The organism is Streptosporangium pseudovulgare (assembly GCF_014648055.1).
Lineage (GTDB): Bacteria > Actinomycetota > Actinomycetes > Streptosporangiales > Streptosporangiaceae > Streptosporangium > Streptosporangium pseudovulgare.
In genome coordinates, this window is the sequence record NZ_BMQJ01000015.1 from 225605 (window position 1) to 277808 (window position 52204).

The following is a 52204-nucleotide window of genomic DNA, read 5'->3' on the forward strand; positions in this document are numbered from 1 at the left end:
CGTCATCCGGCCGGTCACCGCCCGCCGGTCGTCACCGTCCCGCCGTCGTCCGCGTGCTCCTCGCCCGCGCGCTCCTCGTCCGCGTGTTCCTCGTCCAGGTGAGCGTCCCCGGCTCCGCCGCGGCGCCCGTCGCGACACCCGCCGTGGGCACCGCCGTGGGAGCCGCCTCCGCGGAGGCCGCCGGGGTCGTCGGGGCCGCCGTACGGCGCGCCCGTTCCCGCCGAGACCTGGCGACGGCGGAGGCGGCGGCCGACAGCGCGGCGGCCCGCAGGTCCGGCCCGATCCCGGCCCCCCAGAAGACCGTCCCGCCCGCCTGGAGCTCGGCGTAGACCGCGACCTCGCGGAGCCCGTGGAGCCCGCCGCCGTCGGTGTCCTCGCGGGGTTCACCGGCCCGGCCGCCCCCGGGGAGCGGGCGCGCCTCCCGCCGGGCCGTACGGCCGTCGCCCGCCGGGCCGGTGTGGTGGACGGCGCGCACCCGCAGTCCCCGCCGGGCGAGCTCGGCGCGTACGGTCCGCACCGCGTCGGTCCGGTCCCCCCCGGCGTCGAAGCCGCCGCCGTCGACGTGCAGGACCACGGCCGCCGGGACCCCGCCGAAGACCGTGGCGACGGTCTCCGCGGACGGAGCGGACGGATCGGGCGCCGCGCCGATGACGTACTCGCGCTCGAAGCACTCCCGCAGCCGGTCGGGGCCGATCTCCCCGCCTTCGGCGTCGGCCAGCGCCTGCACCGTCCGGGCGAACTCCACCCGCAGCGCGCGGGGCGGGTTCAGCCCGTGCCGGGCGCTCATGACGTAGGCCAGGCCGCCCTTGCCGGACTGGCTGTTGATGCGCACGATGGCCTCGTAGGTCCGTCCCACGTCCTGCGGGTCCAGCGGCAGGTACGGCAGGCGCCACGGCAGCTCGGCCGGTTCGGCGCCCGCCTCGGCGGCCTCCCGCTCCAGGGCGTCGAAGCCCTTGTTGATGGCGTCCTGGTGGGAGCCGGAGAACGCGGTGTAGACGAGGTCGCCGCCGTAGGGGTGGCGCGGGTGGACCGGGATCCCGGTGCACCGCTCGACCGTGCGCCGGACCCGGTCGAGGTCGCGGAAGTCGACACGGGGGTCGACGCCCTGGGTGAGCAGGTTCAGTCCGAGGGTGACCAGGCACACGTTGCCGGCCCGTTCCCCGTTGCCGAACAGGCAGCCCTCGATCCGCTGGGCCCCGGCCAGCACGGCCAGCTCGGCGGCGGCGACGCCGGTGCCGCGGTCGTTGTGCGGGTGGACCGACAGGCACAGGTGCTCGCGCCGCGACAGGTTGCGGTGCATCCACTCGATCTGGTCGGCGAAGACGTTGGGGGTGGACCGCTCGACCGTGGTGGGGAAGTTCAGGATGATCTCCCGCCCCGGGCCGGGCTGCCACACGTCCATGACGGCCTCGCAGACCTCCAGCGTGAAGTCCGGCTCGGTGTCGGCGAAGTGCTCGGGAGAGTACTGGAAGCCCAGGTCGCAGCCGTCCAGGAACCGCTCGGCGTACTTCGTCACCAGCCGGGTGCCCCGTACGGCGAGGTCCTTGCACTCGTCGCGGTCCATGCCGAACACCCGGCGGCGGAACCACGGCGACGTCGCGCTGTAGAGGTGTACGGTGGCCCGCCGCGCCCCCGCCAGGCTCTCCACGGTGCGTTCGATCAGCTCCTCGCGCGCCTGGACGAGCACCGAGACGCGGACGTCGTCGGGGATGAGGTCGTCCTCGATGAGCATCCGGACGAAGTCGTGGTCGTCGCGGCTGGCGGCGGGGAAGCCGATCTCGATCTCCTTGTAGCCCATGCGCACCAGCAGGTCGAACATCACCAGCTTGCGCGCCGGGGTCATGGGGGCGGCCAGCGCCTGGTTGCCGTCCCGGAGGTCGGTGGAGAGCCAGCGGGGCGCGGCGGTGACGGTGGCGTCCGGCCACGTGCGATCGTTCAGGGGAACCTGGGGGAATGCGGTGTACCGTCCGGTATTCACTGTCGGAGCCCTTACCTGCGTGAACCTGGTGTGCCTGGGGACGCTGACACCCGTCAGCCGAATGAGCCGAAATACGTCGAATACGAGTACGGCGAGAGCTGGACCTGGATCTGGTAGGAGTCGGTCTCGTCGTGCATGCGGAAGAGGACGACTATCTCCGAATAGGCGGCGACGAGGCCGAGGCCGACGAAGTACCGGTCGCTTTCGAGGATGAGGCGGTAAACGCCGCGTTCGAAACGGCGGCCACTCCAGTCCCGGACACGGCCCTCGTGGTCGGTTTCGGCTTTGGCGTCGGGAGTCCAGTGGCCGCCCTCGGCGCACTCCAGCCGGATCCTGACACTGGCGGCCGGTCGGCCGTAGACACCGTCCAGTGTCTGAATAGCAATACCCATCTCACCGTCACCTGTCCAACGGGCCCGTCCACGGCGGCCCGGCTTAGGCGCTTTCGCCTTGGCCGCCCAGGCGGCACCGCTGCGAGCGCCGGCTCCGCCTGGGCTTCGTCCAAGGTTCGCGGACCGCGCTATCGGTTCACCTTCGGCCGCTTATCGGCCCGTCATGTCTTCGCCATCCGTCCGCCGCCCGCCCGCCCCGGCTTCCGTCGGCGGATGGCCGGGCCGCGGCCGGCCGGCCGCCACGAATCGCCGACCCGAATCCACATACGGACACGCCGAAAACCTCGATACCGCTTTTACCTGGGGCGATGCCCAGCGCGAAGGGAAGCGATAGGGACACGATGGTGGGCCGTGCGAGCGTCATCGGTGTCAGGAACGGCGTCCCGGCGACGCCGCCACGACCACGGAGGTAGAGATGAGCGGCAAGATCAGCAAGACCGTCGTGCGACTGGGTGTCTCGATCGTCATCGCCCTCGCGGGCGTCACCGTCAGCGGCGTGGCCGCGAACGCGTCTTCCCCGGTCCCGCCGCCGCCCACCACCCACCGCCCCATGTGCTGCAACCCCTGGGGATGACAGGAACACCACCGAACGCCGAGACGGCCGGGGACGCGAGTCCCCGGCCGTTTCGTGTTTTTCACCGGGTTGACAAGGGGAATCGCCCACGGGCACGCGGTTCGCCTGGCAACACCCCATTCCGCGTTGTACCATCCATTCACGAAACGGACAGAGCGTACAATCGCGAACAAGGTAGCGTTAGAGTGCTGATCTTGGAACACACCGCGCAGAACCCCTGGTGTTCCCGAACCATGCTTTACGTAAACTTCCTGTGACCAGGAAAGCCGGCTTCGGGGAGGTCCGTCACTTCCCGTGCCCCGCACGGCTGCAAAGCGTGAATGTCTCGCAGCGCCGGGGGGCGGAAGTTTCTTCAAGGAGATGCGCGTGGAGTTTCGCGTTCTAGGAGCGCTCGAAGTCACCGCGGACGGACAACGCGTGGATCTCGGTGGTATCCGGCAGCAGACCGTCCTGGCCACTCTTCTCCTGGACGCCAACCGGACGGTGGCCACGGGCCGCCTCATGGAGGCCATCTACGGGGACGACCCGCCCGCCACGTCGCGGGCCCAGGTGCAGATCTGCATCTCGGCGCTGAGACGGCTCTTCGCCGGTCACGGCGGTGAAGAGGTGATCGTGACGAGGTCGCAGGGGTACGCGCTGCGCGCCGACGACGAGCAGATAGACGCGTGCCGCTTCGAGAACCTCGTGCTTCGGGCCCGCCGCGCCCGTGACGGCGGCGATCTCGAGGAGGCCGTCAGGCACTACCGCGAGGCGCTCTCGCTGTGGCGGGGGCCGGCCCTGGAGGGCATCGACAGCCGGCTGGTGCAGTCGGTCGCGACCCGCCTCGCCGAGCAGCGGATCACCTCCAACGAGGACTGCCTCCAGCTGGAGCTCGACCTCGGCCGCCACCACGAGCTGGTCGGCGAGCTCACCCGGCTCGTGGAGGAGTACCCGCTGCGCGAGCGGCTCCTCGGCCAGCTCATGACGGCGCTGTACCGCTCGGGCCGGCAGGCCGAGGCGCTCCAGGTCTATCGCGACGCCCGGCGCACCATGATCGACGAGCTGGGCATCGAGCCCAACGAGCGGCTGCAGCAGCTCGAACACGCGATCCTCACCTCCGACGAGAGCCTCGACGCCCCCCAGGCGCCCGCGCGGGCCGGGGCCGCGCCGCAGGCCCCCGTCCCGGCGGTGCCCGGCATGCTCCCGGCCGGCATCGCCGACTTCATCGGCCGCGCCGAGCAGGTGGACGTCATCCGCAGGCGGCTGACCGTCGCCTCCGACGGCGCGGCGCGCTTCGCCGTACCGATCGTCGTGGTCACCGGCCGGGCGGGGATCGGCAAGACCAGCGTCGCGGTCCACGCCGCGCACAGCGTGATGGAGCACTTCCCCGACGGCCAGCTCTTCGCCAGCCTGCACAGCGGCGTGTCCCGCCCGGTCAGCCCGCTGCAGGTGCTCGAACGGTTCCTGCGCACCCTCGGCATACCCGGCACCGCCCTGCCCGACGGGCTGGACGAGCGGGCCGAGACGTACCGGACGCTGCTGGCCGACCGCAGGATGCTGATCGTGCTGGACGACGTGGGCAGCGAGAGCCAGGTCCTGCCGCTGCTGCCGGGCAACCCCGCCTCGGCCGTCATCATCACCAGCCGCAGCCGGCTCGCCGGGCTGGCCGGCGTCACCCACGTCGACGTGGACCTCTTCGACCCGGCCCACTCGGTGGACCTGCTCTCCCACGTGGCCGGGACCGACCGCGTGCGGTCCGAGTCGGGCTCCGCCGCGGCGCTCGCCGAGCTGTGCGGGCACCTGCCGCTGGCGCTGCGCATCGCCGGCGCCCGCCTCGCCGCGCGCCCGCACTGGAGCGTCGAGCAGCTGGTGGGCCGGCTGCGCGACGAGACCCGCAGGCTCGACGAGCTGATGCACGGCGAGATGGGCATCCGCGCCAGCCTCTCCCTGACCTACGACGGCATCAGCGAGGAGGCCCGCCGGCTGTTCCGGCGGCTGGCGATCCTCGACTCCCACGTCTTCTCCGGGTGGACCGGCGCGGCCCTGCTGAAGCAACCGCTCCTGGAGGCCCAGGACCTGCTGGACGACCTGGCCGACGCCCAGCTCGTCGAGGTCGTCGGCACCGGGCGGGGCGTGCACACCCAGTACCGCTTCCACGACCTCGTCCGGGTGTTCGCCCGGGAACGCCTCGCCGCCGAGGAGCCCGCCGCCGAGCGCGGCGCCGCGCTCAGCCGGGTGCTGAGCGGGCTGCTCATCCTCGTGGACGCGGCCCGATGCCGCGAGTTCGGGACCTGCCCGCAGGTCTTCGCGGAGACGGAGATCCCCCGGGTGCTGCCCGACGAACTGGTGCGGCAGCTCGTCACCGAGCCGATCGCGTGGTTCGAGCGCGAGCGCCCCCTCCTGGTGTACGGCATCCGCCAGGCGGCGCAGGCCGGTCTCGGAGAGCTGTGCTGGCGGCTCGCGACGACCGCCGCCACGTTCTTCGAGTCGAGGGTCTACCTCGACGACTGGCGCGAGACCCACGAGATCGCCCTGGAGGCCGCCCGCGGCACCGGGGACAAACGCGGCCAGGCGGAGATCCTGTACACCGCCGGCTCGTTGTCGTTCAACGAGCAGCGCTTCGGCGACGCGCGGCGTGAGTTCGAGGCGGCGGTCGAGCTCTTCCAGGCCGTCGGCGACGAGCGGCGGACCGCCCTGGCCGTCCGCAGCATCGCGACCATGGAACGTATGAACGGCCACTTCGAGGCGGCCGCGGAGGACTACGAGAAGGCATTGGGGATCTTCCGCTCCGTCGGCGACGACGTCGCCGCGGCGCAGACGCTGCACAGCCTCGCCCAGCTCCGCCTCGACTGCGACGACCCCGAGGGCGCGAAGACGATGCTCGCCGAGGCCCTGACGCTCAGCAAGTCCGGGGGTGACCGCAGGGTGACCGCCCAGGTGCTGCACCGCATGGGCCTGGCCCACCTCCAGGCACGCGAGTTCGGCCTGGCGGCGGGCGCCTTCGAGGAGGCGCTGACGGCGGTGCGGGAGATCGGCGACTCCACGGGCGAGGCGTTCAGCCTGCACGGCCTGGGCATCGCCCGGCTGCGTCAGGGACGCATCGCCGAGGCCGACGCCATGCTGCACCAGGCGCTGGAGCCGGCCGGCAGCTCCCGCCACCGGCTCGCCGAGGCGCAGGTGCTCGCCGGGCTGGGCGAGCTGGCCCTCGTGTCCGGCGACCCGGATCAGGCCGCCGTCCACCTGCGCAGGTCCGTCTCGCTGTTCCGCGGGATGCAGATCCCGCTCCAGGAGGCCGAGGCCCTCGCCCTGCTGAGCGAGGCGCTGCGCGCCTCCGAGGCCGACGCCGAGGCCGACGAGGCGCGGGCCAGGGCCCTCGAACTGACCGAGCGGCTCGACGTGCCGGCCGGGCGGAAGATCCGCGAGCGCCTGGGCGTGAAACGGCCGGGGGGCGCGACGCGGATCCTCACCTGACGCCGCCGGGATTTTCGTGACGGCCGTCCGGACCGCCGCGCTCGCACTCTCGGAGATGCGCCCGGATCACCGCGCCGTGATGATGAGGAAACAGGAATCGGCCTACGGACCTGCGCGGATCGCGGATCTGCTCACACGCCGCCATTGACGTTTGTCTGGCGATGGGAGGAACCCGGATGAATGGCAATCGTCCCGGCGAGCTCAGCCTCTCGGTCATCGAGGGCAAGGTCGCGGAGATCTGGAAGCACGTGCTCGACGTGCCGGACGGGATGGAGGACGCCACGTTCTTCGACCTCGAAGGGGAGTCGATCTCAGCGGTCCGCCTGGTGTCCCGGATCGAGGATGAGCTCGGCGTCTCCATCGACGTGGGCGACATCTTCGAGGAGGACCCGAACCTGGAGGCGCTGGTCCGGAAGGTCGCCGGCCAGGCCGAGGTCTCCGCGGTCTAGCGGTCCCGGGCACGGACACACGGACACGGGAAAGGCCGTTCCCTTCCGAGAGCCCCTCGGAAGGGAACGGCCTTTCCCGTGTCCGGCCCATGGTTCTCCAGGCTCACGGCCCGGGACCCACGGTCGTTCACGGGCCCGCATCGCGATGAACCGGTCGATCGGACACCTCCTGCTCCCGCCCCGCGCGCCCGGCTGCTCCACCGGACCGGAAATTCGGGTGCGGACCATCGGTGGGATGGTGTGTCATCGGAAGATGAAGGTCAAACTGGGCAGGCCGGGGGCCGATGGGCTCGGTGACATGCTGCGGGTGCTGGCGGAGTGGCAGGACGACAGCGCGCCCGTGCAGTTGCACCCGGGGGATGTGGGGTGGTTCTGGCGGTTCGGTGCGCAGCGGACGGCGGAGGCCACGCGGACCTGGAGCCGGGCCGGGCAGGTTCTGGCGATCGGGCTGCTGGACGGTGCGGAGCTGCTGCGGTTGGCGTTCGCTCCTCAGGCGTTGCGGGACGAGGAGCTGGCGCGGCAGGTGGCCGAGGACGTGTCGGCGCCTGAGCGCGGGGTGCTGCCCAGGGGCAGGGTGTACGTCGAGGCGCCGACGGAGGCGCTGGTCCAGGACCTGTTGTCCGAGGACGGCTGGGAGAGCGGCGAGCCGTGGACACTGCTTCGGCGTGACCTCGGGGCGCCTGTGCCGGATCCCGGCGTTCGCGTCGAAGTGGTCGGGCCGGAACAGGCGGACGAGTGGGCCGCGGTCCTGCGGGCGTCGTTCGACGGGTCGACGTTCACCGGCGAGCGCTGGCACGCGATGGCGGCGGGTGCACCGTATGCCGACGCGCGGTGCCTGGCCGTTCGCGATGAGCGGGGCGAGGCGGTGGCGGCCGTGATCGTGTGGTCGGCGGGTGAAGGCAGGATCGGGCTGATCGAGCCGATGGGGGTGCACCGGGCGCACCGCGGTCACGGTTACGGCCGGGCGATCACGCTCGCCGCGGCGCGGGCACTCCAGGAGTCGGGTTCGTCCAGCGTGGTCGTGTACACCCCGAGCTCCAACGTCGGCGCCGTCGCCACCTACCGGTCGGCCGACCTGGAGCAGTTGTCCGAAAGACGGGACGTGTACCGCAACGCTTGAGATTTTCGGTGTGTGGCCGGGGTGCGGTCGGAGAGAGAACGCGGGCAGAGATGCCAGGCGCGTGGCACGGCCGGAGCAGTGGAGGCGGTGACGCCTCTTCGGCGCGGCCGTCTTTCCTGCTCGGCGGTCTCCTCCGAAGCCCTGACCGGCTCGCCGCCCGCCACCACTTCGGCGGCGTGGTGGTGGGCGGCGAGCCGTGGTGGAGTCCACGCCGACCGGGTCGAGGCCGGCCGGCCCGCGGGCGGCGGCCGGCCGGGATCGCGGACCGGAGCGCGGGCGAGTCCCTCCGGCCTCGACTCCGTACAGGCCCTAGATGTAGAAGGTGTCGGGCTCCAGGCCGCAGAGGATGCGGCCGTACAGCTCGGCGTTGGTGTTCGGGTGCATCAGGGCGTGCAGGTTCATGGCGCTGATGTCGCGGGCGATCCGCTGGATCGGCACGTGGGTGTAGATCGACGACCCGCCGCTGGCCGTGGCGTAGATGTCCACGGCCTCCTTGGCGAGGCGGCACGCCGCCCCCATGTCCGCGCGCGCCTTGACCCGCTCCTCCAGCGTCCACTGCTCGCCGCTGACGCCCTTGCCGTCCACCAGGCCGGCCAGCCGTCCCGCGTGGAACTCGGCCTCGTCGACCTTCATGGCCGCCTCGGCGACCTGCAGGTGCGTCAGGGGCGCCTCACGCTGGCTGGAGTACCCGGTGTAGGTGATCTTCCGCTCGGGGAGCCGCTGGAAGAACGCCTCCTGGGCGGCCTTCGCCAGGCCGACCGCGGTGCCGACCGAGGAGGCCGAGGCGACCGGCAGCAGCGGGACGCGGTAGATCGGCGAGGCCGCGTTCAGCTTCGAGGCGTACTGCCCGGCGAGCACCGCGGGCAGGGGCAGGACGCGCTCGGCGGGGATGAAGACGTCCTTGGCGACGGTGCTGACACTGCCGGTGCCCTTCAGGCCCGAGGTGTTCCAGTCGTCCACGATCTCCAGGTCCGACATCGGGACCAGCGCCATGATCGGCATCGGCTCGACGCCCGGACCGGCCTGGATGGCGATGATCTCCTGCCAGTGGCTGTGCCAGGCGCCGCTGACGAAGCCCCAGCGGCCGTTGACGACCACGCCGCCGTCCACGGGGGTGGCCATGGCGCTCGGGCTCAGCGTCCCGCACACCCGGACGTCGGGCGTGGAGAACACCTCGTCCTGGACCTCGTCGGGGAACATGCAGGTCATCCAGGTGGGGATCCAGTAGACGGACGCCGTCCACGCGGTGGATCCGTCGGCCTTGGCCAGCTCGGCGGCGACCTCGACGAGGGTGCGGGTGTCGGCCTCGTAGCCGCCGTAGTGGGCGGGCACCCTCAGCTTGAAGACGCCGGCGTCGGCCAGGGCCTGGATCGACTCGTCGTGAAGCCGACGGTTCTCCTCCGACCAGGCCGCGTTCTTCCGCAGCACCGGCAGCAGTTCGGACGCGCGGCGAACGAGCTCTTCCCGCGCCGGGACATCGGTCGTCAGCACCATTTCCTCCTAGTCGTCGTCGACGAGCCCCCGAGAACCGCTCCCCGGCCTCCGGCTCGCGACGCGTACAAGGCCGGCACGCTCGTCCTGTCGTCCGGGAAACACGGACCGGGAGGCGCCCGCCGGTGATCTCCTCACGAATGTCGCATCCGCGTACGGCCGCGGCACCTTCGTGAGTGCGCTCGTCCCCCCGGTGGGGCGGGGAGGACCGGGCGGGGCGAGAAGTCCTCCGGGGAACGGCGGGAGCAGCGGTCCTTCGACGGAAACGGGGGAACGCCGGAAACGGCGGGAAAGGAACGGAGAAGCGGGTCAGGCCGCCGCCTTCGGCGCCGCGGGGTGTCCGCCCGCCACACCGGCCGGGCGCGCGCCGGCGAGGAGGGCACGACCGCGGTTGCCCCGGACGAGCAGGCCGGCGAGCGCGCCCGGCGTCCCGGCCGCGCCGGTCATCCCTGACACACCGGATGCTCCGGGCACACCGGACGCCCCGAACGCGCCGGGGTCCGCCCCCCGCAGCGCGGACGCGACCTCGGTGAGGTCCCGCACCACCGCGTCGAGCACCTCGGCGATCGGGCCGGCGTTCTGCCGCAGGATGTCGCACCACAGGTCGGGGGAACCGCCCGCGATCCGGGTGACGTCCCGCAGGCCCTGGCCCGCCAGCGCGAGCGTGGTCTCGTCGGCCCCCGCGAACCTCGCCGCCAGCGCCGCCGCCACCAGGTGCGGCACGTGGGAGACCGCGGCGGTGACCCGGTCGTGGGCGTCCGGGCGGACCAGCCGGTGCTCGGCCCCGCACAGCGCCACCAGCTCCGTCACCAGGCGCACCGCGTCCGGCCGTGTCGCCGGGTGCGGGCACAGCGCCCACCGGCGGCCGGCGAACAGGTCGGCGCGCGCCGCCCCCGGCCCCGACGACTCCCCGCCCGCCATCGGATGTCCCGGCACGTAGACCGAGACGTCGCAGCCGGCCGCCTCGGCCTCGGCGAGGATGCCCGCCTTCGTGCTCGCGACGTCGGTGTACACCCGGCCCAGCCCGCGGTCCTGGGCCTCGCGCAGCACGCCGGGGACCGTGGACGGCGGGGTGGCGATGATCACCACGTCGGCCGGGCGGTCGCCGCGGGCCGACGCCGTTCCCGCGCCCATCCGCTCGGCCTTGCGCACCGCGTACGGATCGCGGTCGGACAGGGTGACGTGGACCCCCGTACGGCGCAGCGCGAGCGCCACCGACGCCCCGATCAGGCCGCAGCCGAGAACCGCGGCACGGCGGATCTCCGTCGAAATCATCAGTCCTCCATGGGGTGCGCTCCGGCGCGGGACGGCCGGCCACCGCCTCGGGGACGGCCGGGGACCGCCGCGGAGGCGTCCGGAAGCGGAGCGGAGACATCCGGAAGCGGCACGGTCATCGGCCGCACCGTCAGTCTCCCGGCGCCGCGTCCGGCGTTCCAGGCGGAGGGCCCTCAGCAAGGTGCCGGTCACCGGCAACTTCCTGCCAGCGCCCCGCGCGGGGCCCTCGCCGGCCATCACCGGTTCGTCCGGGTCTCCCGCCGCGATCCCGTCCCCACTCCCCCGGCCCGCGCGGGGAGGCCGTCCGCCCGGAGGCCGGGCAACCGTACGGAGCCACTCTCCCGGCCCGCGCGGGGACGCCCGCGAAACGGACACCGCACGCCGAGAGGTGCGGCGTCCGGCGCCGGGCGACCACGATGCGAATGTGCGGGCCCGCGAGGTCGCGGGGCGATCCCCTTCCCTCCGCCGGCCCGCCGGGCCTGCCCTGTCCCAGCCATCGAGTGAGGGAACGCCAGCATGAGCGCATCACCGACCATCACCGACGACATCACGGCCGTCAGCGAGGTGCCCAAGCGCATCATCGCCGCGTGGGCCGCCAACGACGCCGACGCCTTCGCCGAGGTCTTCACCGAGGACGCCACCATGGTCCTGCCCGGGGTCTTCGTCTCCGGCCGCGACGGGATCCGCGGCTACATGGCCGGGGCCTACGCCGGTCCCCTCCGGGGCACCCGGGTGGCCGGCGAGCCGATCTCGGTGCGGTTCACCGGCGCCGACGGCGCCATCCTCGTGACGCGGGGCGGCGTCCTGGTGGGCGACGAGACCCAGCCCGCGCCGGAGCGCGCGGTCCACGCCACGTGGGTCCTGGCCAAGCAGGACGGCCGGTGGCTGCTCACCGCCTACCAGAACTCCCCGGCGAACGCCGTCTGACGCCTCCCGGCCGCCGGCGCCTGGCCGCGGACGGCGCGCGGAACGGACGCCGGACACGCGAAGGGGGACCTCCCGCCGGAGGTCCCCCTTTTCCGTGCCCGGCCCGTCAGGCGACCAGCTCGACCCGCGTGTGGTCGCCGACCAGCAGCCGGTGCTGGACCTTCTCCCGGTCGGCCGGCATCACGACGGCAGACCGCCCGATCATCGACCCGTACAGACCTGGGACCTCGGAGATCGTCGCGCCGTCCAGCACGATCGAGTCGGCCAGCCGCGTACGGCGCAGCACGCAGTCCTGGCCGATGGAGACGTCGGGCCCGAGGTGGCAGTCCTCGATCAGGGTGTTCGCCCCGATGATGGCCGGCCCCTCGATGACGGACCGCACCACCCGCGCCCCGGGGCCCAGCACGACCCGGTCGCCCAGCTCGGCGAGCAGCCGCCGGTTGCACTCCAGCACGTCCTCGGCCCGGCCGGTGTCCTTCCAGTAGCCCCGGTACTCGCTGGCCCTGACCGCCGATCCCCGGTCGACCAGCCACTGGATCGCGTCGGTGATCTCCAGTTCGCCGCGGGCCCCGGGCCGGATCGCGGCGACCGCGTCATGGATCCGGGCGGTGAAGAAGTAGACGCCGACCATGGCCAGGTCGCTGCGGGGCCGGGCGGGTTTCTCCACCAGCCGCCGGACCGCGCCGTCCCGGCCCAGCTCCACGACCCCGAAGGCGCGCGGGTCGGCGACCCGGTGCACCACGACCTGCGCCGCCGGCCGGCCGGCCCGGAACTCCTCGGCGATGGTCTCCACACCGTCGGGCAGCATGTTGTCGCCGAGGTACATCACGAAGTCGTCGTCGCCGAGGAACGGGCGGGCCAGCGCCACGCAGTGCGCCAGGCCCAGCGGCCGGTCCTGCGGGATGTAGGTGACGCGCACCCCCAGCCGCGACCCGTCGCCGATCACTCCGGCGATCTCGGCCGCCCAGCCGCCGACGATGACGCCGACCTCGGTGACCCCGAGGTCGCGGATGTTCTCCAGCACGTGCTCAAGGACCGGTTTGTTGGCGATCGGGATGAGCTGCTTCGGCATGGAGTAGCTGAAAGGACGCAGGCGGGTGCCAGACCCGCCGGACAGCACCAGGGCCTTCATGCGGCCAATTCTTACAGTCCCCCGGGAAACGCCTTTCTCTGCTTTTGCCGACTTCACCCGCAGGCGCGCGCGGGCCGGTGGTCCCGCATTTCAGGAGATGTTCCGCTCATGAGGCGGTGTGAGGATACGAGGGCGAACGCCGTTCACCGTAATCCGGTCGAAAACCCGAGTGTGGCAATCCGGAGGCTACCGAATGAAGAGCAACGACCTTGGGGAAGCCGTGGCCGACGACATCACGATCGAGGTCCCGACCCACGAGGACTGGGACGACATCTACGCGACGTTCTCCGCGGGCATCAACATCGACGGCGACCCGCAGAGCCGCGAGGCCGAGCGCGAGCTCTTCGAGCCCGCCCGCTCGCTGGTCGCGCGGAGCGGCGGACGGGTCGTCGGCACGCTGGGGTGCAACACCCGGCAGATCGCCGTCCCCGGGGCGGTGATCCCCGCCGCCCACGGCTGCCGCGGCGCCGTCTCCGCCGGCGCCCGCCGCCAGGGCCTGCTGACCAAGATGATGCGCCGGCACTTCGAGGACGCCCGTGCCCTCGGCGAGGCCATCACCCTGTGCTGGGCCAGCGAGGCGCGCATCTACCACCGCTTCGGCTACGGCCTGTCGATCCGCCGGATCGGGCTCAACGTGAACTCCCGCGAGGTCACCCCGCCGCCCGGCAAGGGCGCAGGAAAGATCATCGAGGGCAGCCCCGCCGACCTGCGCGACGCCCTCGTCAAGGTCTACGACCAGGTGTACGCCGAGCAGCCCGGCTGGTCGGAGCGGACCGAGGCCCACTGGGACTACCGCCTGGCCGACCTCATGTCGATGCGGGCCGGCGCCTCGGCGCTGCGGGTCGTCCTGCACGAGGGCGACGGCGGCGTCGACGGCTACGCCCTGTGGCGGGTGCGCGGCAACTGGACCGGCAACGGCCCGATCGGGCAGGTCGAGCTGGTGGAGCAGGTCTCCACGACCCCCGAGGCGTACGACGCGCTGTGGCGGTTCCTGCTGACGGTGGACCTCACCCGCTCGGTCACGACGTGGTCGTGCTCGGTCGACGAGCCGCTGTTCTACTGGGTCGAGGAGCCGCGGCAGCTCGCGGCGCACCTGTGCGACGCGCTGTGGATCCGCGTCGTGGACGTCGCCAAGGCCCTGGAGTCGCGCCGGTACGCCGCGCCCGTGGACGTCGTGATCGACGTGACCGACGAGTTCATGCCGGTCAACACCGGCCGGTGGCGGCTGACCGGCTCGCCGGAGTCGGCGACCTGCGTCCCCACCTCCGACCCCGCCGACCTGGCGTGCGACATCCGGGCCCTGGGCGCCCTGTACATGGGCGGGACGTCGATCCGGACGCTGGCCGGCACCGGGCTCGTCCGGGAGCTGACCCCGGGCGCGCTGGCCGCCGCGGCCCCGGCCTTCGGCTGGCACCGCTCCCCCTCCGCCTTCGAGCTCTTCTGACCGGCGCCGAAGCGGCCGCCGGACCGTGCGCGGGATCTCGCCCCGCACCCGGGGCGCGGTGGGATCCGGGTCTCCCGTCCCCCACCGCGCCCCGGTCGCGGCCGCCGGCTACCGGCTCACAGCTGCTCGCCGAGCTTGAAGCCGCGTTCGACGTCGCCCACCCGGGTGTAGGAGAAGCCGTCGGCGCCGACCGTCACGGCCATCTCACTGGTGTGCGTGCGCTCCACCGGCGGCACGGGGTCACCGTCGAGGTCGAGCACCGCCGACGCCTCGGTGTACCAGCTCGGGACGACCGGGTTGCCCCACCAGTCGCGACGCTGGTTGTCGTGGACGTCCCACGTGACGAGCGGGTTGTCCGGGTCACCGGTCCAGTGTCCTGCGTGTAGATCTCCACGCGGTGACCGTCGGGGTCGAGGATGTAGAGGTGGAAGGCGTTCGAGACGCCGTGACGGCCCGGACCGCGCTCGATCCGGTCGGAGACCCGCAGAGCGCCCATCTTGTCGCAGATCGCGATGATGTTGTGCTTCTCGTGGGTCGCGAAGGCGACATGGTGCATGCGCGGGCCGTCGCCGCCGGTCATCGCGGTGTCGTGGACGGCCGGCTTGCGGCGCATCCACGCGGCGTACACGGTGCCCTCGCCGTCCTCGATGTCCTCGGTCACCCGGAAACCGAGGTCCACCAGGTGCTTCGCCGCCCGCGGAACGTCCGGCGTGACCAGGTTGAAGTGGTCGAGGCGGACCAGCGCGCCCGGAGTGTGCAGCTCGTAGCGCCAGGCGAGACGCTCGACGTGCTCGACCTCGTAGAAGTACTCGACCGGGAACCCGAGCGGGTCCTGGACGCGGACCGCGTCGCCGATGCCCCTGACGAAGCCGTCCTTGCGGCGCTCCACCCGGCAGCCGAGCTCGGTGTAGAACGCGACCGCCCTGTCGATCTCCTCGGGAGAGCGGACCCGGTAGGCGAGCGCGGCGACGGCGGCCACCGGGCCCTGGCGCAGGACGAGGTTGTGGTGGATGAACTCCTCGAACGTCCGCAGGTAGGTCTCGGTCTCGGTCTCCTCGGTGACGACGAGGCCGAGCAGGTCGACGTAGAACTCGCGCGACTTCTTCAGATCGGTGACGACCAGCTCCATGTACGCGCACCGGACGATGTCGGGCGCCGGGGCCTTGGGGGTGGGGATGTCGGTGGTCACGGTGCTTTCCTCGCTCACTTCCGCGTCGTGAACGACGGGGCCGCCCCGGGTCCGCGGCCGAACCGCGGCGAGTGGGCGTCGTTCAGGGTGATGTGCACGGCCTGCTGGTCCGTGTAGAAGTCGATCGACCGGTAGCCGCCCTCGTGGCCGGGACCGGAGGCCTTCACGCCGCCGAACGGGGTGCGCAGGTCGCGCACGTTGTTCGAGTTGAGCCAGACCATGCCCGCGTCGACGCTCTGGGAGAACGTGTGGGCGCGCCTGAGGTCGTTCGTCCAGATGTACGTCGCGAGGCCGTACCTGACGCCGTTGGCGGGCCTGAGGGCCTCCTCGTCGTCTTCGAACGGGGTGATCGCGACGACCGAGCCGAAGACCTCCTCCTGGAAGATCCGGGCGTCCGGCCTGACGTCGGCGAAGACGGTCGGGGTGACGTAGTTGCCCTCGGGGAGGCCCTCCGGACGGCCTCCTCCCGCGACGAGACGGGCCTCTTCCTTGCCGATCTCGACGTAGCCCATGACCTTGTCGTGGTGCTCGGGGTGCACGAGCGCGCCGGCCTCGGTCGCGGGGTCGTGCGGGTCGCCGACCACGATGTTCCTCGCGCGTTCGGCGTAGCGCTCCACGAACTCGTCGTAGACGGATCGCTCGACGAGGATGCGGCTGCCGGCCGTACAGCGCTCGCCGTTGAGTGAGAACACTCCGAACACCGTCGCGTCCAGCGCCGACTCCAGGTCGGCGTCGGCGAAGACCACGGCGGGCGACTTGCCACCGAGTTCCATGGAGAGGCCCTTGAGGTACGGCGCCGCGTTGCCGAAGATGATCTGCCCGGTGCGGCTCTCGCCGGTGAACGAGATCAGCGGCACGTCGGGGTGCCTCACCAGCGCGTCGCCGGCGTCCTCACCGAAGCCGTTGACCAGGTTGAAGACACCGTCCGGCACACCCGCCTCACGGAAGATCTCCGCCCACAGCGAGGCCGACAGGGGGGTGAACTCGGCGGGTTTCAGCACCACGGTGTTGCCGGTGGCCAGCGCGGGGGCCAGCTTCCAGTCGCGTGGTAGAGCGCGTCCGCGGCGTGGTCGAGCTGCACGCCGGGGATGCCGAATATATGGCTGACGCCGTTGGCCGCCGGTGAACGGGCGAGAGCCTCGCCGCCCGTCATGTCCATGTGTCTCCTTAGGGAAGTTCATCGGGCGAGGGTCGGGTGAGGCGGGCGTCGGCGGGAGACGCGGCCTGACCGGCTCCGCCGCGTGACCGGGACGCGTTCCTCCGTGGCGGGCGGCGGCGGCCCGCCGTGTCCGGGGCCGGGCTCGGCCGGACCGGCTGCGGCGTCCCGCCGGATGCCTCGTGCCCGGTGCCGGTGTGTGACGGCGGCCGGTCCGACGGCGCGTGCGCGATCTTCGCCCCGAGGGCGATCGAACCCACCGCCCACCTCTTCTGAACCGAGCCGATCTCGCAAACCATATATATGATTATGATTATTCGAGGAGAGTGTCAACCATTTGTATGGTTTCTATTGATCGGGGCGCGCGGAAGACACCCCTCCGCGCGGCGAACGATCTACAGTTGACGGGTCACCGTCCATGGGAGAAGCCGGAATGTACGACGCAGACACGGTCACCCAGGTGACCTTCGACCGCAGCGACGCGCGGTCGTCGATCGCCGAGACGCTGGTGGAGCGCCTCGAGAACGCGATTCACCGCAACCACCTGGCGCCAGGCCACCGCCTGGGCACCAAGGACGAGCTCCGCCAGCAGTTCGGGGTCGCCCCCGCGACGCTGGCCGAGGCGATCCGCGTGCTGCGGCTGCGCGGCGTGCTGGACGTGCGCCCGGGGCCGGGCGGCGGCATCTTCGTCGCCGAGCAGTCGCCACTGGTCCGGCTCGGCCACGACATGCTCCAGCTCGGCGCCGACGGCGCGTCGGTGAAGCACTGCCTGGCCGTCCTGGACGTGCTCGACCAGGAGGTGGCGCTCGACGCGGCCGCCCACCGCACCGAGCGGGACATCCGCGAGCTGACCGAGATGATCGAGCAGCTGCGGCAGTCCTGGCCGGACGCCGCCGCGGCCCAGCGCCGCAACTGGGACCTGCACCGCCGGCTGGCCCTGATCTCCCCCAACGCCCTGCTGCGGACCATGTACACCCGGCTGGTCGACTACATCAGCAGAGACCTGTCCTCCGCCATAACCGCGGAGGACTTCCGCAAGGGCTCGGCCGACCGGCTCCAGGTGCACGTCGACCTGGTCGAAGCGGTCATCCGGGGCGACCAGCGCGGCGCCGAGGCCATGGCCCTGCGCCACCGTGGGCTGACGCGCGACGACCGCTGATCCCGACGACCCGGAAGGGGCCGGCGCCGGACGGGCGCCGGCCCCTTCCTCGTCTTGCGATTCGACAAAAATCATTATATAGATTTACGTGATTTGGTCCTATCGCAAGAGGAGTGAGGTGATCGTCAAGCACCGCGCCGCCATCGACGGGCTGGTCGCCTACAAGCCGGGCCGGGCTCCCGCGGCGGGCCGCCCCCAGGTCAAGCTCTCCTCGAACGAGATGTCGTTCGGGCCGCTGCCGGCCGTGCTGGACGCGATCTCACGCGCCGCCGCCACGTTGAACCGCTATCCCGACTTCCACCGCGTGGAACTGACCGAGGCGCTGGCGAGGCGGCACGACGTGGACCCGTCGCAGGTGGTCGTGGACAACGGCTCCGGCGCGCTGCTGCAGGTCCTGGCCTCGGTCATCGCCAGCCCCGGCGACGAGATCCTCCACGCGTGGCGGGCCTTCGAGAGCTACCCGATCGTGACCGCGGTCTCCGGGGCGACCGGGGTCACCGTCCCGCTGGACGACCGGCACACCCACGACCTGGCCGCGATGGCGGCGGCGGTGACCGACCGGACCCGGATGGTGATCGTCTGCAACCCGAACAGCCCGACCGGCACCGTGGTGTCCCGCGACGGGCTGGACCGGCTGCTCGACGCGCTGCCCGAGGACGTGCTGCTCGTGCTGGACGAGGCGTACCAGGACTTCGTCACCGACCCCGGCTCGCCGTGCGGCATCGATCTCGCCCGCGAGCGGCCCAACGTCGCCGTGCTGCGCACGTTCTCCAAGGCGTACGGCCTCGCCGGGCTGCGGGTGGGGTACTGCGTGACCCGGCCGGAGACGGCCGAGCTGATCAGGAAGGCGATCGTCGGGTTCTCGGTCTCCACCCTGGCCCAGGCCGGCGCCCCCGCCGCGCTGGCCCCCGAGGCCGCCGCCGCCAGGGAATCAAAGAAACGCCATTTTCACCGTATATATGGATAAAACGCCCAGTTAGGCGGGGAATCGCGGGAGAACTCCCGAGGCGGTCACCCTCCGGTCGAACCGTGGAATTGTCGGACCGCCGGAATAGCATCCTCGAAGATGCCAGCCGGGCCACGGATGGTGCAGGCTGGTTCCACCGGGTCTACCTTTTCCCGTGGGGCCGGCATATGCCGCCATCGCGCGCGGCCCGGTGGGGCACGACCGAACTGTTGTCCATATCCACCACACAGAGAGACTCATAATGGACGTAACGTCAGCAGACGGCACCACCATCGCTTTCGACCGGTCCGGTGAGGGGCCCGCGGTCATCCTGGTGCAAGGTGGGTTCAGCGACCGCTCCCACCCGATCTGGACGGGTATGGCCGCCGCTCTCGCCCCCCACTTCACCGTGTACAACTACGACCGCCGGGGACGCGGCGACAGTGGTGACACGCAGCCGTACTCGGTCGAGCGGGAGATCGAGGACCTCGAAGCGATCATCAAGCACGCCGGCGGTGAGGCGATGGTGTTCGGCGGCTCCTCCGGCGGGGCGCTCGCCCTGGAGGCCGCGGCCCACGGGCTTCCGATCACCAAGCTCGCCGTGTACGAGCCGCCCTACATCGTCGACGACAGCCGCGCGCCGGTCCCCCACGACTTCGAGGCCCAGCTCGCCGACCTCATCTCGGAGGGCCGCCGCGGTGACGTGGTCGCGCGCTTCATGACCGAGGCCGCCGAGGTCCCCGCCGAGATGGTGGACCAGATGCGCCAGTCCCCCTACTGGGAGGGCATGGAGGCCGTCGCGCACACCCTCGTCTACGAGGCCGCGGTCGTCGGCCCCGGCAACCAGCTGCCCGCCGAGCGGCTGACCCGCGTCACCGCCCCCACGGTCGTCATGACCGGCGAGAACAGCGCCCCCTGGATGGGCAAGGGCGGCGCCGCGGTCGCGGAGAAGCTGCCCAACGGCGAGCACCGCGTCCTGGAGGGCCAGGCGCACGACGCCTCCCCCGAGGTCCTCGGCCCCGCGGTCGCCGAGTTCTTCAAGGCGAGCTGAACACCGGTCCCCCCACGGCCCGGCCGCCCGCCGTACGACCCGCGCTCGCGGGTACGGCCCGGCCGCGGCGATCCGGAGGCCCACCCTGACGGCCGCCGGGAAGACACTTCTTCCCGGCGGCCGTCGTCATGCCCGGCCCCGGATTCCCGGCCACCGCGCCATACCGCGCCGCGCCGCGCCGCGCCGCGCCGAAGAAGCCTCAGGCCATGACCGCCGCCGCCTGAGCGCCGCGGCTGAGGCCGTACATTCCGTTCACCTCGAGGGCTCGGCCGCCGCCGGGTGCCGAGAGGCGTCGGCGGTGGTCCGGTGACCGGCCCGGTAGCGGCCCGGGGTCGTCCCGATGATGCCGGTGAACGCCGCGATGAAGCCGCTGGGGTTGGCCCATCCGCAGGCGTAGGCGGTCCGGGTGGTGTCGTGGCCGTCGGCGAGGAGCACGAGCGCGTGATGGACGCGCAGCTGCGTGCGCCATTCGTAGAAGGTCATGCCCAGCTCGGCGCGGAAAAGCCGGCTGAGGGTGCGGGTGCCGGCTCCGACCGTCTTCCCGAGTTCGGCCAGCGAGGAGTTGTCCGCCGGATTCTCGGACAGCACCCGGGCGATTCCCCGCAACCGGTCGTCCCGCGGCTCCGGCAGGTGCAGCGGCTGCTCGTGCGCTTCGTGGAGTTCGTCGACGAGGACACGAAGGAGGCGGTGGCGCGCGGAGCGGCTGTAAGCGGGCACGGCGTCACCGTGGTCACGGGGACCTGGCGCGGCGTCGCCGTGGTCGCGAGGGCCGGTCAGGGCGAGCAGGACCTCGCGGGCGAGGCCGGAGGCCAGGAACACGGCGGGACGGTCCGGGATGAGCCGCGCGAGGGACGGCGGGAGGAAGACGATCCGCATGTCGGTGTCGCCGTGGGCTCGGTGATGGTGCGTGAACCCGGCGGGGGTCCAGGAGACCCGGTCGGCGGGGACGATCGACGTGCCGCGCTCGGTGTGAACCGCCAGAACACCGCCGGCCGCGTACACCAGGTGTCCTCGCGCGTGCGACTGCACCGCGCTCGTCCCGCCGGACGGCCAGAGGTGGCGCCCGCCGGACGGCCACACATGCGACGTCACACCGGCGCTCGGGCGAGGTTGGCGGCGAACAGGCATCGGTTGGCATCCTATCGGTGGGCGGCCACACCCCCGATCTGGTGACATTTCCTCCGTGCGAAATGGTTCCCGGCCGCGCGGAGCGTCCGGCCGGAGCCGCATGTCATCGAGGCGGCGCGCCTCGATGCCGCGGCCTGAGGAGATGCCGCGGTTCGAGAAGGGGAGAGACACATGGCGACGTTCATCCTCGTACCCGGCGGCTGGCACGGCTCCTGGGCGTTCGAGGCCGTGGTCCCGCTACTGGAGCGCGCCGGTCACGCCGTCCACGCCCTGACCCTGACCGGCCTGCGGCCGGACGACGACGACGCGACGGTCGCGACCGCCAACCTCGACACGCACGCCGGCGACGTACTGCGGCTCCTCGATCGCGCCCACATCACCGATGCGACACTGGTCGGCCACAGCTACGGCGGGATGGTGATCACCGCCGCCGCCGACCGCGCCGGCGGCCGGGTCTCACGACTGATGCATCTCGACGCCTATGTACCGCGCGACGGCGAGTCCTGCTGGTCATTGACGACAGAGCGCTACCGGGAGGCGTTCGCCGCCGGCGCCACGGCCACCGGCTACGCCGTCCGGCCGCCGGACGGCGGCGATCCCCGCCGCCGCCCTCATCCCCTCGCCTCGTTCCTGCAGGCGGTCCGGCTCACCGGCGCGCTCGCCCGGATCCCCCACCGGGAGTTCGTCTACTGCTCGGGCTGGGAGGACCGGACGCCGTTCGCCGGACTCCGCGCCCGGCTCCAGGCCGATCCCGGGTGGCGGGTCCACGACCTCCCGACCGGCCACAACGCGATGCGTGAGGCCCCGGAGGCGGTCGCCGCGCTACTGCTCGGCGGATGACGACAGGACCCGATCCGCTACCGCCTTCAGCGGCCCTGCGGCGACCTGGGCGATCAAATGAAAAGCCTTCCTGAATATGCTTGGGCGCGTCGCTTCGTGCCGGGAACGTCAAGGAGACCCGTAATTGGTGATCATCGCTCAGGAGACGTCGTTCGACGAGGCAGAGGTGGCCGAGCTCTACGACTCGGTCGGCTGGCACCCGTGGACGCGCGACGTCGCCCGGGTGTGCCGGAGCCTGGCCAACTCGCACCTGGTCATCACCGCCAGGGACGAGTCGGGCCGGCTCCTCGGCCTGGCACGGACGGTGTCCGACGACGAGATCGTCTGCTATGTGCAGGAGCTGCTGGTCAACGCCCGGCACCATGGCAAGGGCGTCGGGCGCCGGTTGCTGGAGCACCTCAAGGACCGGTACGCGCACTGTCGCTACTTCGTCCTCACCACCGACCACGAATCCACCCCGGAAGGCCCCGCCAACCACGCCTTCTACCGCCGTCTCGGGCTGATCGAGCACCACGAGCAGGGCCTGTCGGCCTTCGGCCTGCGGGTACGCGACCCGAAGAGCCTCTAGAACAACCCTTGGACGGGTACGCGCGGGGCCGTCTTCTTCTCGGGGACGGCTTGCCACGACAGGTGCACCCGTGACCGGGGAGCCCTCCTGCGCCGGGGGCTCCCTCACGCCTGAGAGATCAGAAGTCGAACTCGCCCTTCTTCGCGCCGTCGATGAAGGCGTCCCACACACTCGCGCTCAGCACGAACGGCGCCTTCTCCGGAGCCTCGGAGTCACGCAACCCGACCCGCCCACCGGACAACGGAGCCACCTCCAGACAGTTGCCCTGGTTGGACCCGCTCTTGGTGGCCTTGCGCCAGGCGGCGGTCTTCAGCTCGTCGCTCAGCTCCACAGTCTCTCCGCCTCTCTGATCAGGGTGAGGGACACATGCCGGGGCTGCGCCTCGGCACGCAGGATGTCGTATCTGCTGCGGACAGCATCGACGTCCTCCGGGCAGCTTGTCACGTGTCCATTGGTTGTCGATTCGATGTACGCCGCGTCCGAGTCCTCCGGAAGCTGCGCGATCACGAAGCCGCCGAGAATGCCCGTGGTCACCCCGAGGGTCAGGGGAATGATCTGGACGCCGATCCGCGGCGACTCTACGGCCTCCAGAATCGCCTGGAGCTGACGGCGCATGGCTTTCCTGCCGCCGATCAAACGGTGAAGGACCCCCTCGTCGATGATCGCCCGGAAAAGTGGTGGTTTTTCCCGGTTGAAGATCTGCTGCCGTTCCATCCGGGCAGCGACGGCTTTCTCCACCTGCTCGTCGGATATGCCGGGCTCGCCGCGAATGACGGCCCGCGCCACGGCGCCCCGGCCCGTTCGTGCCAGAGGACCTCGCCTGAACTGGATGCCGCCGCTGATCACGTCGCCGTCCCCCCTGCCAATCGGGAGACGGGGCATTGCATCCGAACGGAAAGTCCCGTTAGCAGAGCAGCGTTGAGCGGCTTGCCGTGATTTTCCGTTCAAATGCGTCTCGCCGAAGGGCTTTCACAGGTCATGACTCATGCAGTCGGGTGGCCTGGACGGCTGTGACGCGGGCGGCGACCGGCCGCCGCCGCTCGACCCGGCCTTCTACCGGGCCCTGGAGTCCCCCGCTGTGTTCCCCCGGGACACCCGGTTCGTCGCGGGGCTGGCACACGAGGCCCAGGATCCCGCCGACCAGCGGCAGGTGCTCAACATCGTGGAGGGCATGCTGTCGCGTGGACGTCTCGCACACCTGCGGGCTCGGCCGGCGCTCGCCGCAGAACGCCCGGCACGCCCCGGCCAGAGCGCTCGCCCTGGCCGAGTCTTGAGCGCCCCTCCTCAGGTGCCGCTCACCACGGCTCCACGTCGGCCCCCAGGGCGGTGATCCACAGGGCGCGGAAGGCGTGCCCCGCCCGGCCGTTGAAGTCCCCCGCCGAAAGCCCGGCGAGCAGGTTCACCACCGCGCCGAGATGCCCGCACGTGGCGGCCTGCACGATGAGCTGCTCGGTCGGGTGCTCGCGCTGCGTCCGCGGTGTCTTCATCAGCGTCGTGTGCGCCTCGGCCAGCGCCGCGAGGTCCGCCTGCGTGGGCCGGGGCCCGGGACGGACGTCGGCCTCGGCCCGGGTGAGGAGTTCCTCCCACGCGTACCCGTCCCCGTGGACCGCGGCCCAGTCACGGACCAGGTCCGGCCGCCCCAGAGAGGCGAACAACTCGGGCGCCTCCCAGCCGTCGAACCAGCCCTGCGCCTGCCAGGGCTCCGCGCCGTCGCGGAAGGTGAGCAGCTCACGGGCGAGGTCGTCGCGCCCGGTCAGGACCAGGTACGCCAGCAGCGGCACGCTGTAGAAGGTCGACGGAGTGTCCCCCTCCCGCCACAGGGCCCGGGCCTCCTCCACGCGACCGCATTCGATCAGCGCCCACGCGACCGCCAGACGGTGCTCCCCCGGATTGGTCTCGGGCTCGATCGCGGCCCGTGCCCGGCCGAACCACGCCTCGGCCCGTACGTCCCCGAGCGCGGCGTAGGCGCCCGCCATCGACGAGGCGACGAAGGCCACGTTGTACTCGTCGAGCACGGCCTCGACCCCGGCCTCGGCGGGCGCCAAGAACGCGCGGGCCTCGTCGCGACGCCCGGCGGCGGCCAGGATCAGCGCCACGTCGGCCTGTCCCCTGACCCGTTCGGCCGCGGTCGGGATCGCCTGGAGGAGGCTCGCCGCACCCGCCGGCTCACCCCGGCGCGCCCGCAGTCGCGCCGCGTGCCGGAGGTTCTGGCTCACGTGGTGGTCCCAGCCCTCGTAGAGCGGCGCGACCGAGGTGATCGCGAGCTGGAAGAGGTCCTCCACGGTGGCGGTGTTCGGCGGCGGCCACGCCACGGGCCCCGACGGCGCTTCGGCACGGTCCCGGAACCCCGCGAGGCGCTCGGCCAGCGACTCGTCGGCGCGCTCGGCGGCGGTGGTGGCGTCCGGGACGACGTCGAGCGCGCCCCAGCGCGTCGGCCAGCCGAAGCGCCCGTCGAACGTCCAGGCGAGCAGGCTGTCGAGGGCGCCCCGCCGGTCGGGAGGGGCGATCACCAGCCCCGATTCGAAGGCCACGGCCCAGGTGTCGTCATCGAGCGCGAACGTCGGGTCGACGCGTGCCTCTTCCTTCCCCCGCAGATCCATCCCGATGTCATCGCCGTCGAGCTCCAGCGGACGCGGGTCGGGCGGCGCCTGCATGAAGGTGAAGTCCCCGGTCGTCTCGCCGGTGGCCGCCCGGACGAACCGCAGGGCGGTCGCGCTGACGGAGACGAGCACCCCGTCCGCGCCCCACGCCACGCCGAAGGCCTCCTCGGGCGCCGCGAAGGACCGCAACCAGACCGGACCGTCGCCGAGGTGCCAGACCTCGATCCGGCCGGTGGCGGTCAGCGCCGCCGCGTGCAGCCCGTCCGGCGACCACGCCCACACGGTGCCGTCCACGTCGTTCCGGTCGTTCTCCATCAGCGCGACGTCCACGTCGTAGCGGTGCCACCCATCGTCGTAGACGGCGACGCGGGGCCGGGCCCGTCCGCCGCCGGGCACCACGACCGCCAGCCGGCCGACCATGCCGCGGCTGCCCCAGGACATCTCGGTGGCGCCGGGGTGTCCCTGCGCCGTCGCGACCGTCCGGCCGGTCATGGCGTCGGCGAAGACCAGCTGCCCGCGCAGGTGGCGGGCGACATAACGCTCGTCCTGGCTCCAGGCCGGGACGTTCTCGCGGGTTTCCGCGTCGGCGAACCAGGCCACCTGCCCGCTCGCCATGTCGATGGCGCTCGCCCAGTCGTCCCCGTACCCGTGCAGGCGGGTTCCGTCCTTGGACCAGAAGGCCCGGCTGAAGAACAGCCCGTCGTCTTCGAGCCGTGCCTTGACCTCCGTCGGCAGGGCCTCGGGCAGGAACCCCACGTCGTCGTCGCCGTACACGCTGCCTTCGGTGAGCGGCGCGACGCAGCCGCGCACGTCGTGCGGGGTCCACACCCCGATGTAGGCGCGAGTGCCGTCGGGCGCGAAGGCGAAGCGGGGCGGTCGTGAGCTCCCGTCGGTCACGTAGGCCTCGCCGATCGGCTCCGTCTCCTCGCCGAACGGGTCCCACAGGCCCACGCCGTTGGTGTTGAAGGCCAGCGCGATCCGCTGCCCGTCGGCCGACCACTGGATCGTACGCACGTAGCCGGGCCAGCCCACCCCGCCCTCGATCCCATCGAGCACGTTGACGCACCGCGCGGAGGCCAGCTCCCAGACCTGCAGGGCGCCGCCGCGTTCGTAGTCGTCGCCGCACCAGCTGCCGATCGCGAGATACCGGCCGCAGGGACTCAGCGCGAAGCCGTTGATCTCGGCCGGGTGCCCGTCGGGATGGCGCAGCACGGCGCCGGCGTCCTTGAGGCGCTCGGTCGCGAATCGGTGCGCCTCGGTGATCCCGTGGGTCCGTTCCAGCTCCGCGAGCGCGGCGCGCAGGGGCGGGAGGTCGTGGGCCGGTGTGAACGCCGGCCAGTCCGCTCCGTGCAGCGCCGCCAGCAACGCGTCCGGACCGGCCGAGGGCAAGGGCAGGTTCATGATCGCCATAACGGGCGACGATAGTGAACTGGATGAGTGGATTTGCGGGATTCACGCAAATGGCTCAGCTGGCCAGTCCCGGCGCGGGGTTCGTCTCCGGCCAGGTGCTGTACGTCGCTGGCGGGCCTGTGGGCTGACCTGTGCCCCTGATCCTGCTGCCGGCCTTGGCCTGCGGGGTGGCGGTCGGCAACGTCTACTTCCCGCAGGCCGTCAGCCCCTCGATCGCGGCCGCTCGTGCTCACGGCCGGCGGTCAAAGATCCCGTTCGCCCGGCTCCCGCGCCGAGGACACCACGGCCGCCGCGGGCTCGACCTGCTGGCCGCCGTGCCGAAAGTTGAGGACCCTGCTGGTGACCGGGGTACTCGCCGTCGAAGATGGTGAGGAAGCCCTCGCCGAGGGTGTAGCGCTGCGGGGTGTATGGAGGTAGACCGAGCAGAGACGCGACGGTGTCGCGGTGGCTGTGGTGCGCCTCGACCAGGCGGAAGAGCCCAGGAGTGGAAAGCCTCGCGGTCCGCCGGCGGCGGCGCCGGGGCCAGACCGCCATCATTTTCCGGGCCGGACCTTCGGCCGTACGCGTCGCTACTGTCAACTTCGATGCCGCGCTTCCATGTCCGCTTCCAGTTGCCGTGACGGACTGTCATCTTCAAGGCCGCCAGACAACGGGGCCGGGACCGCACTGAGCGTCCTGCGCCGGTCCGGGCGGCGAGTTCCGCCCGGAGCGCCGCTCGCCCCTCCCCGACGCCCAGCGGTCGATGGAGTCGGTTCCCTCGCTCCTGGAGGGTCGCGCCCACCTGATCACCGTCGCCCGGCGACAGGTTCATCACGAATGCGAGCAAGGGCGAACAACGCCTGATCTCAGGTCGTCTCTTCGGCCATGAGGAACCCGACGGGCATGCCGCCCCTGCCGTTCCACCACCCCGAGTCCGCCCCACCGGACATGAAGAGTCCGGAGATGAGAAGCCCGGCCCTGGCCTGGCTCGGTCACCCCCTGACCGTCACCGCCGTGGTGGTCCTGCTGCTCAACGACCATCTCCTCAAGCCGCTGTGGCCGGGCGCGCTGACCGGCAAGCTCAGCGACGTCGCCGGCCTGATCGTCGCTCCTCCCCTGCTCCATCTGCTGGTTCGCCGCCCCCGCCTGTCCATCCTGGTCACCGGCGCGGCCTTCACCCTGGTCAAGACGACCACCGTCGGAGCCGCCCTCGCCTCGCAGGCGTGGACGCTCGTCTGGGGTCCGTCCCGGGTCCTGGCCGACCCGGCCGATCTCGTCGCCCTGCCCGCGCTGTACGTCGCCTGGTGGGCCTGGAGACATCCCGACGCCCGAGCCGTACGGCTGGCACGGGCCGCGATCGCGGTTCCCCTCACCGTGCTGGCCGTCGCGGCGACCGGTCAGGCGGACACCTTCACGCCGTACAGCGCCTACGCGGTCGATGTGATCGACGACACGATCGTCGTGGCGACCCGCGGGGGCTCGCGGCCGTGGCTCACCGGGACGGGCTTCGCCTCCGGGGACGCGGGAAGATCGTGGTTCGGCCGGACGGTCCCGGAGACCATCCCCGAGAGGACCTCGGCCTGCGTGCCCGGCCTTCCGGACCGCTGTTACCGGATCGTCCCGGGCAGGCTCAAGGTGGAGGAGTCCAGGGACGGCCGATGGGTGACGGCGTGGGAGGTCTCCACCGGCGACCAGGCATGGCTGGCCAGAGCATACGACCCTGAACATCCCGAGGGCACCGGCGTGGTCGCGTCTTCGGGGATCGCGGTCCAGAAGCTCCCCGGCGGGCACGTCGTGGTCGTCGCCAACGGCGCCGACGGGATCGCCCTGCGGGACGTCTCGGGTGCCTGGCACCGGCTGGGCTGGGCGGAGGGGAAGGGGTTCGCCTCCACCGCCGCGCCGTCCCTGACGAGTCCGGGGAGGTATGAGGACTCCATCCACACGATCGCGCTGTCGGCGGCCTTCGCCGCGGGAGTCGTGGCGCTCGGATGCGGTGTGCGGAGGTTCGGCTTCTTCGTGGCCGCGCTGGCGCTGTGGGCGGGGGTCTCGTCGTTCCACTCGGGGATGAACACGGCGATCCTGTTCAACCCGGTCGCCGTACTCCTGGGCATCGCCCTCATGTCCGCCGGCGCGGGCGGAATGATCATGAGCGCCGTACGCGGTGAGGCCCCGCTCCGGACATGGGTGATCGGCGCGGCCACCGCGGCCGTCACCTACTACGCGATCATGACGCCTTTCCGGGCATGGAGCGCCGGGTGGCTGGACTCCAGCTCGTCGGCGTTCAACCTGTCCGCCGTCCTGGGGGTCGCGACGGTCTGCGCGGGCGTCTTCGCCGTGGTCAGACTGGGAGGCTCCCGGCGGGACCTCCGGTGAGTCTGGAACGGGCTTCCAGGTCCTGGCCCACGTGGGGAGAGGCCGTACAAGCGGCCGCGCCGGGGCCGTCGGGTGGACGGCCCCGGCGCGGTGGTGCCGTGATGAGGAGAGGCGGGGTCGGCCCTCCTCACCGAAGGCGAGGCGGGCGGGGATCAGCCCTCTTCGCCGGAGGGGAGGACCAGGCGGCGCAGCGCCGCGCCGAACTCCGTCACCATGTCGTCGATGGTGGCGGGGTCGAAGAGGTTGCTGTTGTAGGCCATGGAGCCGATGATCTCGCCGCCGGGGTCGAGCTCCAGGTGCCACATCGCGCCGTCCGGGATGTCGCCGCCCACCGGCTGCGACAGCAGATGCCTGCGGATCACCGAGTACTCCAGCTCCCCGGCGGTGCCGCGCTCGGAGGGGAACGGCGACCGGAAGACCTGGAAGGCGACCAGGGCCATGTCGTCCTGCATCACGGGCAGCATGAGCTCCGGCGCCTGCTGGAGGACCTGGCCGAACGGGATGTCGTGGGAGTACGCCTGGACGCAGCTCGTCCGGACCCGGGTGACGACGTCGCGGAAGTCGTCACAGCCGGTCAGGTCCGCCCGCAGCGGCATGAAGTTGAAGAACGACCCCACGGTCTCGTGGAACCGCGCCGGGCCGCGGCCGGAGGAGAAGGTCGGGATGACGACGTCGTCGGTCCCGGTCTTCTCCTGCAGGAACCGCACGTAGGCGGCGAGCAGCACCATGAACGGCGAGCAGCGGGTCTCCTTGCCGATCCGCTGGACCGCCGAGGTGACGTCGGCGGGGAAGGTGAAGCGCCGCCAGCCGGTCAGCTTGGGCAGGCCGGCCGAGTGCGGGTGGTCGGTCTTCGAGCCCAGCATGCGGGCGCCGTCCAGCTTCTCCCGCCAGTACGCCTGCGCCCTGCCCAGCCGCTGCGGGTCCACGCCGGAGCGCTCCCAGGCGACGTACTCCCGGTACTGCGGCACCTCCGGCAGCTCGGCGTCGTGCCCGCTCCGGACCGCGTACCGGGCGGCCAGGTCGCGCATGACGACCCGCATCGACCACTCGTCGACGGCGGTGTGGTGGGCCATCAGCGCGAGCACCGCGTCGCGCTCGTCGAACCGGCCCACCACGGCGCGCAGCAGCGGCAGGTCGCTCATCGGGTACGGCCCGGCCTCGACCTCGTTGAGCAGTTCCTCGGCGGCCAGGTCGCGGTCGCCGGGGGCGGTGCCGGACAGGTCGCGGACGTCGAGCCGCGCCGGGCCGGGCGGGGCGATCCGCTGGTGGGCGTCGTCGCCGCGGCGGATCTCGGTGCGCAGGGCCTCGTGCCGGGCGACCACGTCGTCCAGGGCCTGCCGCAGGGCGGCCGGGTCGAGGGGCCCGGTGAGCCGCCAGCCGCAGACGATGGTGTAGCGGGGGCCGAACGGCCCCTCCTCGTCCCCCTTGTCGAACGCGCGGAGGAACTCCTGGTTGAACGACAGCGGGACGCGGTCCGGCCCGTCGCTCGGGATGTCGTCGGTCAGGCTTGGCGCCTCGGAAACGCTCATGACTCCTGGCTCCTCATGCCGGCGTACTGCTTGCTCTGTCGGGTGGGGGTCGTTCTGTCGGGGGTGTCGGGGGCCGCCGCCAGGCGGCGCAGCGTGTCGCGGTCCACCTTGCCGCCGGCGGTGCGCGGCAGGCGGCCGACGACGGTGAAGGTCACGGGCGGTGTGGCCCTGCCGAACCACCGGCGCAGGGCGGCGCGCCAGGTGGCCGGTACGGCGTCGCCGGCCGCGGGGTCGCGCGGCACGACGTAGGCGGCCAGGCCGGCGACCTGCCGGTGCCTGCCGGGGACGGCCACCACCGCGCACTCGGCCACCGAGCCGTGCGCGGCCAGCGCCGACTCGACGTCGCCGAGTTCGAGGCGGACGCCGTTGACCTTCACCTGGTGGTCCCGGCGGCCGTGGAACTCCAGCAGCCCGTCCTCGGCGCGGCGGCCCCGGTCGCCGGTGCGGTAGTAGCGGTCCGGCCCGTGCGCGCCCGGCGGCGGCCGGAAGGCCGAGAGGTCCCCGGCCGCCGCGCCGACGTATCCCGGCGTGACGTACGGGCTGCGGACGACCAGGTCGCCGACGGCTCCCTCGGGGCAGGGCCGGTCCCGCCCGTCCAGCACCAGGATGTCCCGCCCGGGGATGGGCCGGCCGATCGGGATACGGTCGCCCTCCGTCCCGGTCACCTCGTGCCAGGCCGCCAGGATCGACTCGGTCGGGCCGTACAGGTTGACCAGCCGTACGGCGGGCAGCGCCGCGCGGACGCCGTCCGCCAGCTCGCCGGTCAGCGCCTCCCCCGCCAGCAGGAGGCAGCGGAGTTCGGCGGGCGGTCGCGCGCCGGGGGCGGTGACGGCCTCCAGCAGGCGGCGGGCGAAGCTCGGGACGGTCTGCAGGTGCGTGACCCGTTCGGCGGCGAGCCAGGCGGCGAGCCTCTCCGGGTTGGCCCGGAGCTTCGCCGGGACCGGGCACAGGGTCGCGCCCGACACGAGCGGGGCGAACATCTCCACCAGGCTCGCGTCGTAGCCGGGCGCCGCCCACTGGGCCACCCGGGCCCCGGGGCCGATCCGGAACTCCGCGGTGAACCAGTCCATGAACTGCGCGAAGCCGCGGTGGGTCTGGGGGATGCCCTTGGGGCGGCCGGTGGAGCCGGAGGTGTAGGCGACGTACATCCACTCGTCCAGCCGGTCGTCCGCCCGCCCGTCCAGGAGGTCGCCCGCCGCGTTCGTCATCTCCGGGGTCTCCCCCGCCGCGAGGTCCGCGTCCGCGCCGGTCCGGGTGTCCCCGCCCGGTTCCGATGATGTAGCGGAACCCGAGGCCGGGCCGGCGTCCAGGACCGTTCCGCCCAGGGCGTCGCGGTACCAGGCCAGGAGGTCGTCCCCGGCCGGGGCGGCCCCGTCGAGCAGCAGGAACGCCGGCCGCAGGTCCGCGAGCACCGCCCTGCTGCGCCCGCCCGCCTCCGAGGTGTCGAGGCAGAGCAGGTGGCCGCCGGCGGCGAGGACGCCGAGCGCCGCCGCCGCCAGGCCGGGCCCCGGGTCCATCCGCACCGCCACCGGCAGGCCGCGCACCCCGCCGGCGGCCCGCAGGACGCCGGCGACCGCGTCGGCCCGCCGCAGCAGGTCACGGTAGGAGACGCCTCGTCCCTCCCCGGTGACGGCGACCGCGTCCGGAGTCGCCCGGGCGTGCCGCCGTACCAGCTCGTGGACCGGCCGCCCGGTGAAGACGGCGGCCGTCACCGGGGAGGCGGTCACGACACCGTCGCCTTGGGCTTCTCCACCGGCGCGGGCGGGCGGCGGCGCGGCTGCGCGGCCGGCTTGCCCCAGGGCAGGGCGTTCCACAGGATGCGGGCGAGCATCTTCGGCCGCATCAGCGCCTCGGGGCCGTCGATCAGGCCGGCGCCGCGCATGTAGGCGGCGGCGACCACGCCGTCGCGGGTGGCGGCGGTCTGCACCAGGTTCAGGAACGCCTGGGCCACGCGGAGCTGCGGGGTGCGCTGCCCCTCGACGCCGGGGAAGCTGAGGTCCACGGTGTGGGTCATCTCCCACGGCTGGTCGATGACGTTGCGGGACAGGTCGGAGAAGTACTGGAAGGGGTCGGGGGCCGCGCCGGTGTGCAGGTGCTGGCGGATGACCAGCGCGCTGAGCGCGGCGACGGTCATGCCCTGGGCGTACACCGGGTTGAAGCAGCACACCGCGTCACCGGTGACCAGCAGGCCGTCGGGGAAGCGGGTCATCTTCTCGTAGTGGCGGCGCAGGGTCGTCGGGAAGCGGAACGCCACCGGCTCGTCCAGCGGCTCGGCGTGCTGCAGGGCGTCGTAGATGTCGGGCACCGCGAGCGACTTGATCCACTCGTACAGGCCCTCCTGGGTGGTCGGCGGGTGGTCGCCCAGGATGCCGTAGGTGGTCAGCTCGACCCGGTCGCCGTCGGTCTTGGTGAAGATGGCGCCGCGGGGCAGCTCGGGCGAGGCGACCGGGTTGATGGACAGGTCGCCGTGGTAGGGGTCGGCGGTCAGGCGGTAGTGCTGGGTGACGTAGCCCAGGCCGATCTTCGTCCGCTCCTCCTCGACCCGGGCGTATCCCAGGGCCTCCAGCCAGATGGGGGTGCGCGAGCCGCGGCCGGTGGCGTCGACCACGAGGTCGGCGTCGATGACCTTCTCGCCGGCGCCCTCCTCCTCCAGCGGCTGCACCCGCACGCCGGTGACCCGGCTGCGGTCGGCCGTGGTCTCCAGGCCGAGGATGTCGTGCCGCTCGGCGAAGGCGATGTTGGGCAGCGCCCTGGTCCGCTCGCGGATGTGGTGCTCCAGCTTGGGACGGCTGGCGGCCACGCACACCAGGCCGGCGTGCTGCTGCTTGATGGGCTTGCCGTGGAAGTACCAGCGGACGTTCCCGGCGAGGTCGCCGGTGGGCACGCCGTCGGCGAAGAGCTGCTCGGTGATGCCGGGGTACAGCTCCTCCATGACCTGCTGGCCGCGGGCCAGCAGACCGTTGATGTGGCGGCTCTGCGGGCAACCCCGGCGCGGCCCCTCCACTCCGATCAGGACGTCGCGGTCGACGATGAGCACCTCGTCATAGGCGTCGGCGAGCACCCGGGCCGCGAACAGCCCAGCGAGGCTTCCACCGAGCACCACCGCACGGGTCTTTGCCACATCACCCATTGGAGCGCCTCCTCGGCTCAAGGTTTCTTCAGCGATCCGTCGTCGCCCGCCGGTCCCGTACGGCCGGCCGGGGCGCCCGCCCGCCCTTCTCCGCAAGGCGTGCGGTCCGCTGCTCTATCCGCTACAGCGTCACATCCGGAATTACCCGGGGCATCTTCTGGAATGCTGCCTGGCGGACCGGAAAGGGCGGGGATCCGGCGGACCGGAAAGGAGGCGCGGCGTGACGCCGTAAAGGCAGGCCGGAAAGGCGGAGAAGCGCAATTCCGAGGATGTGACGGAAACGCCCGCGTGTGATTCTGGCCGCATGACGGAGTTTGCGAACAGAACAGTTCTCATCACCGGTGGCGGCAGCGGCATGGGCCTCGCCACGGCGCAGAGGCTCCTGGCGGCGGGCGCGCAGGTCGTGATCGCCGGTCGCAGCCAGGAGCGCTTGGACAAGGCGGTCGAGGAGCTCGGCGCGGGCGACCGCGTCCTGGCCGTGGCGGCCGACGTCTCCCGCGCCGAGGACCTCGACCGGCTCTTCTCGCGCATCGAGGAGCGTTTCGGCCGGCTGGACGGCGTCTTCGCCAACGCGGGGATCGCCGACTTCGCCCCCAGCGCCGGTGTCACCGAGGAGAGCTTCGACGCCGTGGTGGGCGTCAACTTCAAGGGCGTGTACTTCACCATCGCCAAGGCGGCGGCGCTGATGGGCGACGGCGGCGCGATCGTGATCAACGGCTCCTGGCTGGCCCACCGCGGCCTGGCCTTCACCTCGGTGTACGCGGCGACCAAGGCCGCGGTCATCAACCTGGTCCGCACCCTCGCCCCCGACCTGGCCACCAAGGGGATCCGGGTCAACGCGGTCAGCCCCGGCTACATCGTGACCGAGATGTTCGAGGGGATCTCCAGCACCCCCGAGGCGCAGGAGGCGTGCCGCGCCCAGGTGGCGCTGGGCCGGCTGGGTTCCGCCGAGGACGTCGCGGACGCCGCGCTGTTCCTGCTGTCGCCCCGCTCCTCCTACATCACGGGCCAGGAGCTCGCGGTGGACGGCGGTCTCACGACCTCCGTCCCCATGTGAGCCGTCTTCGGCGGTGATCACGCCGAGCCGTTCCATGAGGGCCGTCGGGCGTTTCCGGTGGGGCGGCGGTTTCCGCCGCCCCACCGTGCTCTCCGCGAAATCCGTGAAGCGGCCGGACATGATGTCCGGCCGCTTTTCCCATTCTCACGCCCACCGTTTTCCGGCGCCATGTGCGACGCGTTCGATGTGTGTGACATCTGCGGCACATGTGAGTTGTGCGCCACGCGGACCACGCATGGCGCACATGTCACCGGCGTCACACGCGTCACACCGGGACGGGCTCCACGCGGCCCGGGGGCCGCCACCCGAACAGTGTCATGGGTCCTTCGTCCTGGGTGCTGAAGTCCCGGGGCGCGCCCGACTCCTCGCCGGCGCCCGACTCCCTGTCCACGCGTCCCGTGCGCCGCGACCGCAGCACCACGTCCGCCGCGCGGGACGCGCGCGCCGCCGAGTACGCCTCCAGCGCGGCCGGCGCGTCGGAACACGACCGCAGGTGGTGGGCGAGGACCGCCGCGTCCTCCAGCGCCATGCCGGCCCCCTGCCCGACCCCGGGGGTCATCGGGTGGGCGGCGTCGCCGAGCAGGGTCACCCTGCCCGAGGTCCACCGCGGGATGGGGTCGCGGTCCACGATGTCGGTCACCACGATCCCGTCGGCGTCGACGTCGCGGATGATCTCCACGATGGAGTCGTGCCATCCGGCGAGCAGGTCGAGGAGGGCCGGCATCGCCGCCGCCGGGCCCATCGCGGGCCACACCTCGGGCGGTGCGACGATCTTGGCCGCCCAGTACAGGTGCCCGCCGCCGATCGGCCCGGCGAACAGGTCGACGCCGTCGCCGCTGGCGATGAACCCGTTGGGGTGGGCGCCCGACCTTCTCGTCCGGCCACGCACCGAGGTGTAGCCGCGGTAGAGGAGCGGGCTGTCGCCGAACAGGCGCCGGCGGATGCCGGAGCGGACGCCGTCCGCGCCGACGAGGACGTCCGCGGTCAGGACGGAGCCGTCGGACAGGACCACGTCGACGTGCTCACCGCGGTCGGCGTGACCGTCGACGCGGACGCCCGTACGGAGGTCGACGCCGACGGCCAAGGCCTCGCCGAGCAGCGCGTGCTGCAGCGCCGAGCGCAGCAGGGTCACCTGCGGGGCGCCGAAGCGGCGGGTGAGCTCCCCGATCGCGTCGACCGCCAGCGTCGTGCCGTCGGAGGCCAGCGTCGGCCTGGTGTCGCCGGGGACGGCCTCGTGCCCGGCCGCGCGTACGGCCCGGCCCAGGCGGGGGCTGATGGCGTCCAGGGCGGTGATCGCGTTGGGGTAGAGGACCATGCCGGAACCGGCCTCGGCGATGCGCGCCGTACGCTCGACGACCGTCACCCCGATCCCGGCGCCGCGCAGGGCGACGGCCAGGGCGAGCCCGCCGATGCCGCCGCCGGCCACCACCACGCTCGGGCCCGTCACGGCCGGGCCCGTCACGACCGGCTCCGGCTCGCCTCGGGGACGGCGGGGGCCTCATCCTCCGGGACGGCGGGGGCCTCGTCCCCGGGGGCGGCGGGGGCCTCGTCCTCGGGCGGCTCCTCCAGTTCCTCCAGGACGAGCCCGTCCAGGAACCAGTCCTCCAGCTCCTGGAGCCGGCTCTGGCAGGTCGCCCGGTCCGGCCCGGAGACGAGGAAGCAGCACATGACGTCGGCGGAGTAGCGGGAGACCCGCATGACCTCCCCGCGCTCGACGGAGATCTTGTACTCCTCGACCCAGGGGAACGGCGGTTCTCCCGGGAGGTCGACGACCTTGCCCGGCCGGCGCGACAGGAGCAGCTGCCCGGTCATCTTGACCGGCTCGGGCCGTTCGGGGCCGATGTCGATCGGCAGCGGCAGGCCGGCCTCCGCGCGCACCCAGCACTCGTTCAGCTCGGCGCCGAAGATGGTCTTGATGACGCCGCGCGTCTGGGCTCCCCCGGTCCGGCAGGCGATCTCGCACAGGACGAGCCGGTCGTCGGGGGTGTGGAACACCTCCGCGTGGAAGGTGAAGTCGCGCGGGCAGGGCAGGGCGTCCAGCACCCGGTCGGTGAAGTCGAGCAGCCGCCGCGCCAGCGGGTCGTCGCGGTCCAGCGTGACGTCGTGCCTGCCGCCGCGCAGCTCCTTGAAGGACGCCAGGGTGAACAGATACTGCGACGGCCAGGCGAGGGCGACCCTGCCGTCCACGACGAGCCCGTCGACGTGGCACATCGCGCCGGGCACGAACGCCTCCACCATCAGGTTCGACTGGAGCGGCCCGTAGACGTCGAGCCTGTCGGCGACGAACGCGTCGAGCTCCTCGCGCGACCGGAGCACCGTGACGCCGATGGAGCCCGCCCCGTCGCGGGGTTTGACGACCACGGGGAAGCCGTGTTCCCGCGCGAAGGAGACGAGGTCGCCGGCGCACTCGACGCCGCGGTGCGCCGCGACCTCGATGCCCGCGGCCTGGACAGTCTCCTTCATCAGGAGCTTGTTGCGGAACGGCAGCGCGCTGGAGAACGTCTGGCCGGGCAGGCCGAGGATCTCGCGGAGCTGGGCGGCCCGCTCCAGGTCGTGCTCCTGGCAGGTGAAGAGGCGGCTCACGCCGTACCGCCTGGCGAGGTCGAGGACGCGGGCCTCCAGCACGCCGCCGACCTCGTAGTCGTCCAGCGCCTCCATGTGGCTGTAGCCGGTCTCCCCGGTGGGCAGTTCCTCGCCGACCCAGCCGAGGTGCTCCTTGGACGCCAGGAGCAGGACGTCCCCCTCGTAGTCGGCGAGCCACCTGTCGTAGGCGTGGGCGGCGAGGGTGCCGCGGTGGTGCAGGATCAGGACGCTCATCGGATCATCTCCAGGTTGTCGGGGACGAGCCCTGCCTGGACCCGGACCGCCGCGCGGCGGTCGTCGCCGTCGACGTCCGGGGTGACGGTGTCGACCAGCCACCGCCCGTCGTCGGCGCGGACCGCCTCGACGAGGTACGGGCAGCCGTCCGTCGCCGGCAGCGCCGCCAGCGCGGCGTCCACGGCGGACGACAGGCCGGGGGGTTCCGGGCGGCGCGACGCCGTGCCACCGGCGACGACGCGACGGCGCTCGCCGGCCGTCCACGGCTCGGCCATCAGGGCGGGCACGGACACCAGGTCGGGGGCCAGGCCGCCGCGGGTGTAGGCGCGCACGTCAGCCTCGTCGCGCAGGACCGCGACCGTGGGCCATCCGGCCTTCTTGCGCTCCCGGACCCGCACCGGGTATCCCCAGCGGTGGGCGTGCCAGTAGAGGTCGGAGATCCGCTGCACGGCTCCGCGTTCGACGGCGGGGACGCCCGCCCCGGCCAGGAGCCGCCGGGTCGTCACGGGGTCGGCGAACGCCAGGGCGTCGTCCCTGCCCTGCCCGGCGACGCCCAGGCACTCCCGCAGGGCGCCGGCCCTGACCAGGTCCTCGGTGGAGGTCGCCACGAGCGCCGACACGGCGGTGCGTTCGGCGAGGTCGAGCACGTACCTGTCCACCTCGGTGGACGTCGCGTAGCCGGGGAGGCATCTCACCAGGTCGTAGTCGCCGCCGGGGACCTCCTCCGGGGGGCGCCCGGTCAGCAGGACGAGCCGGCGGCCGCTGTCGCGCAGCCAGTCCGCGTACGGCGGGAGCGGGCCGACGGCCCGGTCCAGGATGACAATGGTCATGGGTTCACCACCTGCACGTTCAGGGTGTTCTCCAGCAGTTCCTCGCACAGCTTGACCGCGGCGTCGCCGTCGGGGCCGGTCGCGGCGACCAGGCCGAGGCGGTCGTTGTTGTCGAGCACCGGCCCGACGACGTCCCCGACCTTCGCGAACACGTCGGCGGCGATGACGTCGGGGCGGGAGCGCAGTTCCGCCAGGCCGTCGATCGCCGCCACCCGGCCCGGCCCGGCGTCCAGGAACCGCACGGCCGCGCCGCCTCGGGGCCGGGGCCGCTCGGTCAGCTCCTCCACCAGCCCGAAGGGGTGGCCGATCGCGTAGGCGACCAGGTCGATCCCGTACACCGCCTCCACCAGGTCGGTGATCCGGTCGCCGCCGATCCGGTTGTGCGACTCGATGACGACCGGGCCGCGCGGCCCGATCCGGATCTCGGTGTGGCTGGGCCCGTCGGCGAGCCCCATCGCGTCGAGGAAGCCGGTCGCGGCCGCCGCGACCAGCTCCTCCCGGGCGGAGGTGATCCGGGCCGGGACCGTGTGGCCCAGCTCCGCGAAGTGGGCGCCGGAGGTGAGCTTCTCGGTGACGGCGACCACGACGTGGCGGCCGGAGAAGCTGAACGCCTCGACGCTGAACTCGGGGCCGTCGACGTACTCCTCCATGAGGAAGCCGGTGAGCGGGAACAGGTGTCCGCAGCCGCGGTTCACCCCGGTCTCCCGCAGGCCGAGCACCCGCCGCCACGCCGCGTCGGCGTCGGCCGGGCCGTCGACGCGGAAGACGCCGATGCCGGCCGCCGCGTCGGTGGGCTTGACGATGAACGGGTAGCCGTACCGGTCGCCGAAGGAGGTCAGGTCGTCCCGGCTCCCCAGCGGCTCGGCGCCGATCGTCGGCGCGCCGCGGGCCGCCAGGTGCCGGCGCATCTCGTACTTGTCCCGGAACCGCCGGCAGACCTCGTGGCCGGTGCCGCCGAGGCCGAACAGGTCGTTGACCCGGCCCAGGGCGTCCAGCGCCGGGTCGGTCAGGGCCAGCGCGGCCGTGATCCCCCAGCGTTCGCGCGCGGCCTGCGCCAGGGGCCGCACCGCGGACCAGTCGGTGTAGTCGGCGACGAACGTCACGTCGGCGAGCGCGGCCTGTTCGGCCTCGAACTTGCTCCTGTGCTGGAGGAGGACGACGTCCAGGCCGAACTCCTTGGCCGTCCGGAGTGCGCGTGTGGTGGCGCCGATGAACAGCAGCGTCCTGTCCTGGGTCATCGCCTGCTCCCTGATGTCGCGTGTCGGGTGTGCGGTTCCCCCGCGTCACCGGCCGCGTGCGGCGCGGCCGCCGTCCGGTCGCCGTCGGTGCGCGGCGCGGCCTCGGCCCGGTCGCCGTCGGTGCGCGGCGCGGCCTCGGCCCGGTCGCCGTCCGCCCGCGGTACGGCCTCCGCCCGGTCGCCGGTCGCGTCCGGTGCCGTCTCCCCCTGGCCGCCCTCCGCCCGCGCGACCGCGGCCCGTGCCCGCAGCACCGACAGGATCAGCAGGCACGACGCGGCGCCGAAGACCCCGTACAGGGCGCTCATCGCGGCCGGGGGGACGAAGGTTCCGAGCGTCACGCACAGCGAGCCGGCCACCGCGGCGAGCCGGAACTGCAACTGGTAGACGGCCATGTACATGCTCCGCGCGTCGGGGTGGACCACGTCGGCCAGCAGCGCCTGACGCGTCGGGGAGGTCATGATCTCCCCCAGCGCGAACACCACCGTCGCGGTGATCAGCACCCCGGGGTCGTTGCTCACCGCCAGCACCATGTATCCGGCGGTGACGACGATGGTGCCCCCGCCGATCCGCTGCCCGTCGGTGAGCCGCCTGAAGATCGTCGTCGCGGACAGCGCGAGGCAGACGACGACGAAGGTGCTGATGGCCCGCAGGATGCCGAACATGTTGACCCCGTCGACGTCCAGCGCCCACGGGCCGACGTCGAAGAGCCGCTGCGGCGGGAACTCCTGGCTGAGCCGTACCCCGATGTAGTTGGCGAGCTGCACCTGGATGCAGGTGAACAGGAGGATCGAGAGGAAGAACCGGGCGAAGACACGGTCGCGCAGGACGGCGGCGTAGCCCCGCAGCAGCGGCAGCAGCCATCCGGCCCGCCCGGTCCCCGGCCCGCCCGCGGTCCCGGCGGTGTTCCCTCCGGTGGTTCCGCCGGTGGGCCCGGTGGCCGTCTCCGCGGTGGTCCCGGCAGTGGTCCCGGTGGCCGGCCTGGTCTCGGAGATCCACCGCCAGGTGACCACGGCGACCCCGCCGGAGAGCACGGCCGCCGCGGCCAGGATGAGGAAGAAGTGCCCGCCGTAGAGGAAGCCGGCGAGCAGGGAGCCCACGACGAACGCCACGTTCGTCGCCCAGTAGTTGACCGCGTAGATCCTGGGCCGCGTCTCCGGGGTGGACACGTCGATGATCATGGCGTCGCTGGCCGGCCGGACCACGCTGATCAGGGCCGTGTTGACCAGGTAGAAGACGTAGGTGGCGATGCCGGACTGCCACCACGGGGAGTTGGCGAGCGCCAGGCACACGGCCGCGACGAAGCAGCCCACCTCGCTGACGAGCATCGTACGGCGGCGCCCGCGCACGTCGGACAGGTAGCCGCCGAGGAAGGTGCACGCGATCGCGACGCCGGCGGCCACCACGGTCATCAGGCCGGCCGTGGCCGCGCCGTACAGGCCGGAGAAGTGGATGATCATCAGCGGGATGAGCATCATGTCCAGCAGGCGCTGGACGAACCCGATGCCGATGCGGAGCTTGATGTTCGGGTGTATCCCCTTCAGCATCACGCGGAGGTCACCTCCCGCTCCCCCGCCTCGCGGGACGGGTCCCGCACCGCGGCCTCCGCACATGACGGGTCCTGCGCCGCGGTCTCCGCGCGTCGCGGACCCCGCGCCGCAACCTCCGTACGTGACGGGTCCTGCACGGTGATCTCCGTACGCGGCCGGTCCTGCGCCGCGGCCTCCGCCCGCGGTGGGTCCTGCGCGGCGGCGCCGGACAGCCAGCGTCCCTCGGGGCGGCCGAAAGTCCCCCGTTCGGCGTCCCAGGCCACCTGCCCGCCCCTGATCGTGGTGAGCACCCGGCCGGTCATCGTCCATCCCTCGTACGCCGACCAGCCGCACCTGGACCGCACGTCGTGCGCGGAGAGCATCCAGGGCGTGGCGGGGTCGAAGACCACCAGGTCCGCGTCGGCGCCCGGCTCCACCCGGCCCTTGCCCGGCAGCCTGAACATCTCGGCCGGCCTGGCGGAGAGGTGCTCGACCAGACGCGTGACGGCCAGATCGGGGTCCTCCTCCGGCCAGCGCCGCCGCATGCCGGTCCACACGGCCACGGCGAGCTCCTGCACGCCGGGCAACCCGGGTGGGGCGTCCGGGACCGGCCGGGTCTTCTCCTCGACGGTGTGCGGGGCGTGGTCGCTGCCGAGACAGGCGACCTCGCCGGCCCGCAGCGCCTCCCACAGCCTGTCCTGGTCCGCCTGGGTGCGGATGGCCGGTGACAGCCGGATCCTGGCGCCCAGCCGGCGCGTGTCGGCGTCGGTGAACGACAGGTGGTGGCCGGTCACCTCGAACGTGACCGGCAGCCCGGCGGCCCGCGCCGCGGTGACCAGGTCGGCCTCCTCGGCGCTGGACAGGTGCAGGATGTGGGCCTCGGTGCCGTACCGGCGGACCAGCTCCAGGACGCGCGCCACCGCGGAGATGCCGCCGCTGCGCGGCCGCCGCCGCTCGTAGTCGAGGTAGGAGCGCGGTTCCCCCTGCCACCGGTCGAGCAGGGTGAAGATGGACTCGTCCTCGGCGTGCAGGAGCAGCCGCACACCGCCGATCGCGGCGGCCGCGAAGATCTTCTCCAGCGCGGCCGGGTCCCTGACCACGGTCGGCGCGGTGTGGTGGCCCGCCATGAAGACCTTGGCGGTCGTCGAGATCGCGGGGTCGAGGCGGGCGAGCAGCGCGGGCCGGCGGGGGTCGGCCCCCAGGTGGAACCGGTAGTCGACCAGCGACGTCCCGGCGACCAGCCCGGCCTTGGAGACGAGCGTCTCCGGGTCGAGGGTCGGCGGCACCGTGTTCGGCATGTCGATGACGGTGGTCACGCCGCCCGCGACGGCGGCGCGGCTCCCGTGGGCCCAGTCCTCCTTGTGTTCGAGTCCGGGCGTGCGGAAGTGCACGTGTGAGTCGATCAGCCCCGGCAGGACGTAGCAGCCGTCCGCCCGCACCCGGGGGACGTCCGGCGGCAGGCCGCCGTCGCCGCCTGCGTCACCGTCTCCGTCACCGCCTCCGTCGCCGTCGAGCACGGCGGTGATCCGGCCGCCGGTCACGGTGACGGTCGCCGGGCGCACCCCGGCGGGGGTGACGACGCGGCCGCCGGTCACCACCAGGTCGGGGCGTGTCCTCAGTTCGTCCATGACGCCGCCATCAGCTCCCGGCACAGGTCGTTGGTCGGCCCCATCAGCGCCACCGCGCGGGCGTCCGCGATCAGGCGGTTGAGCTGGTGGCCCACCACGTACGCGGTGGATCCGAGCATGCGGGCGATCTCCAGGCAGACCTGCTCGGCCGTGGCCGAGGCGAAGATCTTGCTCTGCAGCGTGACCGTGCCGGGCGTGGCCGACAGCCTCCGCCCCGCGCTGTCGACAATCGCGCGCGCGGCCTCCACCTGGGCGCTGAGCTCGGCGAGCCGCTGCCTGGCCGCCTGCGTCCCGAGCGGGCCGGGCCGGCGGGCGTGGTCGATCGCGACGTCCAGCGCCGCCTGCGCGATTCCCACCGACACCGCTCCGAGGGTCGCGCCGGTCTCGCGGACGGCGGCGATGATGGCCGGGGCCTGCCCCAGCGGGCCCAGCCGGTCCTCGTCGGGGACCTCGCAGTCGTGCAGGGTGACGAAACCGGTCGCCGACCCCCGCATGCCGGCCAGGTCGAGCGACCGGTCGACGCCCAGGCCGGGGTTGTCGCCCCGCACCAGGAAGAAGGACTGGCCCGCGGAGCCGTACAGGCTGTCGCCGTTCCCGCCGTTCCCGCCGTTCTGGCCGTTCCCGCCGTTCTGGCCGTTCCGGGGCTCGCGGTCGTCGTGCGCGGCGGAGGTCGTCGCGAGCACGAGGTAGATGTCCGCCACCCCGGCCCCGGTGGTGAACGACTTGGCGCCGTTGAGCCGCCAGCGGCCGTCGGGCGTCCGGGAGCCCGTCGTGGCGATGTTCTTCTTGGCGGCGCCGGCGCCCCGCTCGCTCCACGCCGAGGCGGCCAGGCACTCGCCGGACGCGAACGCCGGCAGCAGCGCGGCCTTCTGCTCGGCGGTGCCCCACTCGACGACGCGCATGGTGACGGCGAAGTGCTGGAACAGGATGATCGCCACCGACGGGTTCACCCGGGCGACCCGCTCGACCACCGAGTTGACCGTGGCCGCGTCCCCGCCGGCGCCCCCGTACTCCGCGGGCACCGCGGTGGCGAGCAGGCCCGAGCGGCGGAGTTCGGCCAGCGCCTGCTCGTCCGGCCATCCGCTGACGGCGGTCCGGGCCGCGGAGTGGAGAAGCGTCTCCAGCACCGGGCCCGGTTCGATCACGCTGACACCGACAGACATTCGACAGTCTCCTTGAACTGGAAATGGGCAAGCGACTCGATGAGGAACGAGCCGTGGAGGACGACCCGCCGGTTGCCGACGGTGATCCAGGCGATCTCGCGTTCCCGGTCGCGCACGTGCACGGCCGCCAGGACCTCGACGCTTCCGCCGGGCGTGTCGACGTGGATCGCGCCGCCGTCGTACCGGGCCTCCCTCGCGGCCAGCCACGGGACGGTGCCGGGGATCCCGATCGCCGCCCCCAGGCAGGCCGCGCCGGTCAGCGCCAGCGTGGGATGCCAGGTCGGCACCGACACCGCGCGGGCCGCGATCCGCCCGCCCCCGGCCGGGACGGTGACCGCCACCTTCGGGAACACGCCCTCGGCCGGCCAGCCCAGGTGGGCCGCAGCCGCGCCGCGGATCCGCACCAGGCGGTCGAACAGGGCCGGGTCGTCGCCGAACAGCTCCTCGGCGCCGGAGATCCGCGCGCCGGAGGCGGACACGAAGACGTACGGGTTGCCCGCGGACACCAGGGAGACCTCGACCCGCTCGCCGTCCACGTCCAGGGCCGTCGTGGGCCGGCCGGTCAGCAGCAACCGGGAGACGGGTTTGGGCGGCGCGTGCAGGAAGTGCATGGTGAACCCGGTCGTCCCCCGGCTCACCTCCTCGACCTCGCAGGCCAGGCAGTCGCCGTTGTTGAGGACGTTCACCCGCACCCGCATGCCCGGCCCGAGCCTGGGCAGCACGCCGGTCTCCGCCGCCGCCGTGATCGCGCACAGCACCGAGTGCCCGCACGAGCCCCGCAGGTCGAACCCGGCCGGGTCGCCCGGCAGCGCCTGGACGAACCGGTAGTCGAGGTCGAACAGCGGATGCGCGGAGGGCTCGATCAGCGCGATCTTGAGCACGTGCTCCCCGCCCGCGGCGGCCAGCCAGCGGCGGGCCTCGGTGAGCGCGGCGAGCAGCGGCTCCCGCTGCCTGGGCAGGTGCCTCGCGTCGAGCACCAGCGTGGGACACGGGCTTCCCACGGCGTAGGCGAGGTGGCCGATCATGCCGCCATCTCCGTCTCCTCCACCGGCCGGCGCGTTCCCAGGCGGAACTGGTCGAGCCACACCTCGTAGACGAGCAGCGCCCAGATCGTCAGCGCCGTGGTGTCGTCCGGCCGCGTCGCCTGCCGGGTGAACAGGTCCCGCACCGCGGTGGGGTCGAGCCGTCCGGCGGGGCGCAGCCGGTCGTCGGCCAGCATGTCCCTGGCGTACTCCCACAGCGGCCATCCCGGCGCGAGCATCGCGGTGACCGGCAGGGTGAAGGGCTGCTTCGCGCGGTTCGTCACGCTCTCCGGCAGCAGGCCGCGGGCGGCGGCGTACAGCGCGCGTTTGACCTGCCCACCGCCGATCCGCAGCCCGTCCGGCAGCGCCCGGCCCAGGTCGACGACGCCGCGCTGGCAGTACGGCAGGCGGACCTCGACCGACCGCGCCATGCTCATGTGGTCCACCCGGCGCAGGTGGTAGGCGGGGAGGCGGTGACGCAGCTCGAACTCGGTGATCCTCCGCAGCACGGTGCCGCCGCGGTCCAGCAGTTCCGTCGCCTCCGCGGGGACGGCGGGCGGCCCCTCGCGGAGCAGCGCCGCGTAGTCGCGGGTGTACAGGCCGGCGCGCCGGTCGGCGGGCAGGACCCCGAGGCTGTCGAGGTAGGCCCGGCGCCAGGGCGCGCCCGCCTCGGCGGCGGCCGCGGCGGCCCGCATCCGCTCGTAGCCGCCGAACACCTCGTCGGCGGCGTCCCCGCTGAGCGCGACCTTGAACCCGGCGTCCCGCACCGCGCCGAACAGGGCGTAGGTGCTGAGCGTGATCGGGTCGGCGTTCGGCTGGCCCAGGTGCCACACGACGTCGGCCAGCATGTCGGGGAACGTCGCGGGGTCGATCTCCACCTGGTGGTAGTGGGCTCCGGCCCGCTCGGCCACCTGGCGCGCGTAGTGCCGCTCGTCGGCGGGCCAGCGCCCCCGGTAGGCGATGTTGAAGGTGTGCAGGGTCCCCGGCCGCCGCGCGGCGAAGGCGGTGACCAGGCTGGAGTCGAGCCCGCCGGAGGTGATGGTGGCGACCGGCACGTCGGCGGTCAGCAACCGGTCCACCTCCCGGCGGAGCCTCTCCCGCAGCTCGTCGCCCACCACCGTGAGATCGGCCGGATCGGTCTCCGGCCGCGGCGTCGCCGCCCGCTCCCGGGCGCGCAGGCGCAGCCCCGCGGTCCCGTCGCAGATCGCGGTGACGCCCGGGGGGAACACCCTGATGTCGGCGAACATGGTCTGCTCGCCGAACGGGGTCTTGGTCGCGAGATAGGCGTCGAGGCCCGGCTCCCAGGCCGCGGTGGAGACCCCCTCGAACGCGAGGAGGGACGGGATCTCCGAGGAGAAGTGCAGGGTGCGCCCGGCCGGGTCCCACCGGTAGTACAGCGGCTTCATGCCCGCGTCGTCGGTGGCGAGCACCAGGCGGGGGGCGCCGCGCAGGTCGAGGACCGCGATCGCGTACATCCCGTCGAGGCGTTCGGCGAAGGCGTCGCCGTACACCCGGTAGAGGGCCGGGAGGATGGACCCGTCGCAGTGGTCGGGGAAGGTGAAGCCCCGCCCGCGCAGGTCCTCGCGCAGCGCGTCGTGGTTGTAGATCTCGCCGTTGAAGACGACCTTGACCGCGCCGTCGGGCGAGACGTACGGCTGCCGCCCGGCGCCGGGGTCCATGATGGCGAGCCGGGTGCTTCCCAGCGCGTAACCGGGGCCCCGCGCGAGTCCGGTGCCGTCGGGTCCGCCGTGGCGTTGCAGCGCCTCGGCGGTCCTCAGCTCGTGCGGCGAGGCCGTTGTGTTGAAATATCCGTATATGCGGCACATCCGCGTTAGCACTCCTCCCCGTCCACTCCGTCGTGGCGCCGGCTGCCCGATCCCGCGGCACGGGGCTCTCACCCGGTGTCGCGGCGTCGGCGGCGGCGACGTCCGTCGACGCCGGCGGCCTTCTCGCCCGAGCAGCCGGATCCGTGTTACGGGTGGTCGAGGAGTCCGGTAGGGGTCCCGCCCGCGGTCGCCGGAACCGAGGTTCCACGCCGCCGACGCGACGGTCGTGTCGGCGGATCCGGCTCTGCGGCAAGCCTGGCAGCAGCCCGGACGGCGGGGCACCTTTGGAATTGCGGTGATCGCCCCTCCCCCGGACGGCCGGGGCCGGCGCCGGACGACGATCCGGCGTCCCGCCCCGCCGCGCGCGGCCGACCCCTATCGCACCGCCCCGGAAGGCGACGGCCCCCACCGCGCCGGTCGGGAGGTTCCGGCCCCCGTCGCACCGGCCGGAAAGGCGCCAGCCGGGGAGGCGCCGGCCGGGGAGGCGCCGGCCCCGCCCGTGCGCGGCCGGACCAGGTACGGCGGCCGCCCGCGGAAAGCACCGCAACCCGGAAGATGTGCCGCGGCCGGTCGGGCGACAAGCTGATCGTGCAGGTCCCCGCGAGGCAGGAGGGGTCCGCTGTGCCGAGGACCGGCCCCGGCCGTCCCCCCCTCGCCGCCTCCGCCCGCGGCGGGCCCGCCATGGACGCGTCATGGACCTGTCACGGACGCGGGCCGGGCCGCCGGGTTCCGCCCCGCCCGTCGCCCGCGCCCATGACCGGCCGCCCATCCTTCCGACGCGCAAGGAGAAACCATGACCGTCAGCTTGCAGCCACCCGTGGCGACGGGCCACGCAGTGGTGTCGTCCCTGGAGGAGCTGGTGGGCGACACCCCGCTGCTGCGGCTCGCCCTTCCCGACTGCCCACCGGACGTCCGGCTGCTGGCGAAGCTGGAGATGCTCAACCCCCTGTCGAGCGTCAAGGACCGGGCCGCGCTGCGGATGATCCTGGAGGCCGAGCGCTCCGGCGCCCTTCCCCCCAGCGGGGGGACGGTGATCGAGGCGTCGTCCGGCAACACCGGCATCTCGCTCGCCGCGCTCTGCGCCTCGCGCGGCCACCGGTGCGTCATCGTCCTGCCGGACAACGCCACCGAGGAGCGGCGCGCCATCCTGCGGGCGTTCGGCGCGGAGATCGTGCTGTCCCCGTACCAGGAGGGCCTGCTCGCCGCGATCGAGCGGGGCGTGCAGCTCCACCGGTCCATCCCCGGCTCGTTCCTGGTCGGCCAGGAGAGGAACCCGGCGAACGTGGCGGCCCACTACGAGACGACCGGGCCGGAGATCTGGAACGCCTGCGGCGGCTCGGTGGACGTGTTCGTCTGCGCGGTGGGGACCGGCGGCACGCTGACCGGCGTCGCCCGCTACCTCAAGGAGCGGGGCGACGTCCACGTCGTCGCCGTCGAGCCGGCGGGCTCGCCGGTCCTGTCCGGCGGCGAGCGGGGCCCGCACCGCATCCCCGGCATCGGCGGCGGGTTCGTCAACCCGGTCACCGACGTCACCTGCATCGACGAGGTGGTCACCGTGACCGACGGGGACGCGATCGGCACGGCCCGCGACCTCGCCCGCCACTCCGGCCTGTTCGCGGGGATCTCCTCGGGCGCCGCCGTCCACGCCGCCCGGGTCCTGGCGGGCCGGGAGCGGTGGGCCGGCGCAACGATCGTCACGATCCTTCCCGACAGCGGCGAGCGGTACCTGTCCATCTGGGACGCCCCCGTGGACCCCGCGCCGCAGGCCACCGCGTCTCCGCAGACCACTCCCGTCCCCCTCAAAGGAAAGTGTGGAGCCTGATGACCATCACGTCCGAGACCTCGAAGACGCACTGGAACGACGTCGCGATCGACTACGACAAGGTGCTGAACACCGACGCCTCCAACGTGGCACTGCTGGCCACCGCGGTCGAGCTGCTGCCCCCCGGCGCCACGGACCTGCTGGACGTGGGATCGGGCACGGGCCGGCTGACCTCGCTGTGCCGTGAGGCGCTGCCCGGGGCCCGGATCGTCGGTCTCGACCCCGCCCCGACGATGGTGGCGGCCGCGCTGGAGAAGTTCGCCGCCGACCCGGACGTGACGTTCACCGACGGCGTGGTGCAGGACCTCTCCCAGTTCCCCGACAACAGCTTCGACGTCGTGATCAGCAGCTTCGCCCTGCACCACCTGGAGCTGGACACCTACGCGGCCTCCGCCGCCGAGATCTTCCGCGTCCTGCGTCCCGGCGGGCGCTTCATCAACGCCGACCAGTTCTGCCGGGTCATGGGAGAGCCCGGTGACCGGGAGCGCGCGCTCGACATCCTGGACCTGCTGACCGCCAAGGCGCGGCACTACCTCCTCAACGCCTGCTTCGAGCGCATGCTGCTGCAGGTGGACCTGCTCCCTCGCTTCATGCGCGAGGACGGGGAGATCCTCACCACGCCGGAGTTCTGGCGGGACCACCTGGTCGAGGCCGGCTTCGAGCAGGTCACGATCGTCCCCACCCCGCCGGTGGAGCTGTACAACCGGGTCATCTGGGCGGTCAAGCCCGCCGGCTGACCCCCCTCACCGCCGCGCAGGGCGGGCCGGGACGATCCGGCCCGCCCTTCGCGTGCCCGGCCCCGGCGGAACCGGATCGGCCGCCGTCGGAGCTCCCGGCGGAACGGTCTCCAAGGGGTGCCACCGGAGTACGGCAGAAACGGGCAGCGGGTGTGATCGCTGATCGCTGGAATCTCTGTGTCCGTACCGTTGGTGATGGTTTCCGGGGGTTCGGGTGGCGTCGATCGATCGGACGGCGTACCCCAGGTTCACGCGTGCGGTGTGGGCGCGCGAGCTGGCGGAGGTGTTCACTCCGTCGGTTGGCGAGGTGGACCGGGCCCGCGGGAAAACACAAGACGACCAGCACTTGCTGGCTTCGCTGGTGGGGATCTCGGTAGCAATGAAGAAATTTCCAACGAAGTAGCTTCTGACCTGGGTTGATACGGACCCCTTTGGCTAAGGCTCGATTCGCTTACGGTGTGGTAGAGCCCGGACGTGGCGCGCTTTGACGCGACGGATGCCGAGTGGGCGTTGATCGAGGAAAAGGAGCGCAACACCGTCGAACGCTGCTTCCAGAAGGTCAAGACCTGGCGCGGTCTGGCTACCCGCTGCGGCAAGGCTCCGGAAAGCCATGAGGCGGGACTCTACCTTCGAGGTTCGATCACGTGGCCGGAGCTCCTCACCTCGACCGCATGATCCGAACCCCGAACAGTTCCTATGACCTGCGCCTCGGTTTCCAGGTCGTCCTCTGCCCTGAGATGGGAACTCATGGCCTGGTGCAGTTCGGGGACGGTCATGCCCTGGCCTTCGGGTGACACGATGGTGAGGAGACATGCCTCAGCCCGTCGTCCAGTGACGGAGCTTCTCGGGGTTGCGCACGACCCAGATGCGCTTGATCCTCTCGCCTGCGACCTCGAACGCGAACACCGTCACGATGACGCCGTCCTGCTCGGCCACCACACCGGGACGGCCGTTGACAGTGCGTTCAAGGAACGTCATGTTGCCGGGTCTGCGGCGGGCGATTTCGATCCAGGCGTGCGCGATCTGTTCGCCGCCTTCGATGGGGTCCAGGAAGGTGGTGGCGAGGCCCCCGCCGTCGCCGATCGCCACGGCGTCGGGGTCGAGCAGGCCGATCAGGGCGTTGATGTTCTTGGCCTCCCACGCTTGCTTGAAGTCCCTGATGATGCTGGACTGCCGGGTCGCCGGGGCCGCGGAGGGCTGGGCGGCGCGGATGCGGCGGCGGGCCGAGGAGGCCAGTTGGCGGCATGCCGCGGGGGTGCGGCCGACGATCTCGGCGACTTCGGCGAAGGAGTAGCGGAAGACGTCGTGCAGGATGAACGCGACGCGTTCGGCCGGGGTCATCGATTCGAGGACGACCAGGAAGGCCAGGTTGACCGACTCGTCCAGGGTGATCCGGTCGGCCGGATCGGCGGCCGTGCCGCTGTCTGTGGGTTCGGGTAGCGGCTCGGGGAGCCATTCGCCCACGTAGGTCTCGCGCCGGACTCGTGCCGAGCCGAGCAGGTTGAGGCAGATGCGGCTGGTGACGGTCGTCAGCCAGGCGCCGGGGGACTCGATGGCGTCCTGCCGCTGCCGGGACATGGCGTACCAGCGGGTGTAGGTCTCCTGGACGGCGTCCTCGGCCTCGGCCAGGGAGCCCAGCAGCCGGTAGGCGAGGTTGATCAGCTGACGCCGCTCACTCATGACCGCGTCCAAGCCCGGATCGGGCCGCCCTCCGCCTGAACCGACAACGTCCGGCTTGTTTTGGCTGGTCATCGTCACGGCTCCCTGGTTCGTGTCTGCCTTCATCCTGCTCGACAAGACAGCGTGCCGAAATGTGAGGCCGGTGCCGCAGCCTGACATTTCCGGGGGTTGTGTTGTCGAACTTCATGAGTCCGGTGCGGACGTCCTGGCCACTACGGAAGGGCGCACCAAGACCCGCCGCCGAATGCGAGCAAGCACATTCGGCGCTCGTTCGACTACGTCGTGTCATCACGGCATCACCCTAGGGAGCCACTTTGAGCCTGTTCCGGCTTGACGCCAGCATCCTTCCCGGCACCTCGGCCAGCGCCGAACTCGCCGACATCGTGGAAGCCGAATGGATCGCCGCCCACCCGGACGGGCCGGTGGTGCGCCGGCACCTGGGCACCGATCCACTGCCGGCCGACGCCTGGGCGCAGGCCCACACCGGCGCATTGACGCCCGAGCCCGACCGCTCGCCCGCCCAACGCGACGCTCTCACGCTCTCCGAGTCGCTCGTCGCGGAGCTGGAGGCCGCCGAGACGGTCCTGCTGGCCGTGCCGCTGTACAACTTCGGAGTCTCCCAGCACTTCAAAACCTGGGTCGATCTGGTCATCGCCGGGGCGCCCTTGGGCAGCCCGGTGCTCAAGGGCAAGCCGACCGTCCTGGCCACCGTGCGAGGGGGCGGCTACGCCCCCGGCACCCCGCGCGAGGGCTGGGACCACTCCACCCCGTACCTCAAGCGCGTCCTCGCCGACGTGTGGCGGGCCGACCTCACCGTCATCGAACGCGAGCTCACCCTCGCCGCCACCAGCCCAGGCATGGAACACCTCCGCGACCTCGCCGCCGACCTGCACGCTCAAGCCCTGACCGTGGCCCGCGACGCCGGTCGAGCAACCGCGGCCAGGTGACTCCGGCGAACCGTTTCCCACCGGCCCGAACAGGAGCGGCATGTCATGGATCAGATAGCGCGCAACAAAGCGGCGTTCGCTCGTCTGCACGACACCCACCGGGCCGCCGGCGGATCGGCCGGCCCTTTCCCGGGCCCCCCGTTCACCCCTGGCTACTTGAACGGCAGTTGAGCACTCTTCTGCTACTCAACTACGTGACCAGGAGGAAACATGCCGGACCATGACAACCTGTCAGCGGAGGCCGCCCTTCGTGAGGTGGACCGCGCGCGGGACGCCGTACGGAGGTCCAGCCGCCGGGGTGCGTACCTCTACCTGGGGATGTGGCTCGCGGTCACCGCCTGCTGGCTGGTCATGTTCCTCGGACCGGCGGCGATCGCGGGCTACGTCACCCCGGCGCTCGGCGTCATCACCATGGCCGGGTTCGTGTACGCCTCCCGTCAGCGGGCCTACAGCCGGCTGCACTCCCGGCTCCCGTTCCCCGTCACCTACGCGTTCGTGGGGACGACCGTGATCGGAGTGTCAGGGCTCAGGACCCGTGCGACAGATCCGGCGCAGGAGGTGGGTGACACTCCGGCTAGATGATCTGTTGCTCTTCGACGCCTATTGAACCGGAAACGTGGG

General features: G+C 72.5%; 44 protein-coding genes. 19 read left to right on the forward strand and 25 right to left on the reverse strand.

The features are described from left to right. Positions 1–31: 31 nt before the first annotated feature. Together IEZ10_RS27650 and IEZ10_RS27655 are read right to left on the reverse strand one after the other, a co-directional pair. Positions 32–1978: a 2-isopropylmalate synthase gene (locus tag IEZ10_RS27650; RefSeq protein ID WP_189249437.1), complete on the reverse strand. Its 1947-nt coding sequence runs from the start codon at positions 1976–1978 to the stop codon at positions 32–34. A 53-nt stretch (positions 1979–2031) separates the two neighbouring features. Then, positions 2032–2370: a hydroxyisourate hydrolase gene (locus IEZ10_RS27655; protein ID WP_189249438.1), complete on the reverse strand. Its 339-nt coding sequence runs from the start codon at positions 2368–2370 to the stop codon at positions 2032–2034. A gap of 415 nt (positions 2371–2785) precedes the next feature. Here IEZ10_RS27655 and IEZ10_RS27660 point away from each other — a divergent pair, with 415 nt between their 5' ends. From IEZ10_RS27660 to IEZ10_RS27675, 4 genes are all read left to right on the forward strand, one after another. Further along, complete coding sequence (locus IEZ10_RS27660; RefSeq protein WP_189249439.1) at positions 2786–2944, forward strand: hypothetical protein; 159 nt, start codon at positions 2786–2788, stop codon at positions 2942–2944. A 366-nt stretch (positions 2945–3310) separates the two neighbouring features. Beyond that, a complete protein-coding gene (locus IEZ10_RS27665) occupies positions 3311–6394 on the forward strand; it encodes an AfsR/SARP family transcriptional regulator (protein ID WP_189249440.1) in 3084 nt (1027 codons plus the stop codon). A 176-nt stretch (positions 6395–6570) separates the two neighbouring features. Continuing rightward, positions 6571–6843: an acyl carrier protein gene (locus IEZ10_RS27670; protein ID WP_189249441.1), complete on the forward strand. Its 273-nt coding sequence runs from the start codon at positions 6571–6573 to the stop codon at positions 6841–6843. A gap of 253 nt (positions 6844–7096) precedes the next feature. Next, entirely contained in the window at positions 7097–7963 is an 867-nt protein-coding gene (locus tag IEZ10_RS27675; RefSeq protein WP_189249442.1) for a GNAT family N-acetyltransferase, read from the forward strand. Positions 7964–8272: 309 nt separating this feature from the next. Here IEZ10_RS27675 and IEZ10_RS27680 read toward each other — a convergent pair whose 3' ends face one another. Beyond that, on the reverse strand, positions 8273–9454 hold the full coding sequence (locus IEZ10_RS27680) for an acyl-CoA dehydrogenase family protein (RefSeq protein ID WP_229811703.1): 1182 nt from the start codon (positions 9452–9454) through the stop codon (positions 8273–8275). A gap of 309 nt (positions 9455–9763) precedes the next feature. After that, entirely contained in the window at positions 9764–10729 is a 966-nt protein-coding gene (locus IEZ10_RS27685; protein ID WP_189249444.1) for a prephenate dehydrogenase, read from the reverse strand. Between the two features lie 516 nt (positions 10730–11245). On the opposite strand from IEZ10_RS27685, the gene IEZ10_RS27690 reads away from it, so the two are divergent. Then, positions 11246–11656 carry an SgcJ/EcaC family oxidoreductase gene (locus tag IEZ10_RS27690; protein WP_189249445.1) on the forward strand — a complete coding sequence of 137 codons (411 nt, stop codon included), beginning with the start codon at positions 11246–11248 and terminating at the stop codon, positions 11654–11656. Positions 11657–11762: 106 nt separating this feature from the next. Here IEZ10_RS27690 and IEZ10_RS27695 read toward each other — a convergent pair whose 3' ends face one another. Next, positions 11763–12788, reverse strand: a complete 1026-nt coding sequence (locus IEZ10_RS27695) for a glucose-1-phosphate thymidylyltransferase (RefSeq protein ID WP_189249446.1) — start codon at positions 12786–12788, stop codon at positions 11763–11765. A 193-nt stretch (positions 12789–12981) separates the two neighbouring features. Here IEZ10_RS27695 and IEZ10_RS27700 point away from each other — a divergent pair, with 193 nt between their 5' ends. Continuing rightward, positions 12982–14232, forward strand: coding sequence for a GNAT family N-acetyltransferase (locus tag IEZ10_RS27700; RefSeq protein WP_189249447.1), 1251 nt, complete (start codon positions 12982–12984; stop codon positions 14230–14232). Positions 14233–14425: 193 nt separating this feature from the next. Here the strand turns inward: IEZ10_RS27700 and hpaD are convergent, their stop codons facing one another. Genes hpaD through IEZ10_RS27715 form a run of 3 tightly spaced genes read right to left on the reverse strand, consistent with a single transcriptional unit; the run spans position 14426 to position 16580 of the window. Then, positions 14426–15421, reverse strand: a complete 996-nt coding sequence (gene hpaD, locus IEZ10_RS27705) for a 3,4-dihydroxyphenylacetate 2,3-dioxygenase (RefSeq protein ID WP_229811704.1) — start codon at positions 15419–15421, stop codon at positions 14426–14428. Between the two features lie 14 nt (positions 15422–15435). Next, positions 15436–16425, reverse strand: a complete 990-nt coding sequence (locus tag IEZ10_RS27710; RefSeq protein WP_229811705.1) for an aldehyde dehydrogenase family protein — start codon at positions 16423–16425, stop codon at positions 15436–15438. Next, positions 16416–16580 carry a hypothetical protein gene (locus IEZ10_RS27715; RefSeq protein WP_189249496.1) on the reverse strand — a complete coding sequence of 55 codons (165 nt, stop codon included), beginning with the start codon at positions 16578–16580 and terminating at the stop codon, positions 16416–16418. The genes IEZ10_RS27710 and IEZ10_RS27715 overlap by 10 nt, the downstream gene beginning before the upstream one ends. A 430-nt stretch (positions 16581–17010) precedes the next feature. Here IEZ10_RS27715 and IEZ10_RS27720 point away from each other — a divergent pair, with 430 nt between their 5' ends. The 3 genes from IEZ10_RS27720 to IEZ10_RS27730 all read left to right on the forward strand — a co-directional run bounded on the left by IEZ10_RS27720 (position 17011) and on the right by IEZ10_RS27730 (position 19733). Further along, positions 17011–17736 carry a FadR/GntR family transcriptional regulator gene (locus tag IEZ10_RS27720; RefSeq protein WP_189249448.1) on the forward strand — a complete coding sequence of 242 codons (726 nt, stop codon included), beginning with the start codon at positions 17011–17013 and terminating at the stop codon, positions 17734–17736. An 88-nt stretch (positions 17737–17824) separates the two neighbouring features. Further along, positions 17825–18703 carry an aminotransferase class I/II-fold pyridoxal phosphate-dependent enzyme gene (locus tag IEZ10_RS27725; protein ID WP_229811706.1) on the forward strand — a complete coding sequence of 293 codons (879 nt, stop codon included), beginning with the start codon at positions 17825–17827 and terminating at the stop codon, positions 18701–18703. 241 nt (positions 18704–18944) lie between these two features. Next, positions 18945–19733, forward strand: a complete 789-nt coding sequence (locus tag IEZ10_RS27730; protein ID WP_229811707.1) for an alpha/beta fold hydrolase — start codon at positions 18945–18947, stop codon at positions 19731–19733. Between the two features lie 252 nt (positions 19734–19985). Here the strand turns inward: IEZ10_RS27730 and IEZ10_RS27735 are convergent, their stop codons facing one another. Then, complete coding sequence (locus tag IEZ10_RS27735) at positions 19986–20825, reverse strand: helix-turn-helix domain-containing protein (RefSeq protein ID WP_229811708.1); 840 nt, start codon at positions 20823–20825, stop codon at positions 19986–19988. Positions 20826–21032: 207 nt separating this feature from the next. Between IEZ10_RS27735 and IEZ10_RS27740 the strand changes: the two genes are divergently transcribed. Together IEZ10_RS27740 and IEZ10_RS27745 are read left to right on the forward strand one after the other, a co-directional pair. Beyond that, positions 21033–21701 carry an alpha/beta fold hydrolase gene (locus tag IEZ10_RS27740; protein WP_189249451.1) on the forward strand — a complete coding sequence of 223 codons (669 nt, stop codon included), beginning with the start codon at positions 21033–21035 and terminating at the stop codon, positions 21699–21701. Between the two features lie 127 nt (positions 21702–21828). Next, positions 21829–22269, forward strand: coding sequence for a GNAT family N-acetyltransferase (locus IEZ10_RS27745; RefSeq protein WP_229811709.1), 441 nt, complete (start codon positions 21829–21831; stop codon positions 22267–22269). Between the two features lie 118 nt (positions 22270–22387). Here IEZ10_RS27745 and IEZ10_RS27750 read toward each other — a convergent pair whose 3' ends face one another. From IEZ10_RS27750 to IEZ10_RS27760, 3 genes are all read right to left on the reverse strand, one after another. Further along, complete coding sequence (locus IEZ10_RS27750; protein ID WP_229811710.1) at positions 22388–22600, reverse strand: DUF397 domain-containing protein; 213 nt, start codon at positions 22598–22600, stop codon at positions 22388–22390. Beyond that, the gene (locus IEZ10_RS27755) at positions 22591–23115 is read right to left on the reverse strand and encodes a DUF5753 domain-containing protein (RefSeq protein WP_189249452.1); all 525 of its coding nucleotides are present in this window, start codon (positions 23113–23115) and stop codon (positions 22591–22593) included. The genes IEZ10_RS27750 and IEZ10_RS27755 overlap by 10 nt, the downstream gene beginning before the upstream one ends. Positions 23116–23564: 449 nt before the next feature. Beyond that, the gene (locus IEZ10_RS27760) at positions 23565–26279 is read right to left on the reverse strand and encodes a WD40 repeat domain-containing protein (protein ID WP_189249453.1); all 2715 of its coding nucleotides are present in this window, start codon (positions 26277–26279) and stop codon (positions 23565–23567) included. Positions 26280–27221: 942 nt separating this feature from the next. On the opposite strand from IEZ10_RS27760, the gene IEZ10_RS27765 reads away from it, so the two are divergent. Further along, positions 27222–28631 (forward strand): SulP family inorganic anion transporter, encoded by a 1410-nt coding sequence (locus tag IEZ10_RS27765; protein WP_189249454.1) that lies wholly within the window; start codon positions 27222–27224, stop codon positions 28629–28631. A gap of 152 nt (positions 28632–28783) precedes the next feature. Here IEZ10_RS27765 and IEZ10_RS27770 read toward each other — a convergent pair whose 3' ends face one another. From IEZ10_RS27770 to IEZ10_RS27780, 3 genes are read right to left on the reverse strand one after another with little or no spacing between them, the layout of a single operon-like run. Continuing rightward, a complete protein-coding gene (locus IEZ10_RS27770) occupies positions 28784–30160 on the reverse strand; it encodes a condensation domain-containing protein (RefSeq protein WP_189249455.1) in 1377 nt (458 codons plus the stop codon). Next, positions 30157–31887 (reverse strand): amino acid adenylation domain-containing protein, encoded by a 1731-nt coding sequence (locus IEZ10_RS27775; protein WP_229811711.1) that lies wholly within the window; start codon positions 31885–31887, stop codon positions 30157–30159. The genes IEZ10_RS27770 and IEZ10_RS27775 overlap by 4 nt, the downstream gene beginning before the upstream one ends. After that, the gene (locus tag IEZ10_RS27780) at positions 31884–33290 is read right to left on the reverse strand and encodes an FAD-dependent oxidoreductase (protein WP_179818020.1); all 1407 of its coding nucleotides are present in this window, start codon (positions 33288–33290) and stop codon (positions 31884–31886) included. Before IEZ10_RS27780 ends, IEZ10_RS27775 begins: the two co-directional genes overlap by 4 nt. A gap of 304 nt (positions 33291–33594) precedes the next feature. Between IEZ10_RS27780 and IEZ10_RS27785 the strand changes: the two genes are divergently transcribed. Beyond that, the gene (locus tag IEZ10_RS27785; RefSeq protein WP_189249457.1) at positions 33595–34347 is read left to right on the forward strand and encodes an SDR family NAD(P)-dependent oxidoreductase; all 753 of its coding nucleotides are present in this window, start codon (positions 33595–33597) and stop codon (positions 34345–34347) included. Between the two features lie 265 nt (positions 34348–34612). On the opposite strand, the gene IEZ10_RS27790 is transcribed toward IEZ10_RS27785, so the two are convergent. The 9 genes from IEZ10_RS27790 to asnB are packed head-to-tail and all read right to left on the reverse strand — an operon-like array spanning position 34613 to position 46397. Next, the gene (locus IEZ10_RS27790) at positions 34613–35809 is read right to left on the reverse strand and encodes an FAD-dependent monooxygenase (RefSeq protein ID WP_189249458.1); all 1197 of its coding nucleotides are present in this window, start codon (positions 35807–35809) and stop codon (positions 34613–34615) included. After that, on the reverse strand, positions 35806–37164 hold the full coding sequence (locus tag IEZ10_RS27795) for an ATP-grasp domain-containing protein (RefSeq protein WP_189249459.1): 1359 nt from the start codon (positions 37162–37164) through the stop codon (positions 35806–35808). The genes IEZ10_RS27790 and IEZ10_RS27795 overlap by 4 nt, the downstream gene beginning before the upstream one ends. After that, positions 37161–37994 (reverse strand): ATP-grasp domain-containing protein, encoded by an 834-nt coding sequence (locus IEZ10_RS27800; protein WP_189249460.1) that lies wholly within the window; start codon positions 37992–37994, stop codon positions 37161–37163. The genes IEZ10_RS27795 and IEZ10_RS27800 overlap by 4 nt, the downstream gene beginning before the upstream one ends. Continuing rightward, positions 37991–39232: an ATP-grasp domain-containing protein gene (locus IEZ10_RS27805; RefSeq protein ID WP_189249461.1), complete on the reverse strand. Its 1242-nt coding sequence runs from the start codon at positions 39230–39232 to the stop codon at positions 37991–37993. The genes IEZ10_RS27800 and IEZ10_RS27805 overlap by 4 nt, the downstream gene beginning before the upstream one ends. Next, positions 39229–40776, reverse strand: a complete 1548-nt coding sequence (locus IEZ10_RS27810; protein WP_229811712.1) for an MDR family MFS transporter — start codon at positions 40774–40776, stop codon at positions 39229–39231. The genes IEZ10_RS27805 and IEZ10_RS27810 overlap by 4 nt, the downstream gene beginning before the upstream one ends. After that, positions 40776–42386 (reverse strand): dihydroorotase, encoded by a 1611-nt coding sequence (locus IEZ10_RS27815; protein WP_229811713.1) that lies wholly within the window; start codon positions 42384–42386, stop codon positions 40776–40778. The genes IEZ10_RS27810 and IEZ10_RS27815 overlap by 1 nt, the downstream gene beginning before the upstream one ends. After that, on the reverse strand, positions 42374–43549 hold the full coding sequence (locus IEZ10_RS27820) for an acyl-CoA dehydrogenase family protein (protein WP_189249463.1): 1176 nt from the start codon (positions 43547–43549) through the stop codon (positions 42374–42376). Before IEZ10_RS27820 ends, IEZ10_RS27815 begins: the two co-directional genes overlap by 13 nt. Next, entirely contained in the window at positions 43528–44574 is a 1047-nt protein-coding gene (locus IEZ10_RS27825; protein WP_189249464.1) for a PrpF domain-containing protein, read from the reverse strand. Before IEZ10_RS27825 ends, IEZ10_RS27820 begins: the two co-directional genes overlap by 22 nt. Beyond that, the gene (asnB, locus tag IEZ10_RS27830) at positions 44571–46397 is read right to left on the reverse strand and encodes an asparagine synthase (glutamine-hydrolyzing) (protein ID WP_189249465.1); all 1827 of its coding nucleotides are present in this window, start codon (positions 46395–46397) and stop codon (positions 44571–44573) included. Before asnB ends, IEZ10_RS27825 begins: the two co-directional genes overlap by 4 nt. 793 nt (positions 46398–47190) lie before the next feature. On the opposite strand from asnB, the gene IEZ10_RS27835 reads away from it, so the two are divergent. The 4 genes from IEZ10_RS27835 (at position 47191) to IEZ10_RS40080 (ending at position 49750) form a co-directional block, all read left to right on the forward strand. Beyond that, entirely contained in the window at positions 47191–48219 is a 1029-nt protein-coding gene (locus IEZ10_RS27835) for a PLP-dependent cysteine synthase family protein (RefSeq protein ID WP_189249466.1), read from the forward strand. Further along, positions 48219–48956, forward strand: a complete 738-nt coding sequence (locus IEZ10_RS27840) for a class I SAM-dependent methyltransferase (RefSeq protein ID WP_189249467.1) — start codon at positions 48219–48221, stop codon at positions 48954–48956. The genes IEZ10_RS27835 and IEZ10_RS27840 overlap by 1 nt, the downstream gene beginning before the upstream one ends. Positions 48957–49430: 474 nt before the next feature. Then, positions 49431–49631 carry a hypothetical protein gene (locus IEZ10_RS27845; RefSeq protein ID WP_189249468.1) on the forward strand — a complete coding sequence of 67 codons (201 nt, stop codon included), beginning with the start codon at positions 49431–49433 and terminating at the stop codon, positions 49629–49631. Next, entirely contained in the window at positions 49628–49750 is a 123-nt protein-coding gene (locus IEZ10_RS40080; protein WP_268246379.1) for a hypothetical protein, read from the forward strand. Before IEZ10_RS27845 ends, IEZ10_RS40080 begins: the two co-directional genes overlap by 4 nt. Before the next feature lie 22 nt (positions 49751–49772). Here the strand turns inward: IEZ10_RS40080 and sigJ are convergent, their stop codons facing one another. After that, positions 49773–50636: an RNA polymerase sigma factor SigJ gene (gene sigJ / locus IEZ10_RS27850; RefSeq protein ID WP_229811714.1), complete on the reverse strand. Its 864-nt coding sequence runs from the start codon at positions 50634–50636 to the stop codon at positions 49773–49775. A gap of 314 nt (positions 50637–50950) precedes the next feature. Here sigJ and IEZ10_RS27855 point away from each other — a divergent pair, with 314 nt between their 5' ends. Continuing rightward, positions 50951–51583 carry an FMN-dependent NADH-azoreductase gene (locus tag IEZ10_RS27855; RefSeq protein ID WP_189249470.1) on the forward strand — a complete coding sequence of 211 codons (633 nt, stop codon included), beginning with the start codon at positions 50951–50953 and terminating at the stop codon, positions 51581–51583. 210 nt (positions 51584–51793) lie between these two features. Next, positions 51794–52165 carry a hypothetical protein gene (locus IEZ10_RS27860; RefSeq protein WP_189249471.1) on the forward strand — a complete coding sequence of 124 codons (372 nt, stop codon included), beginning with the start codon at positions 51794–51796 and terminating at the stop codon, positions 52163–52165. Positions 52166–52204: the final 39 nt, after the last annotated feature.

Excerpts from the sequence above, each read along its gene's own strand:
- IEZ10_RS27825 (WP_189249464.1), bottom strand. The coding sequence starts at position 44,574 with ATGATCGGCCACCTCGCCTACGCCGTGGGAAGCCCGTGTCCCACGCTG.
- IEZ10_RS27720 (WP_189249448.1), top strand. The coding sequence starts at position 17,011 with ATGTACGACGCAGACACGGTCACCCAGGTGACCTTCGACCGCAGCGAC.
- IEZ10_RS27655 (WP_189249438.1), bottom strand. The coding sequence starts at position 2,370 with ATGGGTATTGCTATTCAGACACTGGACGGTGTCTACGGCCGACCGGCC.
- IEZ10_RS27860 (WP_189249471.1), top strand. The coding sequence starts at position 51,794 with ATGCCGGACCATGACAACCTGTCAGCGGAGGCCGCCCTTCGTGAGGTG.
- IEZ10_RS27780 (WP_179818020.1), bottom strand. The coding sequence starts at position 33,290 with ATGGGTGATGTGGCAAAGACCCGTGCGGTGGTGCTCGGTGGAAGCCTC.
- IEZ10_RS27740 (WP_189249451.1), top strand. The coding sequence starts at position 21,033 with ATGGCGACGTTCATCCTCGTACCCGGCGGCTGGCACGGCTCCTGGGCG.
- IEZ10_RS27690 (WP_189249445.1), top strand. The coding sequence starts at position 11,246 with ATGAGCGCATCACCGACCATCACCGACGACATCACGGCCGTCAGCGAG.
- IEZ10_RS27715 (WP_189249496.1), bottom strand. The coding sequence starts at position 16,580 with ATGGACATGACGGGCGGCGAGGCTCTCGCCCGTTCACCGGCGGCCAAC.
- IEZ10_RS27670 (WP_189249441.1), top strand. The coding sequence starts at position 6,571 with ATGAATGGCAATCGTCCCGGCGAGCTCAGCCTCTCGGTCATCGAGGGC.
- IEZ10_RS27810 (WP_229811712.1), bottom strand. The coding sequence starts at position 40,776 with ATGCTGAAGGGGATACACCCGAACATCAAGCTCCGCATCGGCATCGGG.
- IEZ10_RS27695 (WP_189249446.1), bottom strand. The coding sequence starts at position 12,788 with ATGAAGGCCCTGGTGCTGTCCGGCGGGTCTGGCACCCGCCTGCGTCCT.
- IEZ10_RS27760 (WP_189249453.1), bottom strand. The coding sequence starts at position 26,279 with ATGGCGATCATGAACCTGCCCTTGCCCTCGGCCGGTCCGGACGCGTTG.
- IEZ10_RS27700 (WP_189249447.1), top strand. The coding sequence starts at position 12,982 with ATGAAGAGCAACGACCTTGGGGAAGCCGTGGCCGACGACATCACGATC.
- sigJ (WP_229811714.1), bottom strand. The coding sequence starts at position 50,636 with ATGAGTGAGCGGCGTCAGCTGATCAACCTCGCCTACCGGCTGCTGGGC.
- IEZ10_RS27730 (WP_229811707.1), top strand. The coding sequence starts at position 18,945 with ATGGACGTAACGTCAGCAGACGGCACCACCATCGCTTTCGACCGGTCC.
- IEZ10_RS27795 (WP_189249459.1), bottom strand. The coding sequence starts at position 37,164 with ATGAGCGTCCTGATCCTGCACCACCGCGGCACCCTCGCCGCCCACGCC.
- IEZ10_RS40080 (WP_268246379.1), top strand. The coding sequence starts at position 49,628 with ATGATCCGAACCCCGAACAGTTCCTATGACCTGCGCCTCGGTTTCCAG.
- IEZ10_RS27785 (WP_189249457.1), top strand. The coding sequence starts at position 33,595 with ATGACGGAGTTTGCGAACAGAACAGTTCTCATCACCGGTGGCGGCAGC.
- IEZ10_RS27770 (WP_189249455.1), bottom strand. The coding sequence starts at position 30,160 with ATGAGCGTTTCCGAGGCGCCAAGCCTGACCGACGACATCCCGAGCGAC.
- IEZ10_RS27835 (WP_189249466.1), top strand. The coding sequence starts at position 47,191 with ATGACCGTCAGCTTGCAGCCACCCGTGGCGACGGGCCACGCAGTGGTG.
- IEZ10_RS27660 (WP_189249439.1), top strand. The coding sequence starts at position 2,786 with ATGAGCGGCAAGATCAGCAAGACCGTCGTGCGACTGGGTGTCTCGATC.
- IEZ10_RS27800 (WP_189249460.1), bottom strand. The coding sequence starts at position 37,994 with ATGACCATTGTCATCCTGGACCGGGCCGTCGGCCCGCTCCCGCCGTAC.
- IEZ10_RS27685 (WP_189249444.1), bottom strand. The coding sequence starts at position 10,729 with ATGATTTCGACGGAGATCCGCCGTGCCGCGGTTCTCGGCTGCGGCCTG.
- IEZ10_RS27820 (WP_189249463.1), bottom strand. The coding sequence starts at position 43,549 with ATGTCTGTCGGTGTCAGCGTGATCGAACCGGGCCCGGTGCTGGAGACG.
- IEZ10_RS27765 (WP_189249454.1), top strand. The coding sequence starts at position 27,222 with ATGAGAAGCCCGGCCCTGGCCTGGCTCGGTCACCCCCTGACCGTCACC.
- IEZ10_RS27815 (WP_229811713.1), bottom strand. The coding sequence starts at position 42,386 with ATGGACGAACTGAGGACACGCCCCGACCTGGTGGTGACCGGCGGCCGC.
- IEZ10_RS27840 (WP_189249467.1), top strand. The coding sequence starts at position 48,219 with ATGACCATCACGTCCGAGACCTCGAAGACGCACTGGAACGACGTCGCG.
- IEZ10_RS27675 (WP_189249442.1), top strand. The coding sequence starts at position 7,097 with ATGAAGGTCAAACTGGGCAGGCCGGGGGCCGATGGGCTCGGTGACATG.
- asnB (WP_189249465.1), bottom strand. The coding sequence starts at position 46,397 with ATGTGCCGCATATACGGATATTTCAACACAACGGCCTCGCCGCACGAG.
- IEZ10_RS27805 (WP_189249461.1), bottom strand. The coding sequence starts at position 39,232 with ATGACCCAGGACAGGACGCTGCTGTTCATCGGCGCCACCACACGCGCA.